Genomic DNA, 57,671 nt, shown 5'->3' with positions numbered 1-57,671 from the left:
GCCGTATCGATCACGTTCAAGCCCGAATCGAGCGCGATGCCCAGCAGCTTCCCCACCTGTTCAACGGTTGCTCCAGGCGATCCCCGCTCAGGACCGCCCAGCCCGCCGATCTCGCCGCCGCCGAATCCGAGCACGCTTACGTCCATGTCCGTATTGCCGTATCTTCTCTTCTCCATGACGGATTCCCCCCTCTTCCATGCCGATATATGCGATCAACAAGAAGAAACGGCCTCGCCGTCCTATGGCGGCAAAGTTAGTTCTTCCCTCAGAAACAGAAGCAAAGTATAGAGGAATTTTAACTTTCTTATATTTTGAAAAAGACCTTACTTGTCGTTTTCCAGCAGCTCCAGCACGACTTTCAAATCCTCATTGGCATCGATATATGCATATCTGCCCCCGGTATACTCGCCTTTTTGCAGAAGCGGCATATTATTTCTCTCCAGCACAAGTATCTTTTCCTTCATTCCTTCCACGACAAAAGCAATATGATGAACGCCTTCCCCATTCTGATCCAGGTCGTTCCTCCACGTGCTCGGCTCAAGATCCGGCTGAATCAGCTCAAGCTCAAGCGATGGACCCACCTTGAAAAAACAAAGCCTCGATCGGGCCTGTGACGGTTTGCCCAAGTACTCCGTCTGCGCTTCCTCATACGTCCCTGTTGTAACGAAACGGGGTTCGATTCCCAGAAATTTGGAATAGGCCGCTGCCGTCTTCTCGATATCATGCACCAGAATGCCGATTTGTGTCACCGTGTTTGTTCCGATAAGTTGATTTCCCATAATAATCTCAGTCTCCTTTATTGGTTATATTCAAGATCCGATGATTAATAAGCTCCAGAATTCGGTGAATCCAAAAACTTTCAGACGCTTTCCTGTCAATGGTCTTATGATTGGGCGCCGGGCTTGATATTGAGAATGACGCCAAGCTCCTTCACGCTGTCCATAAACGTATAGTTGCCCCCCGGGTATTCGCCGTAGTGTCTGATCGGGATGCCCTTGCGGCCAAAATATTCAATGACCTTCTCCCGGTCGCTGACCGTAAACCCGATATGGTGCACCCCTTCGCCGTTCGTCTCCAGAAATTCCTTCCAGGAGCTTGGTTCATCGTCAGGCTCGGTCAGCTCCAGCACGATTTGACCCAAATCAATGACGGCCAATTTAGCGCGGGTCTTGGTCGGTTTGCCTCTATACTGCGTGTGCGATTCTTCCTCCGGCAGCGTGCTGAAAATTTGCGGCACCTCTATGCCGAACAGCTCGGCATAGTTGGCGGCTGTCCGCTCGATATCCTTCACGACCAGCGCAATTTGGCATACGGCATCTTTATTGATGATCCCCAAGTCAATTCCTCCTCGTCTTGCAGTGCTCCATTTTGATAGTCCAATAACATGCGCTGTGCCTTTTCTATAAAATGGTTTGTTTCCCTCGACTAGCACCACTCCGGCACTTCCGGGTTGGCGTACTCCCGGTAGCGATCCTTCACTTTGCCTGCCTCCACATCTCCCAGATGCAGATAGATACGCTGCCGGAATCCGAGCGAATCGCCCGATGGAAGGGTGTGGCCGCCCCAGAAATGAAAGTTCGAAGATGTGAACGCACCCGCATCCCGCACAAACCATTTGGTAGAGAATGCCCGGTAATCCGGGTGGACCATTATGGCGATTCCGCCGTTGAAAAATCCTTTGTCCGGTATGCCGTTATTCCAGGAGACATTGAGAAGGCTGCCGCTGTAATCCACCCAATCCGCCTCGGTGCCGAAAATCTCCCCTTCGCCTTTCTTGCCGGTCGAGGAAGTTATCGTACCCGACAGGAAGGCGCACATTTGCTCATTGACACGGATGAAAGGAAATCCGCCCTCCTTGGTCGGCCCGAATACGACCGTACCGTCGGTTGCATGGAGCTCGCTGTGCACATCGACATACCGCTGCTCCGGCGGAAGATTGAAGATACGCATCGTCCTGACCTCCTGCAGCAGCCGCTCGCCCTTATTGGACATCCAGTCAATGCAGACTGACAGCTGACCGAATACCGGCCCTCCCGTCAGATGCAGGAAACGGCTGTGGGATTGCCTGCCTTCCTTGGCAAATTCATGGTAGGCCTGGTGGCCGTTCACCTGGTCATGGCCCCACCACAAGCCATGATGATGCAGATGATCGTCGGGAGCGTCCTGAATCAGCGTCTTCGCATGTGGTCCGATCATCGGGTAGAAATAAGGCTTCATCATATCCCGGGAATACAGATACCTCGTAAATAATTTGCCTTCGATCCGCACCATGACCCTGGCATTCTCCGGCTGATGGTCCAGATAGACGCCTTTTTTCCGGGATAGGGGCTCATCCGCGTCATCCGGCTCCTCATGCCGTTCAAGCTGGAAGAGATGCCCGTCTGTTCCCGCATCCGGGACATTCTGCACCAATACGAACAGAGAGCGGCGCGGCGTGAGCGTCTCCGCATTTCCGTCGAGGCCGAAGCCTGACAGCTGACAGGGGAGCGAGAAGCCGCCTGCGCTTGCAACGGCTGAGAACGCTCCTCCTTCACCCTGCCATTGCAGCAGCTTCTCATAATCGTTCTCTTCCAGAGGAATTTCCAATACAGTCGGCTGAATCGCAAGCTCCGCGCCACTCAGTACAAACCGGTATTCAAGTCCGGATTCGGTCGTGCCATTCACTGAATTCATTTGTAAAGTCCCTCCTTGTCTCATCGATTGGTTCCGTTATGCGCGGCCATCGCCTGATTTGGCATAATCGCTGCCGAGTGTGATCGCATTCTGCGCGAACCCGGTTACTGAATTTTTCTTCTCATAATAATGCGGCGCATTGGCCAGAATGCCTTCCCTTGTATAGAACAGGCTGTCCGGACCAAGCGGCAGGGAAACCGTCTGGCCTGTCGATGCCGCCTGATAAATCGCCGTAATCAGCTCCAGCGTTTTCCGGCCTTCATGCCCGTCAACCAGCACTTCATGCGTCCCGTTCCCGATTGCCGTAAAGATGTTGTCGATCTGTCCTGCGTGACCTCTGTAAGCAAGCTCCGGTATCGCCTGGTAGAACTGTTCGATCTGCTGCTCGAGCTCTTCGTTTCTCACCGGGAATCCGTTCTCCTTCGACAACGAGGCATACAGCTTCCACGGCGCCGACACCCGGGCCTTCTCCGTCTGGAAAATCAGCTGCTGCTCCTGTCCGTGATGCACGACGGAGCTGGTGATTTGTCCCAGTGCCCCGTTCGGATAGGTGAGGATGGCGATCGACAGATCCTCCACCTCGGCATTGTCATGGGAGGTATTGCTCATGACGGCCTGTACCTTCTCCGGCATCCCCATCATCCACTGGAACATGTCGATGTGATGGACCGCATGGTTGAGTGTGCAGCCGCCGCCTTCCTTCTCCCACGTCCCTCTCCACCATAGATCGTAATAGACATAACCTCTCCACCAATACGATTCGATCTGCGCATGCACGACCTTGCCCAGCATTCCCGAATCCAGCACCTGCTTCAGCTTCTGTATGGAATCATTGAAGCGGTTCTGGCCGACGACAGACAGAATCTTCCCGGATTTCCGGGCCGCCTCAAGCATCCGGTCGCATTCCTCCAGCGACGAAGCCATTGGCTTCTCCACCAGAACATGCTTGCCGGCTTCAAGCGCATCTATCGTAATGTCGGCATGGGTATACGGCGGCGTGCAGATTGAAACCATGTCGATATCCGGGCTTTTCAGCAGCTCCTTGTAATCGCTCTCAACTCTGCAAACAAGGCCATACTTTTCTCCAAGCGCCTGCGCTTTTTGAGGATAGATGTCGCTTAAAGCAACGATTTCACAGCGGTCGCCAAGCGATATATAGGCCTTCAAATGTGTCTCGGCAATTCCGCCCACTCCGATTACAGCTATGCGAATCATCAGCTCAACCCCTTGTCTTATCCATATTTGCTTTGATTAAGAAACGTATTCTCCCTTATGTGTTAATTATAAAGAAGTCAGGCATGATTACTCGCCAGACCTTGTTTGATTATGGACATAATTTGCTGTATCAGGACCGTAAAAAGCACAAAAACTCCATATCCGGCATGGCAGAGGAAGCTGTTCAAGCTTTCGGATATGGAGGTGGGAGCCCGGTTAATGATATAAGGTTTTGCGCAGATGGGATGGTGTGTATCCCTTGGCCAGCCGGAAAAACCGGTTGAAGGTTCTGACGCTGTTGAAGCCGCACTCATACGCAATTTCGGCAATCGGCATTTCGTCGCTGATAATCATGTCCTTCGCTTTATTGATCCTGAGTATGTTCTGATAGGTTTTGAGATTCATTCCCATAACCTTATTGAATATCCGCGAATAATAATACGGACTGACGTTCATTTTTCCGGCGATTTCATCCAGCGATATATGGTTCATGTAGTTTTCTTCGATGAATAGGAGTGAATCCTTGATCAGCTGAATGCTGGGAGAGCTATTCTCCAATTTCCGATCGCCTTCCTGCCTGGGAAGATGCCTGAGAAAAAGGCCGCACAGCTCCAGAAACTTCCCCTGGATATAAAGCTTGTAGTAATCCTCCTGCCGCGTCACTTCATTATAGAGACAATGAAAGAGCGCCGCGATCTCATCGTACAGCTTCTGACCCTGGTCTCCCGTTTGCAAAATGGACTTTTTCTCGATAAACGGGCATAACATATTTTTTTGCCAAGTCCCCTGATTATCGATGCTGTCGGGTAAGAATTTGATCAGAATGACGGAGTTAGCGCTTTCAGAAGTATAATAATGCATGCTGTTGCTGCCGCAAATGGCGATATCCCCTGCGTGCAGAGTCCGTCTCTCCGTATCGATTCCCACTTGAAGTGTGCCTTCCAGAACCAGCATAAATTCGACATCGACATGCCAGTGCGCCAGAAAATTTAAATTTTGCATCTTGATGGCATTCAAAGGAATTAATTCGTAGCTGCTTTGATTTTCATAGATTGCTTTCATACACCCTCATCCTCAGTAAACAATTTGGATTTGCTTTACCAAAAAATGATCATGCGTGCATTCCGCTGTTGAAAATCTCTGACGGCGGGGGAAAAAAGCCTGGCAGACGGTTATAGCGCCGGTTCTTCAGCGGCCAACGCCCGCTTGCCTGCCTCCAGTGTACGCAGTATGAGCTCCGTATCGTATACGCAGCCTCGCCAGGTTCCTCCGCTGACAGACTGAAGCGCCGCCCACAGCCGGGTATCATCCGGCAGATCCGGGTCCTCCGCAAGCCCGGGATGCGGGGTTCTGGAGTCAAGCTCGGCTGCCCCCTGTTCGGGCGTTCCAGGATTTTCGGCGCTGCCAACCATATGAATGGACGCCTCAAGATTTTGCAAATCAACCCGGATATCGATCCAGTCGCCATCTCTCAATTTGCCGACCGGACCGCCCGCCAGCGCCTCGGGACCGATGTGGCCGATGCATGCGCCGGTGGATACGCCGGAGAAACGGGCATCCGTCAGCAGCGACACCTGATTCCCGTAGGAAAGATGCTTCAGCGCCGAGGTCAGCTGGTAGGTCTCTTCCATACCCGTTCCCAGCGGGCCCCGTCCGATCAGCGCCAGCACGTCTCCGGCTTCAATGCCGCCCGTCTTGATCGCCCGGATGGCCGCCCGTTCCGTCGTGAATACCTTGGCTCTACCGATATGCCGGAAGACGCCGCTGCCGTCCACCACAGACGGATCGATCGCCGCAGACTTGATCACGGAGCCTTCCGGAGCGAGGTTGCCGGTCGGGAATGTCACCGTCGACATCATGCCGGCAGCGCGCGCCCGCTCGGGGGTATAAATGACGGTATCGGGGTCGATTCCCTCCGACTCAAGCAGGTAGCGCCTCATCCCGGCGCGCCTCTCCGATGCTTCCCACCAGTCGAGCACCGCGCCGAGCGTCTGTCCCGTAACCGTGAGCACCTGCTCATCCAGCAGTCCGAGTTTGCGCAGATGCAGCATAACCTCGGGCACTCCGCCTGCCAGAAACACCATGACGGTCGGATGATATTCCGGCCCGTTGGGCAGTACGCTCACGAGGCGCGGCACGGCACGGTTCACCTCCGCCCAGTCTTCTGCGGTCGGCACCCGGAGCCCTGCGGCATGGGCGATTGCCGGAATGTGCAGCAGCAGGTTCGTCGAGCCGCCGAACGCCGCGTGCACGACCATCGCGTTGCGGATGGCGGCATCCGTCAATATCGCTGCGGAGGTCAGCCCCGCCTCCGCGAGATGAAGCGCGGCCCGCGCCGACTGGCGGGCCATCTCCAGCCAGACAGGCTGCCCGGATGGGGCAAGCGCCGCATGCGGTACGGTCAAGCCGAGCGCCTCGGCAACGACCTGGGCCGTTCCGGCCGTGCCGAGAAACTGGCAGCCGCCGCCTGGTGTGGCACATGCCCTGCAGCCAAGATCGGCCGCTTCCGCCAGCGACAGCTCCCCGTTCGAATAACGGGCGCCGATCGTCTGGATTTTGCCGGCATCCTCGCCATTCTCCGGCGGCAGCGTCACGCCGCCGGGCACCACGACAACCGGGAGCCCGCGCATCCCGGCCAAGGCAATCATCGACGCCGGCAGTCCCTTATCGCAGGTGGCTACGCCGACCACCGCTGATCTTGTCGGCAGCGAGCGAATCAGCCGCCGCATGACGATCGCCGCATCGTTGCGGTACGGCAGCGAGTCGAACATGCCGCTCGTCCCCTGGGAGCGCCCGTCGCAGGGATCGCTGACATAGCCCGCGAACGGAATGCCGCCAGCGGCGGTAATTTCATCCGCGGCCTCCTTCATCAAGAGGCCGACCTCCCAATGTCCGGTATGATAGCCAAGCGCCGCCGGCGTCCCGTCTTCATTGCGGATACCGCCCTGCGTGCCGAGTATCAGCACCTGCTTGCCGAGAAGCCGGGACGGGCTCCAGCCCATCCCGACATTTTGCGTCCAGCCGAACAGATCGCCGCTCGGCGATTCCCGGAGCAGCTCAGGGGTCAGCGGCAGCGAGCCTGCCGGTCCCGGAGCGTGAGTCTGCACGCGAAAATGCTGCTTCTGATCGCCCATGATATGTTCAAAGTTTGAATCCACAGCCATCCTTCATTCCCCCTATGGCCTTATTACGGCTTGATGAACACCGTCTTGATCGAGGTGAAAAATTCAATTGCCGCCTGCCCCTGCTCTCTGGAATGCGAGCTCGACTGCTTCATGCCGCCGAACGGTGCCTGCAGCTCCACGCCAGCCGTCTCGGCATTGACCCGGACAAGCCCCGCGTCCATCTCCTGGACGAAGTTCAGGATGTTGCCGATATCCCGTGTATAAATGGAAGCGCTGAGCCCAAAGTCCGTATCATTCGCAAGGTCAACCGCAGACTCGAAATCAGCCGCTTCGATAAGAGTCAGCACAGGACCGAAGATTTCTTCCTGGGCGATCGCCATCCGGCTGGTCACCCGGTCAAATACGGCCGGAGTGACATAGAAGCCGTCCGCCAGTCCGGCTTCATCCGGGCGGTCTCCGCCGTACAGCAGCACAGCTCCCTCTTCCTTGCCCTTCTTGATATAGGAAAGAACAGTTTCGAGCTGCTTCTCGTTTGCGCATGGTCCAAGCCATGTGGAAGCATCCATGCCGTCCCCGACCTTGAGCGATTTGACCTTCTCCAGCAGCTTCTCCTTGAAGGTTTCGTACACGTCGCGAACCACAATCACACGGCTTGTCGCCGTACATTTCTGTCCGGTGGAGCGAAGCCCGCCGCTGATTGTCGCTTCTACAGCCAGATCGAGATCGGCATCCGCGGCGATGATGATCGGATTCTTACCGCCCATCTCCAGCTGATATTTGGCGCCTCTCTTCAATGCGGATTGGCCGACCTGCTTGCCGACTTCGTTGGACCCGGTGAACGTTAGGCCGTGGATGCCGGGATGGCTGGCAATGCCCTGCCCGATCGTACCGCCGCTGCCGACGACCATATTCAGCACACCCGCAGGAAATCCCGCGTCATGGAAGCATTCCGCGATCTTCGAAGCGGTCACCGCCGTCTCGGTTGCAGGCTTCCATACGACCGAATTGCCGTAGATCAGCGCCGGAGCGATCTTCCAGACGGGAATCGCCACCGGGAAGTTCCACGGCGAGATAACGCCCACGACTCCGAGCGGCATGCGTGTCGTGAACATGAATGCATCCGCGTCGGTCGAAGGAATGACGTCGCCGATCTTCCGCATTCCCTCTCCGGCGTAATAGCGGAGAATCGCCACGCCGCGCGCCGTCTCGCCTTTTGCCTCGGGGAACGTCTTGCCCATCTCCCGCGACATCGTCTCCCCGATCTCGTCAAGGCGGCTCTCCATAATATCCGCGGCTTTGAACAGCAGAGCTCCGCGCTGTGATCCTGCGAGTTTTCTCCATGGCCGCTTGGCTGCTTGGGCCGCTTCCACAGCTTCATTCAGATCCGCGTTCTGCGAATCCGGCACATATCCGACGACTTCGCTCTTCCGTGCAGGATTAATGCTGGCTTGACTTCCGCCGCCGACAGACGGTTTCCATTGTCCGTTAATATAATTGCCAATATTCTTTGCGTCTTGATTGGAGCTCATCGTATCCATCTCCTCGAATCATAGTTTTAGGATAAATGTATAAAGATCATTTAAAATGAACGTATTAAGATGCGGCGATTGCCGTATTCACAAGTGTGCCGATGCCTGTTATCTCAATTTCGATCCTGTCGCCGGCAGCCAGCGTAAACTGGTTGGGCGGAACGATGCAAGTGCCCGTCAGCAGAACGGTCCCGTCGAACAGCACATTGTCCTTGGCCAAATATCCAACAAGCTCATCAAGCCTGCGCTTCAGTTGGCCCGTGCTTGCCGATTCCTCGACGACTTTGGCCCCATCCCGGTAAATTCGGCATGTAAGGGTCAGATTGTAGGGATCCGGCAGCGTTTCAACAAGACGTATCGCCGGGCCGATGGAGCAGGATTGGCGCCATATTTTCGCCTGCGGCAGATAGAGCGGGTTCTCGCCTTCGATGTCGCGGCAGCTCATATCGTTGCCGGCCGTATACCCGACAATCCGTCCGCCGCTGTCCAGCACAAGAGCAAGCTCAGGCTCAGGCACCTGCCAGGATGAGTCGCTCCGCAGGCATACATTGTCCCCCGGCCCTACCGTCCGTGCGGCCGTCGACTTCATAAACAGCTCCGGCCGCTCCGCGTCATACACTTTATCGTAGAACGTTGACGCATCCATCCGCCCGCCCGTCGCTTCATAATTGCGCGCTTCCTTGCTCCGCTCGTAAGTGACGCCGGCCGCCCATACCTCAGGAGCCTCGATCGGCACAATCAGCTGCAGAGAGGCGAATTCCACATTCAGCGGCGAAGCTCCCGCAATATTCCGGTTTACCGCTTCGGATACCCCTTCCCCCTCCCGGTCCGCCCGGCGCACCAATGCCATAAAATCAGGGTCCGGCAAAGGGTACACTTTATTCTCGTCTGTCACAGCAGCGAGGGTCGAAACTCCATCTTTCATAAAACGGATGATTCTCATACATCCAGCTCCTTTATTTGATATTATAAAACTCGATTCTATAGTATAGGGAAAACAGTTCCTGCCTGATGACTTCGCCAATGAATTCCCATGAATCGAATCGCAAGCCAAACAACCGTCAAAAGTCTCAAGAATCATATGAAGCGTTTTCAGAAAAGATTCCGGCTATCATGAATCTCTTCCAACCCCGCAAGATGCTCCTACACATGGGATGTCCAGGAGCGGTAACCCAGCTGAACCGAGATCTGCCTGGCTTCTTCCAGCAAAAGGGTGACGAATTCCGACAGCTTCGCCTCATCAACATGAGATACAAGCGTGGAGATGCTTACAGAAGCAACGGCGTGGCCGCTGTGGTCGAATACCGGAACTGCGGCGCAGCGTACGCCCGGCTCGTTCTCTTCGCGGTCGTACCCGATCCCTTCCTCCTTCACCTTGGCGATTTCCGCCATGAAGGCTTCCTCATCCACGATCGTGAGAGGCGTATGCCGGTTGAAGGCATATCCCTTCATCAGTTTGGCCAGCATGCCCGGCGGCTGGAAGGCCGCAAGAACTTTGCCGACTGCGCTGCTGTGAAGCGGAACCCTGCGTCCGATCCGGGAATAACGAATCACCGCTTTCTCGCCTTCCACCTTGTCGATATAAACCCCTTCCGCTCTGTCCAGCACGACCAGATGGGCGGTTTGCCCCGTCAGCTCCGACAGTCTGATCAGATGCGGCCTTGCCGTTCCGCGAATATCCAGACCCTGCAGCACCAGCTGCCCCTTCTCTACAAGCCTCATACCCAGCCGGTATTTGCCCGATTCCTCATCCTGGTCGATATAATCATGCAGCTTCAAGGTCTTGAGCAGAGAATGAACGGTACTTTTGTGCAGGTTGATCAGTTCGCTGATTTCGGTGATTTTCAATTCCTTGTTCTGATCGTCAAACAAATCGATAATTTTCAATGCACGGTCCAGAGCCTGAATGATGGGCACAATGATCAGCCTTTGCTTGTGTACTATATTATAAAACTCGATTCTATAATATAATTTAATCTTAGCAGAGGATACCCGCTGGCGTCCAGCCTGAACATGCAAATTTTGTATTTAGCTTGCCAGATCGATATGGAATAATGAAAATTTGACAAAAATGATCCTTCATGCAACAGCAGCCCATTCATCCAAAGGTAAATAAAACCAGGGACATTTGGCCCGAACGGGCCTCTTACAGCAGTACTTTACATTCTTAATAGTCAGCCTGGAACAAGAATGACTATTGCTTGCTCATCGCCCTCCGGTTACGCGTATTGCTTCTCCGGTTGCGTAGCTGTTGGCTTTTGAGCCGAGGTAAACAATGAGATTAGCGGCATCCTCCGGCGTGCCCAAGCGTTTGGCAGGAATGGTCTGCGCATGTTTGTTCAAAACCTCCTCAGGAAAAACCGAAGAATTCGTTTCCGTTAAAGTAAAACCCGGCATCACCACATTCGAATAAATCCCCTCCTCCGCAAGCTCAAGCGATAATGATTTGCTGAAGCCAAGCAGTGCGGATTTACTGGCTGTATACGCGGTTCCGCCCGCCATGCCATCCTCGGCTAGATTTGACGAGACATGGACAAGTCTGCCCCATCCCCTGTTTCTCATATAAGAGAGAACCGCTTTAGTCACGAGGTAGGTTCCTTTCAGATTCTGTTCGATTTCCGAGAACCAGCTATCTGTCACCGTATGCTCAAACGGTTGAAACTTCGGTGCCGCTCCTCCCCAGAAAACCGCGTTATTGACCAATACATCGATTCCGCCAAACTCTTCTCCCACACCTTCTATCGCCTTCTGGATGCTTTCGCTGTTATCCAGCTTTAAAATTACAGCCTGGCAGGAAAGTCCCTGCTCCCGTATTTCTTCAACTGTCTGCGACGCTGCTTTATGATCATGAGCGTATGTGATGATAACATGGGCCTGTTCCGCTGCAAACTGCTTCGCTGCTGCCTTGCCGATTCCTTTGGAACCTCCTGTCACCACCACTGTTTTGTCCTTTAATCCCATATTCATTGCGTTCATCTCCTATCGATTGTAGTTTCTTTTTTAAATAGACCGATCTACATAATTATTGCAAAAATGAATGCATCTGCAATCATCTTTTCACAAGCTTTATGTTTACTCCACGTCCCGTGTATGTTCGAGAAGTATTCTTATTTCCCGCGCAATCTGCATAAGCGGCTCCGAGCTTCGGTTTATGCGGCATAATATGATCGCTCCGTCGATCGAGGCTGTAATAAACGTAGAGATTTGCGCTGCGCGGGATGCGGAAAATCCATGTTCCAGCAGCATATCCTCATATGCAGATTTCCATGAATCATAAGTCCTTTTGCACGTTTCCCGTAATTTTTCGCTGATATGGGAGGTTTCCAACGCTACGGATGCAATGGACCCGGCAATCACACAATCGGAATCGTCAAACTTTTTGGCCAGAAAAAGAAAGATGGCATAAACACCCTCAGTGAGTGAGTCGGCGTTATCGAGGATTCTTCGCGTTTGTTCGGCAACTCCCTGCCCAAGCTTATCGATGGCTTCGGATACAAGCTCTTCTTTGCCATTAGGAAAATGATGATACAGGGATCCCCTTGGGGCGCCGCCTTCCTTAATAATTTGATTCAGCCCTGTGCCGTGATAGCCGTGCATTTCAATCAAACGCGTTGTCGCTTCGATAAAACGTTCGCGTGCGGATTTATCCATGGATTCATTCTTCCTCCAATTATGAAGATCGGTCTACATTGAAAATATACGATCGGCTGCTGAATGTCAACACCGCGATAATTTTCTTTGGACTTGGGCATCATGTTCTTGCGAATATTTTATATTGATGACAAGCCCTGTCACTATTAACGGCTACAATGAAAATAGGTTCAGTTGAGCTAGCAAGCAGCACCGTATTGAATAAATGAACCAATAACTTTAAGGAGCTGTTTAATCATGACAATGGCACTAATGCCTTATTTGATGATGGACGGAAATGCTGAGGAAGCCATTCAATATTATGCACAAACGTTGAATGCCAAAGTCCTGTTCAAGCAAACAGTTGGCGAAGGACCGGATAACCCTGATTCTCCGTATTCGGAGGACGAAAAGAAACGCATCGCCCATTCAGTCCTGAAGGTTGGAGAAACGGACTTTTATGTCGCTGATCTTCTCCCTGGCCTGACGCCTGGAGGCGGAAATCAGATTACCATTTGTTTGACAACGGAAGACAAGGATCAGGCAAAACAGGTTTACGATTCCCTGCAGCAGGAAGGTCATGTGATCATGCCGCTGCAGGAGATCTATTTTAGCCCTGCATACGGGATGGTAACGGACAAGTTCGGCATCACCTTTCAGATTTTTACGAAACGGCAGCAGTAATTTCTTACTGACGATTCACCGCTGCGTTCAATGTGCGGCGTATCGGGCGGATATACAAAGAGGCTCCCTCACGGACATTTCTTGTCCGGGGAGCCTCTTTGCTGTACCCGTACAGGATCCAGACCGTAATAGCCTGCTTGCGTTCTCACTATAACAGTGTTATACTCCTTTCCAGCACTATAACGACGTTATAGTGCGTGTTCAATGATCGCTTAATTAGAGGAGGCGCTATGGATACAAGGCAAAAATTAATCCGGGTAAGCGCAGCATTACTGAAGGAGTCCGGACCGGAGCTGTCGATGAGAGCGGTTTGCGAGGCTGCCGGGGTTACAGCGCCTACCCTGTACCATCATTTCGGCGATAAGCAGGGCCTTATCGATGCGACAGTTGCTGACGCGTTCGACCGTTATTTGGCTGAGAAACTGAACAAAAACTCTACCGGCAATCTGGTCGAGGACCTGCGCAGAGGCTGGGATTTGCATGTCGACTTCAGCCGCAGCAACCCCGTCCTGTATAAGCTGATGTTCCCTTCAGCGAATAGAGAAAATCTTCCCTCAGCGGCGGAGAAATCATTTGCCCTGCTGCGCAGAGCAATGGAACGGCTCGAGCAAATGGGCCAGCTGCAGCCCTCGCTTCATGCAGATATTGCCGTTCGCGCGCTCTGGGCCAGCTTGTACGGGACGACAATACTGATTTGCAGCGACAAGCAGCAGCAGGACGCCGAGCTCCTGTCGGCACTTGTTCGCGATGCGGTGATTGACGCCCTTACATGTTCGCCATTCTTGCGTGAGGGCAGCAGCCCGGATCACGAGAAATCATAAACATGTGGCCCGGCGCAAAAATACGAAACAAAAGGAGAATACACATGTCAACAGTTCATTCAAACGATATTCGTACCGCGAAACCTTTGCTGGCAGGCAAGATTGCGCTGGTAACCGGCGCAGGCCGGGGAATCGGAGCAGCCGCAGCCAGGCTGTTTGCTCAAGAAGGCGCGACTGTGACGCTTGTGGCAAGGACAGAGTCCCAGCTGCGGGAAGTCGTGGATGAGATTACGGCAGCAGGCGGGAACGCCGACTATGTCGTGGCCGATTTGGCGGATGCACAGAGCATTGAGCGGGCGGTACAGACGACTGTAGAACGCCATGACCGCCTTGATATCGCTTTTAACAATGCCGGAATCTCAATCGGCCGGTCACTTATGGCCGATGTGAAGGAAGAGGATTTCGATCTTGTTACCGATACAAACTATAAGGGCATCTGGTTGTCCATGGTGGCCGAGATCAAAGCCATTCGCGCCACTTCCGGCAAAGGGGCTATCGTCAATAACAGCAGTGTCGGAAGCTTTGGAGGAAATCCCAGAATGGCAGCCTATGGAGCCGCCAAACGGGCGGTAAACAGTCTGACCGAATCGGCCGCTATCGAGTATGGTCCGGAGGGAATCCGGATAAACGCTATTGCGCCAGGCACCACAATGACGGAAATGATCCGCCGATGGGCCTCCCAGGAGCCCGATGTCATCAATCGTCTTAACGACATTACTCCGCTTCGCCGCGCAGCCGAACCGGATGAGATCGCGCAAGCTGCGGCTTGGCTGCTGAGCGATAACGCTTCCTATGTGACCGGCGTTGTGCTGCGGGTTGACGGCGGTATGAGAGCCTGATTGAATATGCTTCCCCGGAATGAAAGTTAATGCTTTTATTTGATAATCCGGATTAAAATGGGGCTGTCCAAAAAGCCATGTAAATGACTTTTTGAACAGCCCCTTGTTTCGAAATGCGACCGAAACGTGCTTCCCTTACATCTTCAATCCAAAGTGAATCGATTCATTATTCATCGACGCTGCCAATCTCTCTCTCAGCTGGATCAGCCATTCCGGCTCGTTCTCCCACTTCTCCGCACCGGATCTTAGAATGCGCGCATATCCATATAAGTTGGCAAAACGTCTGCAAGCCGGCATCAAGGACTCCATATCCGGGGAGATATCGAATTTGGTGCGGTATCCGTCCATGAAGCATTTTTTCGCATGTTCAAAACCTTCAACCGGATTATAGTCCCGCAGACTATCAAGCGCCTGCTCAATATCCATCGCATACCAATGGTACATCGCATCATCAAAATCGATGACATTGCAGGACTTCGTCGCTTCGTCATAAAATACATTATCGTATTCAAAATCATAATGAATAAGCCCATAATTCCGATCTGTTACGGGAATAATAGCAAAATAATTCCGCAGCAGCCTTGTTTCCGCAAGAGCTGCTGTCTCGTGTGGGAAATCCGATAGAATTTCCTCAATCCAATCGAGCACATCGCGGTAGGACCATCTCTTATGCCCGTCAGGCACATATTGACTGGAGAGCTGGTGCAATTGTCCCAATGCCTGGCCATGGCTGATAATAATATCGTCTCTGAGATCGGTCCTGTTCAGCTGCACGCCAGCTACACGCTTGAATACGGAAGCATAAAACACACCCCATGGAGTGTTTGCCTCTACCAGCTCCTCTCCATTCCTGGAGGCAACCGCCTCCAGAACGCCATAGCTGTTGGCCTTCAGGTAAGCAATGAACGCAAGCTCAGCCCGAATATTGCCTTTATCCTTCTCCGTTTTTGGAGCAAATCTTAAGAGCCGGGTCTTGCCTTCCCATGAGAAAGGATAAATGGCATTTGAAGATATCCGGTAATACTTGAACATATCCGTAGATTCGCGGTCGAATTCCCAATTTTTCAACAGCATTTCCGCTGCATTCACATTATCGAAAAGATATTTCAACTTCAGCAATATACACAGCTCCTCATCATTTTACCAACAAAATCGTCTTTCCCGGGTTTTGCAAATTTTGCGCGCAAAAAAACCGCAAGGGCAAAGCCTGCGGTCTGTATCATCAGCAGCGCTGTCCTTATACGAGAGCAGACTCAATCAGGTCTGCCCGCATTATTCAGTTAAGGTTCACCTTTATAATATCAGTCATCCTATTAACCCGGCTTTTCATGCCGCTCACTCCCTTCCATAAAAAACGAGTCTTTTTCATCCTACCTCAGACTTCCGGTGGAAGCAATTACTAAATTTTCAAACGGAGCTCATCCTTCCCGCCGACGCGTTCGTCGATAGGCGTGCGTCAATAGAACCTTTCTTGTATTAAAAAAACCAGTCCTGACACCATTAACGTGTCAGACTGGTTTCGCATTTCAAGTTTTATTGCGCAGTCTCCAGGAGAAACTCCTTAATCACAGATGTAATCATCCCGTGGTCCTCGTCACCGGGCAGCCCCGATACCGAGATGGTGCCGACAATGCCTTCATCCTTCAGAATAAGCGGGAAAGCGCCGCCTTCAGCCTTATAAACATCCGGGTCGAGGCCCGAGGCTTCCACCGTGGATCCGGTCGATTTCAGAAACACATGCATATAATACGAGCTGTGGCCGAAATGGCGGACGACGTTGTTTTTCCATGACACCCAGCTGTCATTATTCGAGGAGGTGCCGTCCAGCCTGCTGTAGAATAACAGCTCGCCGTCTTTTCGAATATCGACAATGAGGGATTTGTTTTCCCTTATCGCCTTTTCGATAATCCTGCTCCCAACCTTGTAGGCGGTATCATTCGTGAACGCGGAGAACACAAGCTCAGCTTCCTGCTGCAGTAAGGTTTGTAATAAAGTATCGTATTGTTCCAAAGGGGCACCTTCCGTTTCTGGTATATTGGTGTTTCCTGTTTGTCATTATACACGCAAAAGACCGTTTTAACGAGTGAAATCGGGAGCATTTCAGGCTTCCTTCCACTGCCTGCTAACGGGCTCCCGGTTCATTCCTCCTTCTGAGGAACGTGCTCAGCTCGCGTCTGTGCGTATAGACGAGCAGCAGGAAATTACCCAGCCAGCACCACATCACCGGAGCGGGAAAGTCCCTTATATATAAATAGGGGAAAGCCAGCAGCATGCCGAATACGACCTGGAAGCTGTCGGCCTCCGAGGATGTCGGCCTTCCTTTGCTGATTGTTCTGGCTATGATCAGCAGTACGGCCAGGATGATGGCATAAACCAGGGAGAATTCGAATTCGGTCAAGCCGCTCCAAACGCCAAATGTGACCGCAATCGCCTTGCCTCCCCTGCCCTTAAGAAAGGGGGAGAACGCATGTCCCAGAATGGGAGCCGCGGCAATGGGAACAATCCGGAAACCCTGCACAGCCGCACTCCCCATCAGGAGGGCAATGGGCAGATACCCTTTCAGGAAATCAAGCGCTACGCCCGCGGCTCCGAGCCGATAGCCCGAAGACTGCCACAGGTTCAGCGCTCCCGGATTTCCGTCGCCAATTTCTTTCAGGTTCTTGCGGGCTGCAAGGCCCAGCCAGTAGGAGAACATCAGAGATCCCGATATAAAAGCGACGGCCGTCCACCATAGGGTCATTCATCCATTCTCCTTCCCACCTTGATGTGTCTGCCTTTCCAGGCGACCTTGCCGTGGAAGACAACCCTGTAAACCGAATAAAGCATAACGAATAGAAAGAAAAAACCGGATATGGCATGAAGCAACGGCATTACTTTGCCGAAGCGGCCGACATGTCTGACGAAGTAAAAGATTTGCAGCATGTACAGCAAGTAGCCAATCAGCAGCGGAAGCCCCCATGATGTGTGCCACATGAACAAGGCTGCCTCCGAAACGATCAGCCCGACAACCCAAACGGCGGTCAACGTGATCGTTCCAGCCTTCAGGGCGGATGTGCTTAGAGCGGCTCCCTTCGCAAAACCCTCGATTTCATGCCGAATGCCCCCCGGATACATCCGGAATGAAACCAGGCCGGATCCGATAAAATTGACGACGGGAATTCCTGCCTGTGCATACCGGGCTCCCAGATTCAAATCGTCCAGCAGCTCGGACTTCACGCTCTGATGGCCTCCAATCTTCTCATAATCCTCCCTTGCGGTCAGGATGCAGGAGCCGTACAGACCTTTCCTCGGGTTTGTATTCTCAAATGGCGACATAAATGCAAAGACGCCCAGAATATTTGTAATCATCGCCAGCTTCTCATAAAATTTCACGGTATAGTGGTAAGGGACTACGGAAATAACGCCCCCTGCCCGCTCCCTTGCATGTAATAAGGACTCCAGCGCTTTCGGCTCCAGCCGGATATCCGCGTCAAGAAACGCGATCAGATCGCCTGATGCTTGCTGATAACCGTTCCAGACAGCCCAGTTCTTGCCTGTCCATCCCTCCGGCAGCTCGGAGTTCCGTATGACCTTTACCCCATAGCTTTCGGCTATTGCTCTCGTGCGGTCATGCGAGAAATCATCCACGACGATAATCTCGTACGGCAGGCAGGTCTGACTTCGAAGTGAATCAAGAAGATGCGGCAAATTCGCTGCTTCATTCCGCGCCGGAATGATGACGGAAAGCCTTCCGCACGTAGATAACTCTCCCTGTCCGTCTGGAATCGTAGTTTTCCGGAACAGCCAGAAGCCCGACAAGAGTCCGATTACAACTAAGATTATTATCCCCATTTACGCGGCTTCCTCCATTTGAACAACATATAGTTTAATATATGTTCATAGGCCCAAAACCAAAACCAAAAAGAAAGCCCGGAAGGATAAACAAGGCTGCTTGATCCTGTTTGTCGCTCCGGGCTGTTTGCAATTCATTTTTAGCCAAACAAGGGATCAATGTACAAGCTGATCAGCTTATGCTTGATCTCTTCTTTTGTATAACCGCGTTCGTTTCGCATAAAAAGAAATAATTCAGGATTCAGGGATGCCAGAATCATATCCGCAATAAAAACGGCATCTTTAGCAGTTTCTTTGGCTGGTTCGGTTTCAAGGATCAAATCATGAAAGGCTTTATGCATATTGATGTATAAATCCGATTGATAATACAGCGTTTGCCGTTCTTCACAGGTCGGGGCTTGTATGGAAACCAGCCAATCGGAATGGCTTTCGATGAAATTCAAAGCAATCTCCAGCGCCATGGTGATACGTTCCCTCAGTGGAAGATCCTTATTATCCAGATAATTCTGAATGTCCTCGCATACATCCTCGCTGCTTTCCTTCATCAGATCCTGGCAAATCTCGCCCTTATGGGCGTAACGGCGGTAAAGAGTCCCCTGGCCGATTCCGGCCGATTTTGCGATTTGGTGCATGGTAACGCCATCAACGCCAAATTCAGCGAACAACAGCTGCGCTTTCTGTAAAATAATGCGCCGATGCTCGATCGCATCTTTGCGCTCTTTTCGGACTTTCATTTATTCAACACCTCTTTTTCCAAAAGTGCATGACAAAATCAATTGACAAGTGGACATTTGTCCGGTATATTGAAATCAATTAAACGGACAAATGTCCGAATATTGATAAACAGGTTTGTACCGCTGTATAGCCGTATTGTACTCTCGAGGGCTACCGGGGTCAAGAGAGTCGTACAAACGGCTGAAGATACACACTGTTTATAATCTATTGTTAAATTACAGGAGGTTGGATATGTCAGCTGGACCGGCAAAAGATTTTACGAATGACAAGCCGCAAACGATCAAAGAAATCATAGTGCCTCTCATTACCATTATTCTGGGGTTGTTCATGGTTGTGCTCGATGGATCAGCCGTGAACGTAGCGCTCCCCAAGCTTTCAACGGCCTTTGACTCCTCGCTTAATACGCTGCAGTGGACGGTAACGGGTTATGTTCTTGCCAATGCAGCCGTGATTCCGCTCGCCGGATGGCTGTCGGACCGGTTTGGAGCAAAGCAGATTTTTCTTTTCTCGGTTGGCTTCTTCACCCTTGGTTCCCTGCTCTGCGCGATTGCGACAGACCCTACCCAATTAATCATTTACCGCATTATTCAAGGGGTAGGCGGCGGAATGGTTATGCCGATCGCATTCGCGTTCATCTATAAGCTCTCCCCTCCCGCCAAAGTCGGCGCCGTAATGGGGATCATGGGCATTCCTGTCCTGCTGGCCCCTGCTCTTGGTCCGTTATTGGCCGGTTGGCTGGTCGACTACGCGACATGGCAGTGGATATTCATCATTAATATCCCGATTGGAATCCTGGCTACGATTATAGGTATCCGCTCTCTGCCGAGCATTGAACGTCAAGCGGTGAAAGGACTGGATATTTGGGGGATGCTGCTCGCTCCGATCGCTTTTGCCGGATTGTCTTACGGGGTCAGCGAGGGCGTTCACGGCTGGTCCTCCACAAAAACGGTGACGGGACTTACAATCGGCATTATCGCCCTGGTGTTGTTTGTCATTGTCGAGCTTCGCCATAAGCAGCCGATCCTCGAGCTGAGGGTTTTCAAATCCATGGATTTCAGCAAAGCAATCGTCATTCAATGGATATCGCAAATCGCCCTGTTCGGCTCCATGTTCATCGTTCCCCTGTTCCTGCAGCAGGCCCAGAACTACAGCGCGTTTGATACTGGCCTGATCATGCTGCCGCAGGCGTTGGCGGCTGCGATATTCATGCCGATCAGCGGCGCTTTGTTCGATAAAATCGGAGCCCGGCCGTTAGTTATGGCAGGCATGGCTTTTGTCACTGTCGCCACCTTTATGCTGACCCGGCTCTCCGCAGCTGACGGGGTATCGACTTTAATTCTTCCGCTCGCCCTGCTGGGAGCCGGAATGGGACTTTCCCTGATGCCGCTTAATACGCACTTGATCCAGGCGTCGCCGCCAAATCTGGTTGGCCGCGTCACGTCGCTCACCAATGCCGCTCAACAGGTGATGAACTCGTTCGCGGTCGCCGGTTTGATGACGATTCTTACCAGCAACATGAAAACATTTATGCCTGCGGACGGCAAGCCGACCATTGAGACATGGACCGATTCGTTCTCCGGCACCTTTAAAGTGCTGGTGTACATCGCAATTGTCGGCGTAATCTTGGGAATCATGCTTAAGAAGCCCAAGAAGGCAGCCGGGGAAGAAGCCAGTGCCGAACAGCTGGAAGCAAGCAAAATGTTTATCTGATTGCTGTTCACATAAAAGGGATGCCGCTGGATTTATTCAGCCGGTGTCCCTTTACCTATTTATGCCGGTACCTGTGATAAAATAGAAACGTACGGCAAACAATAGATGGGGAGGCTTTGGGCGGATGATACGGGTCTTTGTTTTGGTTGGTTTTGTATTGATGTTCTCTCACATACATACGCAAGGGGATCTGAATAAGTATATTAATACGAAGTATGCCTACTTGTCCGTCAGTGCAATCGTTCTGCTTTCAGTGCTCAGTTTATTCGAATTCATCCGTTTCTACCGCCATGAAAAAGCGATCGAAAAAAGAAAAGACGACGCTCAGACACTTGAGCTCAGCCATAAGGATGAACAGGTTGGCGGACCTGGCCATGGGCACGGAATCGGGCATGATCATACGCATGAATACGGCGGTGAACAGGGGCATGGACACGATCATGGCCATTCCCATGGCGGCACTTCCAAACTAATAAGAACCGTGACGTATTTGATCCTGCTTTTCCCTGTTATTACGGGCTTTTTTCTGCCGGTCCAGATCCTGGATTCAAGCTTTGTCAAAGCCAAGGGCTTTTTTTTCCCCCAGATTGAAGCATCCGTCAACAGCCCTGGAGAGCATCAGTTTCTAAGGCCGAATACCAGTGTTTTCTATGGGGCCGAAGGATATAAAGAGGTGAAGAATGCGGAGCTGTCCGAGTTTATTGACCGTGACGAGGTCATTCTGGGAGACGAGGAATACCTGAAAGGAATAGAAGCCATTTATAATTACCCGGGCGCTTTTTTGGGAAAAACTGTCGCCTTCGACGGTTTTGCCTATCAAGGGGAACAAGTCAATGAGAATCAGTTCTTCGTCTTTCGTTTCGGCTTCATACATTGTGCAGCAGATTCCGGCGTGTTCGGGATGCTGGTCGATTTCCCCGACGGCACGGAATTAAAAAACGATGACTGGGTTCATGTCAGAGGCAAGCTTACCTGGCAGTTTTATCAGCCGTTCAAACAAACGATTCCCGTGCTGACGGTAAGCCGGTGGGAGCCGATTTCGGCTCCAGACGATCCATATGTATATCGAACCTTCTGATTGTTCCGGCGGGTCGCGCTCGTACGACCGTGCTGCCCTCGCAAGTGAACGGGTCCAGTTCCTGCCATTTCTCATGGCTTGGAACTGGACCCGTTATTCATAATCTGCCATTAGCCTCAGGCAGCTTCGCGTTGGGAATCGGCACTTTAATATATACTGCCGTTCCAAGCCCCTTCTTGCTGTTGATCCGAATCCCGTATTCATCGCCGTAAACCAGGCCGATACGCTTGTTGGTATTGGTAAGCCCAATCCGGGAAACCGCGTCTTCGTCCATAGCCAGCCGTCCGCGGAGCATCGCCAGCTTCTCTTCATCCATCCCCACGCCATTATCGATCACGGCCATCTCCAGATGGTTCACTTCCCGCCTGACCTTGATTTTGATCCTGCAGAAAGCTTCCTTCTCCTTGATCCCATGGTAGATGCTGTTCTCCACCAACGGCTGAAACAGCAGCTTCATCACACGGAAATCCCCCACGCCGGGATCGATTTCCCACATAATGTCAAATTTATCTTCATATCGGAATTTCTGTATTTCTATATAATGGCTCAAATTCTCAAGCTCCGTATCGATCGTCACCGTCTCCTGCGGGTCCGTCAGCGAATAACGCAGGATTTGGGATAAATGATCAATGATCGAATTGGCCTGGTTCGGCCTTCCAGTCAGCGCAATCGTCTCCCAATTTAAGGTCTCCAGCGTGTTAAACAGAAAATGGGGATTAATCTGCGATTGCAGCGCAATCATCTGCGCAGCCTGAAGCTTGTACCTTCTCTCCGAGAGCTGCACCTTCAGATAGCTTTGCTCCAGGAAGGTTTTTACGATTTTATGGACGATAAGCCCGTATTCATCCGTATAACGCGGGACGGTTGAAGGCAGCGGCCTCTCGTTCTCGGCAAGCTGTATAATGCGGATGATGCCCGATATCTGGCGATAGTTGCGCCTCGTCATGGTTAAGGCGAAGGTGAACCCGATAACGACCGAGAGCACGAGCAGCGCCACCGTCAATTTAATGATCAGGACTGGCACCTGGTACAAGGCGCTTTGCGGTACAATGGAGATATAGTTCCAGCCGTAACGGTCGGAATGCAGCTTGGAGACCATATAGGAATCCCGATCGGTCGCAACCGTCAGGGATGGCTGTGCCGAATCAACAATGGTCCTTCGGAGCGCCGCGTCTCCCAAATAATCGCCTGTTCCATCACTGAACACGACGCGGTTGTCACTGTCCATGACCAATACGCTTTGTTCCTTCATGGTGGACAAGGCTTTCATCTGCTGCTCGATATAGTCCGGTTTGATATTCAGGACGAGCACCCCGTTCGGAGCGTCGATGCGCCGAAAGATGGAGATGATCCGTTTGGGATTGTCCTCAAACGAATACGGGGTTACTTCTCGTGTCTCGATCCATTGCGAGACATCGGAAGCTTTATGAAGATAGCTGTTGTACCACCCGGTATCATAGAAATTCGTGAATGTGGATAGTCCGTCCTTGGAAGACAGGAACCGGCCATTCCCATTGGACAAATACAGATAGAAGGAATCAATGTACGGCCTTGCATCGGCCGGAGCGCTCATAAAGCTGTCGATAATGTCGAAGGCGATCAGCTCCTCCGGATTAAGCGAACGATTGCGGAGTATGGAGCCCACTGCCTGAAGCACCTTGCTGCTGTTCCCGTACACCAGACTCATGGGATCCGATTCGCCAAGAATCAGCTCCACATTCTCCTTGGTCTGGCGGAGCAGGTTCTGCGAGCTGTTGTTCAGATTCGATTTGATATACGTCTGGGTTACCCCTACTGTAAGCGCGCCCATCAGAATCAAGGCGAACAGCAGCGGCAGCATGAAGGTTATCAGATGCTTGTAGAAGAATTTGGTCTTCATAACGGATGATCGCGGTATTCACGGGGGCTCTTGCCGTAATACTGCTTGAACGCCCTGGAGAAATTCTTCGCATTATCGTACCCCACGATCAGCGCAACCTCGTAGGAGCGGTTGTTGTAATCCCGCAGCAGCTCGGCCGCCTTGCGCATTTTGATGGAAAGCACATAATCGGAAAAATTGACGGAGGTCCACTTCTTGAAGTATTTGCTCAAATAGTGCTTGTTCATGTGAAACGCCTCTGACATGCTCTCCAGAGAAGCGTCGGCATAATGGTCGGCGACATACTGCTCGATCGCTGCGATTTTCTTCTCGTGGTAGCCTTTATCCTCAGGATCGGCTTTATCTGCGGATGAATCGGACGGGATAATTCCTGCACCTGCACCGGAAACCTCCGCCGTCTCTGCGTCAAGATCGGTACGGATGAGCTCGAAAAGTCCGGCAATCTCCTTGTATTGCGTCGGTTTGACCAGATACTGCCTGACGCCGTACTCAAGTGCCTTTCGCGCATATTCGAATTCCTTATGTCCTGTGAGAAAGACGACTTTGGCCCCGTGCCTGCGTTCGTAAAGCGCTTTCGCCAGCTCTATGCCTGTCATGCGGGGCATGACGATATCCGTGAGAATGACGTCCACATGATGTTTGTCCACATAATCAAGAGCCTGAAGCCCGTTCGCGGCTTCCGACACCACGTCAAAACCGATTTCATGCCAGGGAAAGAAGGTTCTGAGCCCATTGCGGATTTTGGTTTCGTCGTCGACGATCAACAGCTTATACATATGCTTGACCCCTCCAGTCTTGATCGAACGAATACTTTCTATTATAGGGGATATGACAGCGCTGACAACCCAATCCCATCAATTGGGGCTAAAAGACAAAAGAAGCGTCTTTTTTTGGAGGAAAATGCGCATGATAACGGTTAAATGATGAAACCTTTTGACAAACCTGAGGGATTTAAACGCTTTCAGATCCTTGTTACTATATTACTTGCAAAGGCTTACAACTATGAACAGGGGGAAACAAAAATGAAAAAACGGGCAGGCTGGACGCGCATGGCAATCCTGCTGAGCGCTGCTGCGGTCCTATTCGCCGGCTGCAGCTCAGCAAACACAGGGAACAATGCTTCATCCGGGACAGAAAATGCAGGTTCAGGCGACAGCGGCAAGAAGGTGGCGCTCCGCTTCTCCTGGTGGGGAGACGAAACGAGACATCAGGCGACATTGGCTGCAATCAAGATGTACCAGGAAGCCAATCCCAACGTGACGATCGAAGCCGAATATGGCGGGTTTGACGGCTACGAGCAGAAAATCAAAACGCAGCTGGCAGGAGGCACGGCTCCGGATATCATGCAGCTCGATACCCCATGGCTCGCCGAGCTGAACAAAAGCGGCAAGCTTCTCGTCGATTTCAGTCAGGAGAAATCCATTGACCTCAGCAAATTCGACGCTGCTTTTCTGAAGGACTTCGTGACCGTTAACGATCAGACGATTGGACTGCCGATGGGCATCAACGGACGCGCGCTTCTGATGAACAAGACGCTTGCCGACAAGTTCGGCATTTCGCTGGACCAGCCCTTTACCTGGGATTCCCTGCTTGAGGCGGCCCGTAAAGTCAGGGAGCAGGATAAAAAGTATTATTTGCTGAACGCAGACTCCGGTATCGTGCAAATGATGTTTCAATCGATTCTGAGACAGCGCACCAACGCTCCGATGGTCAAGGATGACAACACGCTCTCCTTCAACAGAGAGCAGGCGATTGAAGGCTTCCAATGGCTTCTTGACGCATACGATGCCGGCGTGTTCCAGCCTTACGGCGAAAGCCAGCTGTTCTATGCGAAGCTGGAGCAAAATCCGAAATGGATCAACCAGGAATTTCTCGGAATTGAAGCCTGGAGCAGTGAAATCACCAAGTATGCGGGAGTGCTGCCTGAGGAGGTTGAATCGCAATCGGTCAGCCCTCCTGTTTTTGACGACGCCTTGACCGGGGCCTCCCTTGTCCGTCCTTCGCAAGTCGTGAGTGTGAACAAGGAATCCAAAAATACGGAAGAAGCCGTCAAATTCGTCAACTGGCTGCTGACCGATAAAGAGGCTGCGGTGGTGCTTGGCGATACACGCGCCGTACCTGCCGTAGAATCGTCCAGACTGGCCATCGTCGAGGCAAAAAAACTCGATCCGGACGTTTCCACCGCTGTCGAGGTGGCTTCATCCCATCCGGCGACACCGGATAACGTCATTTCGCAAAATTCGCAGCTCAGTGAAGTGCTGAAGGATGTCCTGCAGAAGGTCGCTTTCAAAACGCTGACTCCGGACAAGGCTGCGGATGAGCTGATCGAACGCCTGAACGAGAAAATCGCCGAAGTCTCATAATCTGTGGTTATCGCCGCAATGCCGCTCCGGGATAGTGGCATTGCGCTTTCATAACGAACACCCGAGGTGGAGAGAAATGCAAACTGTAAACAGACAAAAACGTATATCAGGGAAATACAAAGGCTTGCTGTATATCAGCCCCTGGATCATCGGTTTCCTTATTTTTCAGCTCTACCCTTTCTTTGCTTCCATGTATTATTCCTTCACATCGTTTGATTTGATGAGCGCGCCCAAATGGATCGGGTTCGATAATTACATCACTATGTTCACAAAAGATGATATGTTCAGACAGTCGCTGAAGGTGACGCTCATATACAGTCTGATCGCCGTTCCCTTGAAGGTATCCTTCGCCCTGCTCGTCGCCGTTATCCTGAACGTGAAGATGAGAGGTGTTCATTTCTTCCGGACGATCTATTACCTGCCTTCCATCCTCGGCGGCAGTGTTGCCGTCGCCGTGCTTTGGCGTTTTCTGTTCATGAAGGAAGGCATCGTGAACCAGATGATATCCTATGTCGGAATACCGGCAATCGACTGGCTGGGCAATCCGCATATCGCGTTATTCACCATTTCGACGCTAGCCGTCTGGCAGTTCGGGTCTTCAATGGTCTTGTTCCTCGCAGGATTAAAGCAGGTGCCGGGCGAGCTTTACGAAGTGGGACGGGTGGATGGCGCTTCAAGGATCAGGATGTTCTTCTCCGTCACGCTGCCCTTGCTGACGCCGATCCTGCTGTTCAATCTGATTATGCAAACCGTGAACGCTTTCCAGGAATTCACCGGCGCATTCGTTATTCTGCCGGACGGCGGACCGCTGAAGTCCACCTATCTCTATGGCATGAAGCTGTACGATGAAGGCTTCAAGTTTCTGAAAATGGGCTATGCTTCCGCCCTATCCTGGATTTTGTTTCTTATCATTTTCGCCATCACCGCCCTTGTCATCAAATCATCCAGCTATTGGACGCATTATGAAGACGGAGGTGACCGCAAATGAATACAGGTGTCCTGCCACGACAAACGGTTTTGTTTCTTTTCATGTGCCTGTTCGGTTTAGTGATGGTCTATCCGCTCATATGGCTGGTCGGAGCTTCGCTCAAATCCAATCAGGAAATCTTCGGCTCGCTGAGCTTGTGGACAAGCCACGCGCAGTGGGATTCCTACCGGAAGGGTTGGATGGGCGCCGGCCAGTATACCTTTACGCTTTATTTCATCAACACCTTGAAGCTCGTGATTCCCACGGTTCTGCTGACCGTAGTCTCAAGCACAATTGTCGGGTACGGCTTTGCGAGATTCAATTTTCCGCTGAAGAAGCTTTTCTTCACGCTGATGATCTCGACGCTGATGCTTCCCCAGGCCGTGCTCGTCATTCCGCGATATATTCTGTTCAAGAATCTGGACTGGCTGAACAGCTATTATCCGTTTATCGTTCCGGCGGCACTCGCGACGAATGCCTTCTTCGTCTTCATGATACTGCAGTTTCTTCGCGGGCTCCCGCGCGAGCTTGACGAATCGGCCAAAATGGACGGTGCCGGCACTTTTGTCATCCTGGTCCGGATTCTGGTTCCGCTTGCCAAACCCGCTTTGGTCTCGGCTGCTATCTTCGAATTCATCTGGACCTGGAATGACTTCTTCAACTCCTTGATCTACATTACCAGCGTCAAAAAATATACCGTTGCGCTTGCGCTCAGAATGGCGCTCGACAATTCCAGCAGCGCCCCCTGGAATCAGGTGCTCGCCATGTCGGTCGTTGCTATTCTGCCCTGTATTCTCGTCTTCTTCCTGGCCCAGAAATACTTTGTAGAAGGCATTGCCACGACGGGCATCAAGGGTTAGAGGGCACAGATTAAGCTACAAGCAAAGAGCATCGCTCCCCCATTCGAGGCGGCGATGCTCTTTGCTTTGCGCCAAAACCGGTTATTCCCTGATCGCTTTCTCCTGATGAAGCCTTCTGATTTTCTTCCTGATCCTGATTCCCAGTCCCAGCAGCAGAATTCCCATTATGGCCAGCATACAGCTGAGCACGAGATTCAGAATGAATAAACGGCCGGACTGGTTAAGTCCAATTACGATTTCCACCAAACACACTGCAAACTCTGCCAACGCCAATGTTGTCCAAAATGTATTTATTTTCTCGTAGTGCTTTATTTTTGATCCGATATCGGTGTACAGCTCAAATTCGCCCTCGGCCGCTTTTTTGCGGAGATAAATCCAGCGGGTATAGGAAGCCACATGCTCGATCCCGTTCTCCTCCAGAAAAGCAATATACTCACCACTCTCGGGATGAGCGGGGAGATTATCCAAAAACTCAATCCGGTACACATATTCGTTCTTCGGAGTTTCCTCAAAGACATATTTGCACCAGGAATACCCCTTAAGCGCCCATCCTTTTGCGGCCATTTCATTCAGCCACTGCTCTTCCTTCTCGTAATCCCAAAAGGCTTTGCGTACAATATGTTCCATTATTGCTCCTCCCCTGCTATCTGTTCTCCGTTCATGAGCAGTTCTCTAAGTCTGGCTATTTCATCCCGAACCATTAATTTTCCCAGGTCAGTAATGACATACTGTTTCTTGCGGGAATCTTTCTCGTTGTCGAGGAGTGTGATCCATTTCTTCTCGGACAAGGTATTAATCGCTCCATACAGCGTACCGGCACCAAGATTGACCCGTGCATGACTTAAATCCTTCACGTTCTGCATAATCCCGTACCCATGCATGGGTGTGAACAAAGACAGCAGAATATAGAACACAGCTTCAGTTAAAGCGCCTCTTTCAGTGCTTTCCGGCAATGCGGCCACCTCCATCTATTACGGTTACCATTATATCGGCTTACGTAGTAATTGTATCGTAAGCCGATATAGTCGTCAAGCGCAAAAAAAACACGGTTGTATCATGCTACAACCGTGTCCTTGGGAAAACTTAGTTCCGCTTCTTTATTGTCACTCATGGGGAGAAAATGGCTAAAGCTTGGTCTTGATTGCGAGCAAAGCATCCACCCGCTCATGGCTGCTGCCGAATGCCCGCATAAAGGCCAGGTTCTCCGGGCCATGGAACTGCTTCATGATGATCACATCGTAACCGAGACTATCCAGCTCCTCCGCCTCCCAGCCGCTGTGGTGCGCCTGAAATATTTCCCCGTTCATTCCGTAATGATCCACGTCATCCTGAGGGAAGTAGCCTCTGGGCGTAAACACAATCACATGATGCTTGGCAATTTCATCTGCGCTCTGCAGCAGCGCCAGGCCTTCCTGTTTCGTGAAATGCTCAATCGAGTCGATGAACGAAACCGCCGATACAGAACCGGGGACGAACAGCCGGGACATCTGATGGGCGTCGGCGTTAAGCGGAATTACATGACTTCCGTTATATTGGCGGTTGATTAAATACGGCCGGTGGATATCCATCGCCACAATATGATTGAAATTCATATATTCGAGCATTGTGCCAAGGCCGCTGCCCACATCAAGCAGACTGTCCCGATAAATTATTCTTCCGTTCAAAAGCGTCATAAAGTCCCGCTCGTACGTCTCCAGAATCATGGTTATCCCTCCAAGTTATCTAACGGTATCCTGTAAACATATTTTATGAAGCAAAAAAGAATTAGAGACGGCGCTTGTACGCTGAAACACCGTTTTGCAAACAAAAAAGAGCCTTTCTCTGCAGAAGGGCTCCTCTTCCATGCGGTTTAACAAAAGCATCCTGACGATTTACAAATGGGACCCTCCGCTGGCGTCTATCAGCTGCCCGGTAACCCAGCGGCTGTCCGGGGAAGCCAGAAAAGCAGCAATATCCGCGATATCTCCAGGCTGCCCCCATCTTCCAAAGACCGAATAATCCGCACCGAATTTCTCTCCCGCAGGATCCTGCAGCACCGCGGCATTCATATCCGTGGCAACGAAGCCGGGCCGGATGGCATTGATCGTTATTCCGCGCGGTCCAAGCTGGTTGGACAATGCGAGTGTCAGCGCATTAATCGCTCCCTTGGTCATACTGTATACAGCAAGAGCCGGCAGGGAAATTCTTGTCACAGCGGATGACAGATTGATAACGCGCCCCTCATCCCGTAATCGCGGGAGCGCCTGTTGGGTCAGGAAGAACGGCGCTTTTACATTGACTCTCATTATTTCGTCGTAGGCGGCTTCCGTTGTCTCCTCAATCGCTGCAGACAGACCGATACCCGCATTGTTAACCAGAATGTCAAGCTGAGTAACGCCCCTTCGTTCCTTCAACGCTTCATCCAGCTTCTCGAACAGAATCTTATATCCATTGGAAAATGAAAGATTCGCCCCAAGCGCGAACGCTGAACCTCCGCTTTGCTCGATCCCGCGGACAACCTCTTCCGCAGCATCCTGGTTCTTGCCATAATGAACGGCCACCAATGCGCCTTCCTCTGCCAGCCTTGCCGCAACGGCACGCCCAATTCCCCGGCTTGCGCCTGTAACCAATGCTACCTTGCCGCTCAATTTACTCATAGTTTCCCAGCTCCTCTTATGTGTAACAAGTGCGCACCTGTCTGACTACAGTTATAACACGAGGCGGGTATTGCCATGTTGCTCTCTCATTCAGGCTGGAGCTGACACGGACGTTAATCTTTCAATAAAAGCCAACAAGGATTGCGGCAGCCATTCTGCCGGATTTGCCCAGCCGGATGCCCGCTATTGGAATTAATAACCGTTATCGCCAGATGCCGCGGGAAATGTTCAGCATTTTGTCTATTCTTCGGCAAGCGGAGCAGAGGCGCAATCGCATTTCCGGACTGTTGCCAAATGGGAAATCGAAAAGCATATTCATGCAATCGGTCTGCCTTCTACCGTTCTGCGACTCACCTTCTTTATGGAGAATTACATCAGCCCATTCTCCGCAATCCGCAATGGCATCTATGCAGAAGCAGTCGCATCTGATATTCCTGTCAATCTTATAGCGGTTGATGATATCGGAGCATTCGTCCGGCGTACGCTGCGGAATCCCGGGCAGTTCATCGGCAGGACGATCGAGCTCGCCAGTAACTCGCTGACGCCGCCGGATATCGCCTCTGCGATCACATATGCAACAGGAAAACCGGTTGAATATGCCCCCATTCCAATCGAAGTTCTTCGCGGGCAGACCTGTATTCTGAATTCCCCGCAGCATCCAATACTCTCGGAAAAAAAACCGAAATTGTTCATCTATTCTGCCTTTCATCTGCAGAAACCGGCTGGATTGTGCCATCCACAATGACAGAGAGGATGGCGTCAGCCATCTGTTCCTTGGCGATCCTGACCGGTTCCTGCCCCCACTGGATGGCCGCCCCAAAAATCGCCCAATTGACGACCTGCACCCTTGCTTCCAATCGCGCAAGCTCCTGTGTATCGCCATCACGATCCTGCTTGATCAGCTGGAAGAGGTAATTCTTCAGTTCTTCCTTAATAGTCCGTTCGAGGAGAAGTGCCGGGAAACGCGATGAAGGCTGCTGATGCCGGTATTTGCCCTCAAAACAGCTCAAAACGGTCAAAATAATAATTTGCAACGTTCTCTTATCCCAATGCGGATCGGGCGGAAGCGCATCTGTCAGCATTTTTCCAAAATTGTCACGTACGATCTCATCCAACAGCATGTATTTATCTGTATAGTGAATGTAGAATGTGCCCCGATTGACGTTGGCGCGGTCGGCAATATCCTGTATGGTCACCGCAGCAAAACCCTTTTCGCGCATAATTTCTACAAAACCAGTCCTTATCAGCTGACAAGTCCGCTGTATGCGGCGATCCTCGCCTTTTCTTGTAACTGCCATCCCGCACGCCCCTTTCTTCCAAATACTTCCTCTATGTTCTGGACATATCCCGCTTTCTCAACAAAATAGACCGGATGTTAATTATACAACAGATATAAGGATTTGATTATTGTCCCCGCTGTTATAGAGCTCTACTATCATAGTATCTCGACTTACCATAATTCGAAAGGGGAACACAATATGAAAGCCTCTCTGGTCCATTACAGCGAAATCAGTCAAAAATATTCAGCTGCCTTTGAAGCGCTGGGTGAGATAGCCGAGTCATACCATGCATTTGGGCGATCATCAGATGCGAGACATCTCCTGCAAACTTCACTTCAAGTGGCAGCAGCAGATGAAGCGCGCCCGCAGCGGTTAAAGCTGCTGCTGAAGCAAGGTAAAATTCTCGCGATCGAGTATGTGTATACGAACTCAGATTCCGAGATGATGTTTTCAACGCTGCTTGAATCAAGGCAACTCGCTGAGGAGGCGAATGATCGTCAGGGATTAGCTGATGCCTTAAGCTTGCTCGGGATGGCTCATTATTTTGTTGATTTAAACTCCAGCTCCACCATAAACAGTTCCTCAGGACAATACAATGAAGCCCTTGCCAACCAACAGCAGGCTTTGGAGCTGCGTGAAGCATTGGGCGATACGCGGGGAATAAGCGAGTCCACTTTTCTCATCGGTACCGTCTATGAACGCCGGCAGCAGCTGCAAGCAGCATTGGAACATTATGAGAAGGCTTACCGGATTGCCGAGCAGTTCAACCATACGTATGAAAAAACAGAGCCTTCCCGCCACTTGGCGTATCATGCTTTGAGCCAAGGTACCCTGGAGGAGGCGCTCCAATATGCTTTGCAAGCTTTGACCTTGCGTGAGGAAACCGGTTTTAGGCCCTACCAGCCTCTCGATCATCTGCTCGTAAGTGACATATATATGAAACAAGGAGATATCGAGCGCGCTTTAAAGCACGCGACCCAGGCATCTGTCCTCGCCCAAGAAATGGGATATAAAAGAGCAATCGCTTCTTCTTTGCTGACAATTGGAGATATCCTGGCCCTCCAGCATGAACAGGATCAAGCGATTGCCAATTATAAACAAGCGCTTCTGCTTGCGAAGGAGCTTCAGCTCCCACTCGGTATCTCAAGAGCGAAAGAACGTCTTGAACGTATCGCTAAATTGTAGAGGAAGCATAAGAATACAAAAAAACAGGCGATCCCTCAACCGGCTTACGCCACGGGAACGCCTGTTATCGCCTTAACTGGCGATCCTTATCCTATTTGTTCAGCAAACGGTAAATCATTTGCGCGGCTTCGGCGCGTGTCGAGCTGCCCTGTGGAACAAACTCTCCAGCCGCACGTCCTTGAACCAGACCGAGCGAAGCTGCTTCTTTCACATAGCCCAGAGCCCACGTGGAAATCGAAGCCTCATCCTTGAACGATTCAACCGCTGCTCCCGCAGGCTTGCCGTTCAGCGTTTCATAGCTACGCATTGCAAGTGTCACCATCTCCTCGCGGGTGATGTTGGCGCCTGGAGCAAACTTCGCTTCGCTGACGCCTTGAACGATGCCCGCTTTGAAGGCGGCGGCGACATCAGCGGCGTACCATGCATCCGCCGGAACGTCTTCAAATGCCGGTGAGCCTTCCTCCGTCAGTCCGAGCGCCCGCACAAGCAGTGCCGTAAATTCGGCGCGGGTCACATTGCGGGCCGGTTCGAATTTGGTGTCGCTGATGCCGGTAACGATTTTCTTGGCGAACAGCTCCTTGATGACTTCGGAAGCCCAGTGGCTGTCTGGAACGTCAGAGAATATTTTGTTGATCTCCAGCACCGCATAGGAGCTGAAATGAGTGATTTGGGCAGCGAATTCGCCATTTTCGTATGTGCCTCCGATGAACTCAGGCAATCCGCTGTCCGGCAAATAGAAGATGGAAGCCAGCTTCGGATTGATCGAAGCGTCAACGGCCAACCGGATGGTCAACGGCTCATTGAATTCATGGATATCGTAGCTGCTGCCGTCCGCTGCAATCCACTGAAGCGTAAGCTCGTAAGTGGAGCCGGCAATTGTGGTATCCGCTCCGAATTTGGCCGGATCGGCAGCTGCCGCAGGATTGATCGTCAGGAGGAATGAGCCGTCTTTTAATTGCGCCTCAGTCAACTGGCCCTTCAGCTGCGTGAAGGCAGCAGCCGGAATTTCCAGCTTCGCCTTGCCAGCAACCACGTTTAGCAGCGTCCTCCCAAGCAAATCCGCTGTGTCGGCGGGCAGCTTGAGTGCTGTTGCGGGACCTGTCAGCTCAACAGTTGCTTTGCCTTGTCCGTCATCCTTTAATTGATCCGCAGTTACGGTTACGGGATCAACTGCCGGTGTCGTTGGTCCTGTAGGACCGGAAGGACCGGAAGGACCTGTCGGACCGGTTCCGCCTCCGCTGTCCGGATTGGGATTGGAAATGCTCCCCGATCCCACCTCGACAGAAGTCGTAAAATTATTTGCAACCGATGAGGTCGAAAGATTCGAATCAATGAGCTGGATCTCTTTGAGATTGAGCTCGGCATCGCCTTCATTCACCGCTGTGAATGTGAACGTTGCCAGATCGACCGAACCGCTGTCGCCTGCCCCGTTCCCTGTCTTGGTATGGGCAAATACGACATGGGCTCCTCCTGTTTCCGATACGGTGGCCGGAGCGCTGAAGCCGACCACGGTCGATGTCTCGCTGCCCTGCTTGAATGCCAGCAGACTGGAGTTGAAATAAAGATGAAGTTCATAAGCATATACATCCTGGAGACCCGTTCCCCTTACGGTAACCGTGACATCCTCACCTTTTTTCAAGGCGCTCTTGGAGGCTTCCACAGAAAAGGACGGGGAGCTGGCCGCAGCCATCGCGAATTGCGGCAGCATGAGGGCTATCGCCAGGCATATTGTTGTAATCAGGATCAGTCTTTTACGCGCCATATACAGGTTCTTCCTTTCTCTTATAGGTGAAACAGGCGACAAGCTCTGACGAGGAGGACGATAAAGGGCTGCTGATCAACCGTTTCCGTCCTCCATCGTCCCTTCCTAGTTGAATCGGATTACCGCCGCGATGCCGGGATTAATTGACAGGCAGCGCGGGTACGCTTGCCGGCGCTACACGATTGTGCGTCGCCTGCTCATAAGAGTAACCAAGCTTGATCAGTTCGCCTTCTTCGTAAGGACGGCCGAGCAGCTCAATACCGATTGGAGTGCCGGCGGTTGTAACGAAGCCAGCCGGTATGCTGATCGCCGGGAAGCCGGAGAACGGACTCAGACGGTTTGCACTGCCTGCGTTTGAGCCTGTAGGGCCAGAAGTCGACGGATACAGCAGTGCGTCCAGATCATTGTCAGCCATCACTTTAAGCAGGTTTTGCTGAGTGGTTTGTGGCCTGAACAACACAATATCCTTATACTCCGGCGTGAACAGCTCCTGAATATTATTTCTTGTATTCAACGTACCTGCCAGAGACGGCAAGAAATCCGTACGGGATGCAATAATGTCCGAAAGAGTATGATAACGGACGGCGGGGTCAGCCTTTTTGGCCAGATAGTCATTCAGCTGAAACTTGAATTCGAATCCGCTGAGACTTGGATAACCCATAATCTTGTCGATTTCCGGTATGGTTACATCAACAACCGTCGCACCCTGCGCTCTCATATCTTCAGCCGCTTGATCCAGCAGGTTTAGCACTGCCTCGTTGCTGCCCGTTATCGCTTTGTCTCTGATAAGTCCGATGTGGGCGCCTTTTAGTCCGTCCTTCACCAGATATTGGGTATAGCTGGCCGGTTTTTTGCCAATGCTGGCCGCTGTTGCGACATCTGCCGGATCATAGCCGCTGACCGCATCAAGCATAATGGCGGCATCGGATACCGTTCTGGCCATTGGTCCGCCAACATCCTGCGTCAAGGCGAGCGGAATGATCCCGTCGCGGCTGGTCAGCCCGATCGTAGGTCTGATGCCGACTATACTGTTATAGGAGGATGGAATCCGAATCGAGCCGCCCGTGTCCGTACCGAGACCGGCAACCCCGAAGTTGGAAGCAAGGGACGCTCCCGTACCTCCGCTGGATCCACCCGGATTTTTGGTCAAATCGTATGGATTTTTTGTTTGACCGCCCAGGGAGCTATTCGTATCGGTGTTAATGGCAAATTCGCTCAGGTTGGCTTTGGCCAGAATAATCGCTCCGGCTGCCTTCAGCTTCTGAATCATGAAAGCGTCGGTTTGCGTTTGATTGTCCTTCAAGCAGGTACAACCGGCGCTCGTAGGCATGCCCGTCGTATCGTAATTATCCTTAACGATAATCGGAATACCGTGCAGCAGGCCTCTTGGGCCGCTTGTCTTGCGCTCCTCATCCAGAGCCGCCGCCGTTGTCAGCGCATCCGCATTAATGGTGATCAGCGAATTAATAGTCGGGCCCTGCTTGTCGTAAGCAGCGATCCGGTCCAGATACATCTGCACCAGCTGCACCGAGGTCAGCTTGCCTGCAGCCATCGCATTCTGAATGCTCATAATATCGGCTTCCATCAGCTGGAACGACTCGCCGCTGTCATAAAGAACAATTTTGCCGAGGGCAGCCAGGTCAGGCAGATCGATCGTGCCGGTATGGTTGTAATCCGCCGACGAGACCAGCGCCCAGTTCTCGTCCTGCGAAGCGATGCCGAAATATTTGATCAGAATAGAAAGATCTCCTACGTCGATAAAGCTGTTGCCGTTCAGGTCGCCTGGAGCGGTGCCGGAAATCCGCAAGGCAAGGGCTTGCTCAGGAGTCTGTACTGTACCCCTGTCCGAGAGTCCAAGCTCTACAAAACCGGTGATTCCGCTGATGTCGGTTGCCGCTTTCGCTTTGAAAGTCAGCGAGAGCACAGCGCCGGTTTGAGTCAGGCTGCCAGCCGTATCCGTCGCCACGATCGTAACCTTGCCGGCTTCCTTGTTCTCGCCGGCAATGCTTACTGCAGGGTTTGCAGATGCCGCCTGTATGTAATCAAATAAAGTTTGGTCATATTCAAAAATAAATTTCCCAGCTGTCGCATCGCCTGCAGCGCCGGTCAAGGATACATTCACATTAAAGTTCTCATTGACAACGGTTGCAGTCGGACCGGACAGTTGAACGGCCGCTGAAACCTCAGGGGAAACGACTGGAACGATGTCCTCGGCGTAAGCGCTGCGGGCTCCGAACGGAGCACTGAAAATCGCAGCTGCCAACGAGACGCTGAGCAGAAGCGGGCTTGCATATTTAGAAAAGGGTTTAATCATGGCTTCCTCCTTGGTTGTACGTCAACCTCATTTAATGTAATAAAAAAATAACGTTCTTCAAGTTCGACAAATCAATCCGGAACACTATTTTAAACCGCCCCTATTATGTCATGTTTTCTACCATCTCCTTTTATATTGTCATAATATATCACATAAATAATATGATGTATATGAGATTTTTTAATAGAGAAAAATTTTAAAAATCCGTTTAAATTCGCTATATACAACCGTTTTCATCAATTTCCATTCCATTCAATTCCTCTAAATATAGTCTATATAATTTTAGATCATGTTATTTTATATTACATAAAGATTAAAGCCACAATATTATCTCGTTTCCCGAGTTTAAATATAATAAAAGAGCGTTTTCATATATTTTCGTGATCAGCTTGTCTGACTGGTAATTTGGAAGCGGACAGCCATATGCCGTTTTTATCCCGGCAATGGCAAATTACCCCAAACAAATAAGCCCCCGGCAGTCCGGAGGCTTATTTGTTTGGGGTATGGCTCGCCGAGCTTGTCTCAGCGTCACAACCAGGTTTATTTCTCGTGTATCGATATACGGCGCTGCACAGAAGGCCTCGTTTCCGCCGGGATAATAGCGGGAGCGTATCCTTCGACTTGTAAAATCTTTTCTGTGAGCCGTCCGCGAAGCTCCCGGGTAATACGGTCATAAGCGTCGAGCCCGATCAAATTGGTCAATTCGTAAGGATCCGCTTCAAGATCATACAGAAACTGCTCCACATAGGTATCCGAGGCACTGTCTTCCCACCCATCCTTGTCAGGAGCGGATACGCTGTATTTCCAGCGTGAAGTGCGCAGCGCACGCCCCACCTGCGACTCGCTGATCTGCACAAAAACATCATCCGGCCGTTCTTCCTCGACCTTCCTGATTGCCGGAAGTATGGACGAGCCCTGCATAGAAGCCGGTATTGGAATGTCTGCTGCATCCAGCAGCGTCGGCGGAAGATCAATGAGACTGACCAGCCGCTGCACTTGCCCGCCTCCTTTAAAACCGGGACCGGTGATAGCCGTCGGCACCCGGATTGAGCTGTCATGGCAGGAGCGCTTATATTCGCTGTTTCTCGTTTTGAAATGGCAGCCATGATCGGAGGTGAACAGAACAACGGTATTGTCGGACAGCCCCAGACTCCGAAGGGTATCCGTCAATCGGCCAAAAGCTTCATCCAGACGTTTGACCATGCCGTAGTAGCCGCCCAGATGCTGGGGAGCGCTTCCTCCCAATGCGGTCAAGTCCGGCGGAGTCCACTTGCCTGTATATTGGCTCTCATAGCCGATCGGCGCCGGATAATTGTCCAGATGATTCTGGTGATGCGGCTCTATATAAGACAAGAATAAAAAGAACGGATCCTCCTGATGCTTGTCAATATAACGTATCGCGGCATCCGTTATCGCATCCACCCGGTATCCCGGAAGCTTGACCGGTTCGTTGTCATTGTTGTACATGACGGTGTCATACGAATCTGAAGTAAATTCCAGCAGGTTGGAAGCCAGCCAATAATCATAGCCTCCCCGCTTCCCCGCAGGAACGGGCTCTTCATCAGCCAGATGCCATTTGCCAATATACCCTGTGCGGTAACCGGAGCCGGAGAAATAATGAGCCAGCGTCTGACTGTCCTCCGGAAGCGGAATTGAATTCCGGTAGCAGCCGGTCGATGTGGCGTATTTACCGGTCTGCAGAGATGACCGGGCCGGTGCGCACACAGGCTGGCATGTAAAGGAATTGGCGATATGCGTTCCTTCCTGCGCCATACGGTCAAAGTTGGGCGTAAGACCCATCGGATTGCCATGCACGCCTGTTGTATCCCAGCGCTGTTGGTCTGTGAAGAAAACAATGACATTTGGACGGGTTTGTTTGCTCATAGTCAGCTGCTCCTTTGGCCCGGTGGCCTGTTATGACAATCCCGAAGCTTCTTTTGTCGTATCCCTGACAATTAATCTTGTCGGCAGTGTCGTCTGGATTCTCTTATAGGTTTTCTGCCGGAGCAATTGATCGAAAGCCGTTACTGCGGTTTGGCCGATGCTGTAAATCGGCTGATGCACCGTAGTCATCGGCGGATTCATGAGGGGCGATACCGCATAATCCCCGAAGCCCGCCAGAGAGATCTCGTCCGGCACCCGGATCCCCAGCTTTTGCAGCTGGCTGCTGACAGCCAATGTTCCCCTGTATGTCGTGCAGAATATAGCCGTCGGCCCGGCTTCCTGCAGCATATGTTTGACGGTTTGCAGCTGGTCCTCACGGGGATCAAGCTCCTGTATCCATTTCGGATCAACCTGCAGGCCTTCTGCCAGCATTGCTTCCTGGTAGCCATTGACCCGATCCCTGTCGCAGGGATGAAGGATCGGAGCATGGAACAAAGCAATGCGCTTATGCCCAAGCCGGATGAGATGCCGCACCGCTTCCCGGCAGCCGCCCACATTGTCGATATCCACCCAGGTAATATCGGAGTCCGGATAGGATGCGGCAAGCACGACATGCGGAATACCGAATTGGACGAGGGAGTCAGGCAATCCGGACTTGAGCGGCGGGTTAATAACCAATAGCCCCTGCAGGCCGGCCGAACGGCAAAAGTGCGCGATATCCTTGGATTCATGCAGAGCTTTGCCTGCGTAAGGGATTAAGGTCAAATGCATATCCAGCGAATATGAGGTCTCCATAATTCCGTTCATCAATTCTCCCATATATTCAGGAAAGGAAATAGCGGGAGTTATAATACCGATCGTATCCTGGCGGTTCGTGACCACAGTAGGCCGAAATCCGTGCTCATTCATGAATTGGATGACCTTATCGCGGGTTTCTATATTCACATCCGGCTTGTTGTTCAGAATCCGGGAAACGGTGGAGACGGATACCCCGCAATTTTCTGCGATTTTTTTGATATTCAATACGGCTTACCCCCCCGGCAAATGACCTTCTGCTTGCAGAATCCGCTGCTGTGCCCGCTGAAATTCATGAGCCCTGTCGTCTTCGAGCTCCGGCGTGCAGATGCGCCGCAGCTCGCTCTCAAGCTCAGCCGCTTTGCCGGGATGCTCGCCATACATATTATAGAGCTCATCCGGATCGTCGCGAAGCTGGAAAAGCTGATTGGGCGCATCGATGTTGAAGATCAGCTTCCAATCCCCTTTACGGAGCATATATCCCCCTCCGCGGGTTCCGTGCCCATGATATTCCGAGAAGACGACTCTCTCGCTGTCCTCCGCAGGAATCGTCTGCAGAGACTGACCGGACCAATTGTCCGGTCTGTCCGCCTTGGCGGCATAGAATAAGGAAGCCTGGATATCGTGGGAATCTACCGGCGTGGTCACCCGTTCTCCTTTGACGAAGTCGGGGCCTGCCGCAATGCACGGAATTCGCACGGAATCCTCATACAGCGAGCATTTCCACCACATGCCGAATTTACCGAGCATCTCCCCGTGATCCGAGGTGTAGATGACATTCGTATTGTCATTCCAGCCGCCCTCCTGCATGGCATCCATAAGCCTGCCAAGCTGCCGGTCTATAAAACTGACATTGCCAAGATACCCTCTTCGCAGTCCGCGCACCTGCTCTTCTGTGAACAGATCAGTCTGGAAATGATCCCGCAGATCCTGGGCATATGGATGCCTGGCGCTGTCCTCATCCTTGCTGTAGCGCGGCAAATCCCCGCCTTCGGGATACAGATCCCAGAACTCCTGCGTATTCCATTGGGGAAAATGAGGGTTTAACAAATTGATCGTCAAGCTCCAGGGCTGCTTCAAGGCAGGCGCGTCATGCTTCAGCCAGTCCAGCGCAGCATTCATCACTTTCAGATCATCGTCGAAGGCTGTCTCCTTGATGCCGAAGCCCTGTGCCCGTTCTGCGGCATCCCCGCGGATGGCGAGCGGGCGGCGGACAAAGTTGATATCGCCGGGCTGCTTCACGTCCTTGCTGTAATGTATTTCCGAGAAACCGAGATTTTCTGCCCGGTCATACACATGCGTTTTGCCGAAATGAACCGTGTAGACGCCCTGTTCCTTCAACACTTCTCCATATGTCGGAAAATCGGACCGAAGCCCGACGTTGCAGTTGCTGTAAGCCTGCAGCTCATGCACGCGCCTGCCGGACATGAACGCGGATCTGCTCGGAGAGCATAACGGTGAAGGGCAGTAGGCATTCTCATACAACGTGCCCTCCCTGGCCAAGCGCTCCAGATTCGGCGTACGGAGAAAGCTGTGGCCGTAAACCGACGAATAAAAAGGGTTATGCTCATCCGAGATCAATAGGATGCTGTTGCTCATTTTCCGATCCCCTCCAGCTTGTCATCATTTCAAAGCTTTATAGTCATCTGCCGTATAATCTTTGGCAAGATCCCAATTCGGGAATGCAAAATCATTCAATCCTACATTGACGCCTGATGCCTTCACTTTGTCGACCGCATCGCCAAGTCCTTTGTTCAATTTATCGGTATAAGCTTTTAATTGAGCCTGCGGGTCTGTTTGGGCACCCGACAGCAAGGACTGGAGAATATCATTAAATCCCGGTTTGATCTTAGGCTGATCGATGGATCCAAGCTCCACGATGACCTGGGCCGTCAGCGGATTTCTCACTGCATAATCAGGCCTTACCTTGAGCAGGTCCTTATGAAGCTGAATGAAGGTATCGAACTCCGGATATGGATACAATGACGCGTTATTATTGATGCTCTCGATCGGGGTGAGCGCCACGCCGCTGTTCAAATATTTCTCGTAGAACATCGGACCCGTGAATCCATTCTCCAGAAAGGTTCCGACTTCCTTGGCATTCTTGGTTGAAGCCGAAATCATATAGCCCGTAGGATTGGCCGGCACATAATAGTAAGTCGGTTTGCTGCCGCCTGGAGTCGGGACCGCCGCCAGACCGAACTTCGCATCCGGTGTATCCCGTTTGACCAGCCACATGCGGGCCCGGCTGTCAATCAGGAAAGCCGCTTTATTTTGCCCGAACAGGGTCGCTGCTTCCGCCCCCTTCATCGTATAGGATGAAGGCAGAATGCTGCCGTCCTGCTTCAGCTTTTGAAGAAGATTGAAGGAATCCAGCGTCGCTTTGCCATCATAAGCATATTTTCCGGACTTATAGTTAAACCCGCCCGACTCCTCCGGGGCTACACCCGCAGCAAAAGCATTGACAAAATTCGTGACGCCGGACTCTCCGCCGCCAAAGACGAATCCGAACACGTCGCCTTTGCCTTTGTCCGTAACCGTCTTGGCCATTGCCGTCAGCTCGTCCCAGGTTGCGGGCGGTTTCTCCGGGTCCAGGCCGGCCTGACTCAGCACGTCCTTGTTGTAGTACAGAATGTAGTTCAGCTGCGGGCCGGTAAGCGGCCAGCTGTAGGTTTTGCCGTCAATGACATTCACGCCCTCGGCGAAGCTTCCCGGAACAAAATTATCCTTCCACGTATCCGACACCAGCCCGTCAAAAGGCATCGCTTGCCCATTGGCTACGAAGGTACGGATATCGGAGCCGGACGGCGTCTGAAAAATATCAGGCATATCGTTGGACGTAATCGCGGCTTGTATCGCTGTATTATATTCGGCGGCCGGCATGTAACGTCCTTCCACCCTGATCTTTCCTTTGTATTTTTCATTGAACTCCGCAATCATGCGTTGGCCCGGGCTTTCGTCGCCCTTCAGAAAATCGCTTAAGCCCCATACCGAGATCACTTTTTCTCCGCCGTCTCCGGCCGCAGCAGCATTATTCGGCGCATTCTCCGGCGCATTCTTCGAGCAGCCTGCCAATAGGAGCATGACCGTTCCCAATGCAATGGCCAATATCGATTTCCACTTATATTTCCTCATGTTCGTTGTTCCTCCATCTAAAATTTATTAACGGCGCCGTGAGAAAGCAGACTTTCGCGTGTGCAAACGTTGAGCCACCGTTCCATCAAGCCTTTACGGCCCCTGAGACACCTTCGATAAAATAACGCTGCAGCAGCAGGAACACAACGAGGATGGGGACAAGGGAAATGCTCGCCGCCGCCGCCATTCCTGTCCAGTCCATCGAATTTTCACCGACGAACTGGAACATCCCGACCCCAAGCGTACGCAGCTCAGGCTTCCCGAGTGTGAATACAAGCGGAATCAGAAAAGCATTCCATGTGAACATAAACTGCATAATAGCCGTTGTTGCGATGATTGGCTTGGACAGCGGCAGCAGGATCTGGACAAAGGTCCGGAAGAAACCGCTGCCGTCGACCTCAGCCGACTCATGCAGCTCCTTGGGCAGTCCGCGAAAGTATGCGACGAACAGCAGGATGAACAGCACATGGGCTCCGCCAACCTCTCCCAGAATGACACCCCATAGGGTATTATTCAATCCAAGCTGGTTAATGAGGGTATAAATCGGAATGATTGTGTAACCCTGCGGCATAAACATCGTTGCAGTAATCGCGGACATGAATATCAAACGCCCCCTGAAGCGGTAGCGTCCGACCGCGTAGCCGGTCATGGAGCAAACAGCGACCACAATCACGACGACAGCGACCGTAATCAGCACGGTGTTCCAGAAATAAACGGAGAATTGGGCCGTGTCCCAGGCGCGCTTATAGTTCCCGAATTGGAAGTGTTCCGGCCATAATGAAATTCCGGAGCTGATATACTCGGTGTTGGTTTTGAATGAAGCCAGGATCATCCACAGGAAGGGGTAAATCCACACGATGCCGAGGCCAATCAGCAGCAAATGAGCCAACAGGATCAGCGGCGACCGCTTTTTCATTTTTTTTGTCATATTGGTCTCCTCCATCTATACGCTGCCGTTTCTGCGGCCTCCGGTCAGTTTGACGAATAGCCCCAAAGCGAGCGATATGATCATAACCACGATTCCATAGAGAACGCCGGCAGCCGATGCGAAGCCGACCCTGGCTTCTCCCGAACCCGAGAAGGCATACCGGTAAATATAAACATCCACCATATCCGTCTTGAATGCGGGACCGCCGTCCGTCATCGCTTTGACCAGATCGAATACATGAAGGGCATTGACGGCCGACATAAGCAAAATGACGCTTCCGACCGGCAGCAGCAGCGGAACTGTAATGTAACGCAGCATTTGAAGAGGGCCTGCCCCGTCGATTTTGGCCGCTTCGAACACATCCTTCGGCAGCGATTGGATGGCGGCGAGCCAGTAGATCAGCTTCATTCCGAAGCTTTTCCAGATGCCGACCAGTACGACTATAAAAAAGGCGGTATCGATGGAGCCGAGAAAGTCTACCGGAGCGCTCAACAGCCCAAGCCGCATCAGAACCTCGTTGACAAGTCCCTTGTACGCTCCGAATATAAAACGCATGACCAAACCGACCACAGCCGTTGTCGTTACTACCGGCAGGAAATAAATCACCCGGTAAACAGTCTTCCCTTTGAACCATTGCGCATTAAGCAGCAAAGCCATCAATAATGCCATAGGCACCTGAATGACGACAACATACAGCATAAAGCTCAGGCTGTTGCCGAACGCATTCCAGAAAATAGGGTCATACAGGGTTTCCTTGAAGTTGTCCAGACCCACATAATCATCCAGCCTGCCGAAGCCGCTCCAGTCGAAGAAGGCATACACATAACTCATAATGATTGGATATAAGGTGAACAACAAAAACAGAACAAGCTGCGGCGCTATAAACAGCAAACACCATAACTGCTTGCGAGTCTGGTAATGAATCCTCATTCTCTTACCCCTGCCGTTCCCCCCGCTCGCTGCATTGTCCATACCACGACTCCTTTCCATCGATGCATTACCTAGGATATAGGGCCACTTTTGAAACTATTCCGGTACAGTACCGAAAAAAACAAAAGAGACTACGTTTATAACAATCACGTGTCTCCGGTGGTCCGGTAAACAGAATATTAATTATACCAAGTTGAATACTATGAATTGATTATAGCAACATGGTCCAAGGGAGTCAACCATGACTTATTACCCTATTTCTCCTCACCAATGTCGTATTTGTGCAGGAGTCCGTCTACGATCGGACGGTTGGTTTCCAGATACAGATTCACCCATGCGAGCATTTGCATATCGTTTGGCGGTACGGCTATGGCGATGGGATCGGTCTGGTCTTTAATCAGCATGAGTTGAAGCTCAATGGAGTATTTAGGGTTGCTCTCGATTAATCGCTTCAACTGCAATTCATCATAGAAAATTGCATCTATTTCACCCTGAAGCGCTCCATCCATTGATTTGGGAGGTGTTTCATACTGGTGAATCTCTGCCTTAGGAAGCCATTCCTTGGCAAACCCGACATAGGAGGTTCCCGAGATAACGCCTATTTTCAGCGGAGCGGTTTGAAGCAAAGTCAGCAAATTCTGGTTTGAGCCGCCCAGCTGCGCCTCCTTCAGCCGGTTGATAAGCAGTCCCTGGCGCAGGGTAACATACGGTTGTGAGAAGAGCACCTTCTTCGCACGGGATAACGTGGCGCTCAACTTCGAAACGGCAATGTCCGCTTCCCCCGACGCCACCTGATTCACAACTTCATCGAAGGATTGAGCGGTTCGCAGAAATTCAACCTCTACCCCGAACTTGGCGGCAATATCCGTTGCCATATCCACATCGCTGCCCGTAAGCTTGCCGTCGGCATTGACGTAGAAGAAGGGCTCCCGATCCGTGGAAACCATCGCTACACGCAGCTTTCCACGCTCATAGATTTCCTTCATTCCTGGAGCATAGTTCGCCAGCTCCTCTTGCGAAACCTCAACCTTCACCGCAGCAGCCTGCTGGGAACCGGCAGATTCCATTCCGCTCTTTGGCCCTGCACCTGCTTGGGGATTCTGCTGGCTGCCGCAAGCTGTCAATAAACAGATAACCAACATCCCCAACAGCGGAATCAACATTTTGTTCATCGCTCGTCCAGTCCTCCCGTTCTATGACAATCATCACTCCCGCAGTGGTTGCCATGCCTATTCCGGCAATCAAGATTAGTACCTCCATCAGATGAATGTATCGGTACCGTGACCTACATGCAGGTTCTGTCCGCTTACCAAGTGTGATTTTGTCTGAAACAGCATATCAATTGAAGCCGATACCAGCTCTTTCAGCCCGGGGAGCAATGGCTTTAAGGCGTGAATTTCCAGGCGCTTCTTTAATTCCTTGCTGTTCAAGCTTTCTTCCGGGGCGTAATAACCCAATGTGACGGCGTTGACAGCAATGCGGAAAGGCGAAAACTCTTTGGCAAGAGATTTCATTAGAGCAAGCTTGCCAAGGTTGTTAATCGGAGAGGACGGATAACCGTCATAATATAACGTATCCGCCATAAGGGGAAATACGATATGTCCCTGTTTGTTCTTGGCCATTTGCGCTGCGCTGCTGCGGCTGAACAGGAAAATATCGCGAAATAAATCGGCCGTATAGGTACCCAGGGCAAGCGGATCGGCCTCAAACAATTCCTCTTCATTGAGCGTGTCCACCCCGTGAATCAAGTAATCCAGACTGCCCGTACGGGAAACAGCCTGATCGATCATAACAGACGCTTCATTCGCATGGCCGTAAACGATATAAAGCTGTTTTCTGCAATCCGCAGAAATATCGGCAAGACACTCATCGGCCTCCTGCTTTTTGGTAAATTGCAGGCATACCTGATACTCTCTCTCAAGCAGACACTCGAGAATCAGGCGATTGATTCTATGGCTTCCCTGAGTTATAAAAACGGTTCTGGTCATCGCAGGAATCCCCCATCCGCCTTCAATACTTGCCCGGATATGTATTCCGATTGACCTGAAGCCAAAAACAAGATCGCATCCGCAATCTCTTCGACCGTGCCCATGCGCCCCATGTTGGTATGATTGATGAAATTTTCCATTTTCCCTGAAGGCACCAACGCCGTCATTTCCGTTTCAATCATGCCTGGAGCGATCGCATTGATTCGGATGCCTTCCCGGCCGTAGCGCCTGGCCAGCATTTTGGTCAAGCCGATAACGGCCCCCTTGGAAGCCGCATAATTCGTCTGCGCCTCCCGCCCGTAGATGCCTGACACCGATACAACATTGACGATCCTACCGCTTTGCTGCTGCAGCATGACGGGAATCGTTTCCGAAGCGCACAGCAGGGTTCCATTGAAATTCGTGCGAAACACGTCGTCCCAGTCAGAGATTGGCATCATCACCGCCAAGCTGTCGCGCACGATTCCCGCATTGTTGACCAAAATATCAATACGGCCAAACTCCCGCACCACTTCGCGAATGAGTTCACGGACAAAGCCCGGATCGTCAACGGAGCCTTGAACCATCCTCAGCGGCACTCCATTTCCGTTCCACTTGCCGAGCAATTGCTGCGCCAGGCCCACATTCGCGGCATATACGCCAATCACCGCCGCTCCCTCCGCCGCGAAGCGTTCGAATGCCGCTCTGCCGATTCCCCGCGTGGCACCTGTCACAATTGCTACCTGATTACGCAGCTTCATGCTTTCTCACGAAGGCGGTTGTCGATAAAACCGGCAATGGAATTGACGCATCTCAAGTGAACTTTCAGGTCGTCGATGGGAATGCCTTCAACCTTCACGCCGTATACGACTTCCATACCAACCATCACCTCAAACGCCTCGATCGAATCCAGGCCGAGCCCGTCGCCAAAAAGCTCCATCTCGTCATCGATATCCTCTGCCGTGATGTCTTCCATTTCCAGACGCTCGATAATCAGCTTCCGTTTGACCACGTCTTTGATCTGTTCCAAAGTAAAAGCCTGCTCGTTCATTTGTTCTCCTCCTCTTTAATCCGGCCGATCACCGCTGCAGCCGTATTACCATTGATCGCTATACTGACGGTCAGGAAGTAATCACGTTTCTGTCCCTGGATCCCAAGCTGAGTGCCGGCATGGATCCACTGCGCTGCTGTACTGACCGGAGTGAGCGAACTGATGGATTCGCCGTAACCGGACTGCTCGTTCAAGCAGGTTACCGGAGTCCCGCACCCGGCGAACAGCTCTTCAATGATGCACATTTGTTCTTCCAATTCGCCCGGCCTCCCGGCGGAATCGATCAGAACACCATCGATCTGCTCCAGCAGCAAACCGGAATTCCGGATGGCATCGGTAATGGATCGGGCCAAATCGCCAAATGCCATCCCGCCGCCCAGCATTTCCGCATAGACGCGTTTCCCCACTTGCTTCGCCGTATCCAGGTCGCATAAAGCCAGGCACAGGCTGCCCTCTGTCATATGAAAACGGCTTTCCGCAAGCCCCTTGGCCCTATCGATTTTATCCGACAGCTCGGAAAACTCATCGCCTGCGGCGACCAACAGCCGGTCATGAACACCGTCGCGAAGAATGCCGCAGCCATAAATCAATGCCATAAGCCCCTCCGTGCCGCCGGTGCTGAGCGAGCTGCTGAAGCCTTTCAGCTTCATCTTCTCGGCCGTCTTGCCGGATATTGAATTAATAACGGTATGGGGGAAATAGATGCTGCTGGCAAGCTCCGGTCCGCTGCCGAACACGCTGCCCAGAAATTTGCCGATGCTCTCCGTGCTGCCCCGTGAAGTTCCGTATATGAATCCCGTATCTTGTCCGGCGGCAGCTTCACGGCTCCACCCTGCATCATCCAGCGCCAGGCTGACTGCTCCTATGCTGAACTGGGAGAGGCGGTTCATTCTTCTCTCATATAAGCCTTTATCAAAATCCTTCAGCTGGAATGACGAGGCTCCTGCCCTGCAGTCTGCGCCGTCCCCGATAACCGCGCCGATTCCCACGACCGCTATTCTTCGTATAGGACGGTCCTTTTCGATCCGCTTCGGCTCGTTCTCCGAATAGTGGGTCTTGGCGACGATCGCAGCATTATGTCCGCCAAAGGCGGAATTATTGTTTAACAGATAATCCGGTCTCCCCGCCATCATATCATTGGCTACGATGCGGATGTCTTCACAGCCCGGCCGCGGTTTGTCATAATGCAAAGCAGCGGGAAGCAAATGATGATGAATGGCATACAAGGAAGTGGTGAACTCGATAGCTGCAGCCGCTCCCAGATTATGGCCAAAGTACGCTTTGCTGGAGCTAAGCGGAATTTCACCGAGCTTGTCGCCGAATGCGGCCCGCAAACCGGAAATCTCAGCGTGATCGTTGGCCTGCGTACCGGTGCCGTGAGCATTGATATAGCCGATTGCAGTCGGATCAATACCGCTGTTAGCCAGGGCCATGTTCACCGCAATTTGAATTCCCTTTCCCTCCGGGTCAGGCGTTGTCTCGTGATACGCGTCGTTGCTTAGGCCGTACCCGCAAATCTCCGCATAAATCGTTGCTCCCCGCAAAATAGCCATATCCAGCGGTTCAAGCACAACAAAAGCCGCTCCTTCACCCAAACTAAGACCAAACCGGCTTGCGAAAGGGGATGCCGGCTGCGGATTCAAGGCGCGCAGCACATTAAATCCGGCATAAACGGAATGGGACATCGGATCGGAGCCGCCCGCCAGCATCACATCGGCGTGTCCCCATCGAATCATATCGTAGGCGTAGCCGATCGCGTTACCGCTTGCCGCGCATGCGGTATTCATCGTAACGACAGGACCCGCCGCCTGAAAATATCGCGCAACATCGTCACCCTGCTGATAGAAAGGGTAGCGGGCCGTTCTTGCCACGTCCAGCTCCGCAACCGTCCACTGCTCTTCGAGCGAAACAATACCGCCATTGCAGGTGCCCAGCGCGACACCGGTCCGCTCCGCCCCCTTGCCGCCTGTGACGTTTCCGCTGATCCGCATTGCATTCCGGGCGGCGACAATGGCGTACTGCGCGCAGAGATCATACTGCTGCTGCTCGGATGCCGAGAAGTAATCATCCGGGTTATAGTCCCGGATTTCCGCTCCGATCCTGCTGTGAAATTTATCGGTAGGAAAACGCTGCATCTCTCCGATGCCTGTTCTTCCTTCCTTCATGGAAGCAAAAACCTGCTCAAAGCTGCTGCCCAAAGCGCAGAGAATCCCCATCCCCGTTACCGCAACGCGCTGTCTCCCCTTGGTCACTTAATCGTTCCTCCCTGATGTGCAAGTGTTATGCAGACTGCTCTTTTTTCAACGATCCGGCACGCATACGGAGCCAGCCGGCGATCCAGCATTTTCAGCATGGCAGGGGTTTCGACATTGACGGCAAATTTCGCAAACGGAATCTGCCGCTCCAGTTGAAGCAGCACGGATTGCGCCATCAGAATAAAGGCGCAGCCATATAACCGGTAGGGCTCCTGAACATAGACACTGTCATATAGAATCGTATCTTCGGCAATTCGGTACGTCATGCACCATCCCGAGATTTCTTCTCCTGCCATCATGGCGAGACTATTGCTTTCTTCCAATTGCAGATTTGGTTTGAAAGGCGATAGAAACTGCGGAAAGCCACCGCCTTCTCTTAATCTGTTTTTGGCTCCGCTGTGCAGATCGCGCCATAATAAAGACTGCAGTCCTTGCGGCAGTTCAATCTTCTTCAGCCACGGAGCGTCGGCGATGCGGGTATCGACCGTGTACACCTTTCCTTCCAATACGGGAGGAGACCCGTTATTACACTGTAAGAAAGCTTCCACAGCAGGCTTAATCCGGTTGCCCGCATAATACACAAAACGGATCTGCGTAGCTCCTGCACGAAGCAGAAGCTCTTCCGTTTGGCGCAGAAGAGCCGCGCCGATTCCCATTCTGCGGTAATTCGGCTTTACAAACAGAGAGACGACTTCGGCTGTGCCGCTTCCCGGTTGGCGGTATATAACGATTAATCCGGCAGCTTCCGCCCCCTCCGCCATCTCTGCTCCGATTGCGGTATAGCTTGGATGTCCTTGCGAATCACGCAGCAGCGGGAGCACATATTGGTACGTTAATGGCCCATATTCAGCGGCATCGCCGGCTTCCAGCTGTTTCACTTTGTAGCGGTTCTCCATCCAGCCGCTCATGATGCAGTACCGCTGCTGCCCAGTGGCAGCGGATCATAGTCGGCTGCTTCCCTCTGGCTGTCTTCCGCTTTATCCACAATCAGAACCGCCGCCATACTATTGAGATGAATGTTGGCCGTTGTCAGAATGGGATCGATAATGGGATTGACAGCCATCAGCAGAATAATACCCGTGCTGGAGGGGAGGTTCAGAGGATCGGCAATCAGCGAAATCATCGCAATCGCCACGATCCCGGGAGTCCCAGCTCCGGCAACTGCAGCCAGTACCGCTCCGGCCATGATGATGAACAAATCCTGCAATCCCAGCGTAACCCCATACAATTGGGCGATAAAGATAATGCCCAGGGAATACACCACCACCATGCTGTACCTGCACAGGACGACCCCAAGCGGAACGACCAAATTGACCGAGTCGGAGTCAAGCTTGAACTGCTTGCGCAGCGAATCGAGTGCGGAGGGCATGGTAGCGATACTGTTTTGCGTGCCGAAAGCAATAATCAGGGTTTCCTTCAAGCCTTTCAGCGCCTGGATAAAAGAGATTTTCAGCTTCGCCGCCATGATCCAGCCGCTTGCAATCATGAGAACAAGCGCTACCGTATAGGCGAGTGCGATGAACTTCAACATAGCCAGCAAGAGATCTGCACCCGTGCTTGCGATCTGCCCTGCCATAATGCATAGCAGCCCGAACGGCAGCACATACATCGACCAGGAGATAATCCGTTGAAAGACTTTAAACATCAAATCCACGAGAGAGAGAAAATGTTCGCCTGTATGAACGGACAGCAAACCGAGCGCGATGCCCACCACCACGGAAAAAAACAGGATTTGCAGACTGTTGCCCTGAGTCAGCGCAATAAATATATTATCCGGGATCAGTTTGAATATAAAGTCCATCAAACCATTGGCAGAGGCCGTGTCTGCTTGATCTGCGGAGGAAGATTCATTATCCAGAACAATCGTGCCAAGCACCGTTTTACTGCCGGCAGAGATGCCTTCGCCCGGCTTGCCGACCAGTCCTGCCGTAATTCCCAGCACACTGACTGCAAGCATCCCAACGATAAAAACTAGCAGCATTTTATTCAATACCTTATTCGATCCTGTCGACATAAACAATCTGCCTACACTGGAGACAATGGCCGTGACCATGATCGGAATGACACACATTTTAAGAAATGACAAATACAATCCACCGTACGGGATAAGCTGTTTTGCCAGCTGAGGCTGATAAATCCCGATCATGACCCCTGCCGCGATGCTTCCTAATATCGTCCAAATCGATTTTAACCACCGCATACGGATAACACACCCACTATGTTTATATTGTGCATCGATGAATAGCTTGCAGGAGAAAAATCACAAGAAGAACCTCAAAAAACTGAGGTTCTCTCCGCACATCAGTGACGCTTCACAACAATCTTAAGACAAAATCATGGGAATTGTTGCAATTAACCCTATCGCATTCCCGGCTTCGCCTTCAGCAGAATTCTGAGGGCCCGAATTGCCGCTCAGCCCTGTAGCCAATCCGTCAAAGAAATCAGTGGCTCCCTGTTTGCTTCCGCCGGCAACGCTGTCGAGCTCGCCTTCCGTTAATTCACTGTCAGCCAGTTGAATTTTGGGCAGAATAATGCTCAAGGAATAGCTGGATTGATCGAGTACGCCGATTTTGAAGCTGGCCGGCACTTCAAGACCTGTTTCCTGCTGAATCGCTTCGTGAATGTTCGTCACGCATATATTTCTGAATTCCAGGTCGGCAGCGGCTCTTGCGCCTACTTTGCTAACTGCTTCTTCTACTGCTTCTTTACTCCATGCCATGTATGATTCCTCCGACTGGAAAGTTTGGATTAGCTGCCGATGATGAGATAAGGAGATGCCACGATTTGACCAATGATATTGCCGGCAACGCCTTCGGAATTGTTCGCATAAGTATTATCGGCGCCCATAATCGAAGCGGCTCCGCCTGCAAGTCCTTCGAAGAAATCGGTAGCTCCGTCTTTGCTTCCGCCTGCAACGCTGTCCAATTCGCCTTCCGTTAATTCATTGTCGGCCAATTGAACTTTAGGCAGGACAATGCTCAAGGAATAGCTGGATTGGTCAAGCACGCCGATTTTGAAGCTAGACGGCACTTCAAGGCCTGTTTCCTGTTGAATGGCTTCGTGAATGTTGGTCACGCACAAATTTCTGTACTCCAGATCCGTGGCTGCTCTTGCGCCCACCTTGTTTACCGCTTCTGCTACTGCTTCTTTACTCCATGCCATGATTGTTTCCTCCTGTAAAATATGATATTTATCATGACTCGTTATGAAAACGAGAGATGAACTACGCAAGCTGCCGTTTGGCCAATTCGACGAACAATCCGTCCTGTTTCATTAAATCGCTGTAAGACCCCGCCTGGACGATCCGCCCTTTTTCCAGAACGAAGATACGGTCGGCGTTCATAATGGTGCTGAGCCTGTGGGCAATGACCACCCGTGTAGCGTGCAGCTTCTCCAGGCTTTGGCTGACAATCGTCTGCGTGCGGTTGTCCAGGGCGCTGGTCGCCTCGTCGAACAGGATGATTTTCGGTCTTCTGGCAATCGCCCGGGCAATAAGCAAGCGCTGGCGCTGCCCACCGGATAACGTGCTGCCGCCTTCGGATATTACCGTATGCATGCCCATGGGCATTTGGCGGATATCCTCATCGAAGCCGGCCATTCGCGCCGATTCCCAGGCTTCTTCCATCGTCAGGTTCGCAGAACCGATAATATTGGAATAAATATCGCCAGCGGTCACCTTGCCATTCTGCAGGACAACGCCGAACTGACTGCGAACGGAGCGGATATCCAGTGTTTTGAGATCCTGCCCGTCAAAGTAAAGCGATCCGGACTCCGGCTTCTCAAAACCGAGCAGCAGCCTCAGCAGCGTTGACTTCCCGCAGCCTGATGCGCCAACCAGCGCGATGAATTCGCCCGGGCGGATTTGGAGCGACAGATCATTGAGAATCCAGGGCTGATCCATTCTATAACGAAAGCGAATATGTCTGACTTCAATAGCGCCTGTCAGTTCGCCTGGATCTTCCAATGCCTCATGTACTTCGGGAACCGTCTGAAGAATCGGTTTGGCTCTTTCATATTGCGGAACAATACTCAGAATCGAGACAACCGCCGTCGACATTGCAATCATCGCCCCCAGAAAAGCCGAGAAAGCAGAGAAAAAAGCGATGAACTTGCCGGGACTCATTGCACCCCCGCCGGAAGCCATAATATAGAATAATGTCATCGAAGTAATAACCGGAAAAAAAGCGTTGAATACCGCATGCAGATTCGTCAATGTCTTGGCTTGGAACGCGGTTTCTTTTAACTCCCCGAACTGTTTGGCCCACAGGAAAAATGCCCGTTTCTCTGCCGCCGCCATGCGGAATTTGCTGATGCCGTTAATGATTTGCAGAACCGTCATTGAAATTTTCCCCTGAACCGCCAGCAACACACGCTGCCGCTTTACCTGCAGAATTCCGACTCCAAGCGTAACGGCCATCGATATCAGGACCAGAACCGTGGCCACAAGAGCCAATTTCACATTGTAATAAAATAATAAGAGCAGATTAAAGGAGGAGAATATGCCGGAAAATATCGCTGTCAGCGCCACACCCGATACCGCTTGACGTATCGTATTGATGCTGTTGGCCCGCAAAGCCAAATCTCCGGAGGAATAGTCCCTGAAGAAGGAAACAGGCAGATTGAGCAGGCGATCCCATACCGCCGCCTGTATGGATCCCCCCATCTTCCCTTCGATTCTGAGCATCGCCATAGAGCGCGTCAATTCGAACAAGGACATGGAAAGGATGACAGACAGCAAGATCAACCCCATCTGCAGAAGCAGGCCTTTCTCCGAAGCCGGAATAATCGAATCGAACAAGATGCCGTTGGCTATGGGGACCAGCATTCCGAGCAATCCCCCGGCAATCCCCATGAACACCATGATATATAAGTCCCGTTTGATCGTTTTGTGTGAGCCGAATTTGATAATATCCATAACAGAGAGCGGTTTTGTCGGCAGCGGACGATAGAACATAAACGCGACCGGTGCGATATTGCGGGCAAGATCTTCCGTTACGGTCTGTTCCGAGCCGTCCGCCGAATCGACAAGAATATAGGTCGACGCATTCTTCTGAATCAGAGCAACCGGCTGTTTGTTTGCCTCCAAATAGGCAAGCAGGGGTCCGTTATCGCTGCGCCACCAATCATCCTTGAGCATTACCTGGCGGGAACGAAATCCGGAGCTTTTTGCAATATGGCCCACAGGGTCGCGCAGCTTATGCAGACTCTTTCCAGCAACCGGCTTCACTGCCATGCCGAGCGATTCGCCGACAATCTTGCAGGCGATATACAGCAGGTCGGTGGAGCCCGTTTCAGCGGCTGCTTTTTTTCGGGATGCTCCTGTAACGGCTGCCAAACGGTTCAAAGCCAAATCCATGACGGCATGATCATTTTCCGTTTTCCGTTTCAGACGGTCGTATTCGACTTTTCCCTCTGACCTGCGGTTATCAAGCAGACAGCGGTAGAGCAATCGATGAAATTCGGATAATCCGCGCCATTCGGCATCTTTCTTCAGCCATTTAGCCGTGCCGCATGCGGAAATTATGGATGGTTCCGCGGCCGAAATCCAGCTGACAGAGGACAAAGGCATAGTCATCCCCGGCTGCACGACGGCAAATCTTTCATCATCCATCCAATGAAGTTTTCCGGCATGCATTTCAATCCACAACACGTTAGCCGAACGAAAGACAGCTCCCTCGGAAGCTGCCAGCTGACTGACCGCTTCAAGCTCGATAAAATCTGTTGCATTGTTGAGCCTTCTCAGGGCGGAGGACCAGTCCTGGACCCACTCATCAATCGAATCCGCCATTGCCATGTGAACAGAATGATCGGAATTCGCTTGAAGAAATAAGGACATGTCCATGCGGATCAGCTGCGTTCCGGACAAACCGGCAATGAGCATGCCTGCGGATGCTTCCGCAACGTCTTCATGGAAACCAAAGATGAATCGCCCTGCTTGCAGACTGAACAAAAATTGCGGCTGCCGGGTTACTGTACCGCCTTGCAGGGCAACGGCAAAAATATCTGCAGATCCGCTCATAATGAGCCAAAGCGACGTTTCATCCGTAACAATGAGCGGTTTGTTGCCTTCAAGCTCGATCCATTCCCCATTTTTTATAAACCATTGCTCCAAGATATCGTCATCCGTCCGATCCATATGCATTCACCCCCTCCGGCTTTAGTGGTCCTGTATCAGTCTGGCATATGCGCCGTTTTTCAGCAGTAAATCATGGTGGGTGCCGCGTTCGGCCACTTTTCCCCGCTGCATCAAAATAATTTCATCCGCATCGCGGATGGTGCTCAGCCTGTGCGCGACAATAATACAGGTACAGCCTCTTCTTCTGAAGCTCGTATCCACGATTTGTTCCGTCTTCGGATCCAATGCGCTTGTCGCTTCGTCCAGTACAAGAACGGATGGATTGCCGGAGAGCGCTCTGGCAATTTCCAGGCGCTGCCGCTGTCCGCCGCTGAAATTACCGCCGCCCTCGGCAAGCACATGATCGTAACCGCTGCTTCGCGAGCTGATATCATCATCAATACAGGCATCTTTGGCGGCACGGACAATATCCGTCTCCGGTATCGTCAAATCCCACAGCGATAAATTATCCTTGATGGTGCCTTCAAACATATGAATATCCTGATCGACTACCGCAAGCGAATTGCTGATTAATGTGCGCGGCAATTCATCGCGATTGATTCCATCAAACAGAATTTCTCCCGACCATGGCGCATAAACGCCGGCAATCAATTTGGCGATTGTCGATTTCCCGCTGCCCGATCCCCCTACAAGGGCAACACGCGAGCCGGGCTTCAGCTGCAGGCTGAAGTTCTCAATCAACGCCCCCTCCAGCTTGTTGTAACCGAAGGTTACATTGCGCAATTCAACAAACCCTGCCAGCTTGGCATTCTTCGGCTGCGCTTCTTCTTCATCCGATGGATACAGCTCGGCCGCTGCTGCGATCTGGCTGTCCACATCATGGTTTAATACATCATCAAGCCGCTTGAGTCCACCTTCCGCCTCCTGAAGGGAGCTGCCGAGCTGGACCATCTTATTGACCGGTTCGATGAAGCTGGCCGTCAGGCTTTGGAAGGCTACCAGCATACCAATCGTCATGACGCCATCCATGACCTGAAATCCGCCGACCGCCAGAATGACCGCGGAGCTTATGCCGGATAACAAAGTGGGCAGGGCGCTCAGCATACCGGAGGAGACGCCGAGCTGCTGCTGGGAATTCAGGAGCTTCGTCTGGTAACCGGACCATTTTGCGAAAAAATCGGATTCGGAACCGCTTGATTTCAACGTTTCGATCATTTGCAGACCATTCATCGTAACGCCCTGCATTTTGCCGCCTTCCTGAAGCAGACGCATATTCTGATCGACTCTTTGCCTGGCAACGAACTGCAGAAAAACCACGTTTATCAGAGCCGTTGCAACAGCCAGCAGGGTCAGGATAACGCTGTACTGGAACATCAGGATCAAATAAAAGACAATCATTACGGAATTCAATGCGGCGACCGCCAGATCGCCGGACAGCAGCTGTGCTACCCGGTCGTTGATCATCACCCGCGAACCAATCTCTCCGCTGAAGCGCTGTGAGAAGAATCCCATCGGAAGCCTCAGCACATGCCAG

52 protein-coding genes and 1 pseudogene (2 of these 53 only partly in view) are annotated in these 57,671 nt (G+C 51.8%); 10 read left to right on the top strand and 43 right to left on the bottom strand.

All coding sequences use genetic code 11. The annotated features are described in order from the left end of the window. The 12 genes from AC0YNV_RS04790 to AC0YNV_RS04735 all read right to left on the bottom strand — a co-directional run. On the bottom strand, positions 1 to 176 hold the beginning of the coding sequence (locus AC0YNV_RS04790) for an aldo/keto reductase (protein ID WP_475766285.1). Its footprint begins 751 nt before the window's first position; 176 of the gene's 927 nt are visible here — the first part of the coding sequence; its start codon is at positions 174 to 176; its stop codon lies beyond the left edge, outside the window. Between the two features lie 147 nt (positions 177 to 323). Next, positions 324 to 779 (bottom strand): VOC family protein, encoded by a 456-nt coding sequence (locus AC0YNV_RS04785; RefSeq protein WP_475766283.1) that lies wholly within the window; start codon positions 777 to 779, stop codon positions 324 to 326. A gap of 104 nt (positions 780 to 883) precedes the next feature. Next, positions 884 to 1,336 carry a VOC family protein gene (locus tag AC0YNV_RS04780; RefSeq protein WP_475766282.1) on the bottom strand — a complete coding sequence of 151 codons (453 nt, stop codon included), beginning with the start codon at positions 1,334 to 1,336 and terminating at the stop codon, positions 884 to 886. 89 nt (positions 1,337 to 1,425) lie between these two features. After that, positions 1,426 to 2,673: a DUF6807 domain-containing protein gene (locus AC0YNV_RS04775; RefSeq protein ID WP_475766280.1), complete on the bottom strand. Its 1,248-nt coding sequence runs from the start codon at positions 2,671 to 2,673 to the stop codon at positions 1,426 to 1,428. Between the two features lie 36 nt (positions 2,674 to 2,709). Beyond that, a complete protein-coding gene (locus AC0YNV_RS04770; RefSeq protein ID WP_475766278.1) occupies positions 2,710 to 3,888 on the bottom strand; it encodes a Gfo/Idh/MocA family protein in 1,179 nt (392 codons plus the stop codon). Positions 3,889 to 4,104: 216 nt separating this feature from the next. Then, positions 4,105 to 4,950 carry an AraC family transcriptional regulator gene (locus AC0YNV_RS04765; protein ID WP_475766276.1) on the bottom strand — a complete coding sequence of 282 codons (846 nt, stop codon included), beginning with the start codon at positions 4,948 to 4,950 and terminating at the stop codon, positions 4,105 to 4,107. Positions 4,951 to 5,060: 110 nt separating this feature from the next. Further along, a complete protein-coding gene (locus AC0YNV_RS04760) occupies positions 5,061 to 7,052 on the bottom strand; it encodes a YjhG/YagF family D-xylonate dehydratase (RefSeq protein ID WP_475766275.1) in 1,992 nt (663 codons plus the stop codon). Positions 7,053 to 7,075: 23 nt separating this feature from the next. After that, positions 7,076 to 8,542, bottom strand: a complete 1,467-nt coding sequence (gene gucD / locus AC0YNV_RS04755) for an alpha-ketoglutaric semialdehyde dehydrogenase GucD (protein ID WP_475766273.1) — start codon at positions 8,540 to 8,542, stop codon at positions 7,076 to 7,078. A gap of 64 nt (positions 8,543 to 8,606) precedes the next feature. Then, positions 8,607 to 9,485 (bottom strand): fumarylacetoacetate hydrolase family protein, encoded by an 879-nt coding sequence (locus AC0YNV_RS04750; RefSeq protein ID WP_475766272.1) that lies wholly within the window; start codon positions 9,483 to 9,485, stop codon positions 8,607 to 8,609. A 200-nt stretch (positions 9,486 to 9,685) separates the two neighbouring features. Beyond that, positions 9,686 to 10,459 (bottom strand): IclR family transcriptional regulator, encoded by a 774-nt coding sequence (locus tag AC0YNV_RS04745; protein WP_475766270.1) that lies wholly within the window; start codon positions 10,457 to 10,459, stop codon positions 9,686 to 9,688. Between the two features lie 288 nt (positions 10,460 to 10,747). Further along, a complete protein-coding gene (locus AC0YNV_RS04740; protein WP_475766268.1) occupies positions 10,748 to 11,509 on the bottom strand; it encodes an SDR family NAD(P)-dependent oxidoreductase in 762 nt (253 codons plus the stop codon). Positions 11,510 to 11,614: 105 nt separating this feature from the next. Further along, entirely contained in the window at positions 11,615 to 12,193 is a 579-nt protein-coding gene (locus AC0YNV_RS04735; protein WP_475766267.1) for a TetR/AcrR family transcriptional regulator, read from the bottom strand. Between the two features lie 237 nt (positions 12,194 to 12,430). Between AC0YNV_RS04735 and AC0YNV_RS04730 the strand changes: the two genes are divergently transcribed. From AC0YNV_RS04730 to AC0YNV_RS04720, 3 genes are all read left to right on the top strand, one after another. Continuing rightward, the gene (locus tag AC0YNV_RS04730; protein WP_475766265.1) at positions 12,431 to 12,856 is read left to right on the top strand and encodes a VOC family protein; all 426 of its coding nucleotides are present in this window, start codon (positions 12,431 to 12,433) and stop codon (positions 12,854 to 12,856) included. A gap of 230 nt (positions 12,857 to 13,086) precedes the next feature. Continuing rightward, a complete protein-coding gene (locus AC0YNV_RS04725) occupies positions 13,087 to 13,677 on the top strand; it encodes a TetR/AcrR family transcriptional regulator (RefSeq protein WP_475766264.1) in 591 nt (196 codons plus the stop codon). 44 nt (positions 13,678 to 13,721) lie between these two features. Continuing rightward, complete coding sequence (locus tag AC0YNV_RS04720; RefSeq protein ID WP_475766262.1) at positions 13,722 to 14,516, top strand: SDR family NAD(P)-dependent oxidoreductase; 795 nt, start codon at positions 13,722 to 13,724, stop codon at positions 14,514 to 14,516. 135 nt (positions 14,517 to 14,651) lie between these two features. Here AC0YNV_RS04720 and AC0YNV_RS04715 read toward each other — a convergent pair whose 3' ends face one another. The 5 genes from AC0YNV_RS04715 to AC0YNV_RS04695 all read right to left on the bottom strand — a co-directional run bounded on the left by AC0YNV_RS04715 (position 14,652) and on the right by AC0YNV_RS04695 (position 19,081). Beyond that, on the bottom strand, positions 14,652 to 15,635 hold the full coding sequence (locus AC0YNV_RS04715) for a phosphotransferase enzyme family protein (protein WP_475766260.1): 984 nt from the start codon (positions 15,633 to 15,635) through the stop codon (positions 14,652 to 14,654). Between the two features lie 414 nt (positions 15,636 to 16,049). Next, a complete protein-coding gene (locus AC0YNV_RS04710; protein WP_210043852.1) occupies positions 16,050 to 16,526 on the bottom strand; it encodes a heme-degrading domain-containing protein in 477 nt (158 codons plus the stop codon). Positions 16,527 to 16,638: 112 nt separating this feature from the next. After that, positions 16,639 to 17,256 carry a glycerol-3-phosphate acyltransferase gene (locus AC0YNV_RS04705; protein WP_475766258.1) on the bottom strand — a complete coding sequence of 206 codons (618 nt, stop codon included), beginning with the start codon at positions 17,254 to 17,256 and terminating at the stop codon, positions 16,639 to 16,641. Continuing rightward, on the bottom strand, positions 17,253 to 18,347 hold the full coding sequence (locus tag AC0YNV_RS04700; protein ID WP_475766257.1) for a glycosyltransferase: 1,095 nt from the start codon (positions 18,345 to 18,347) through the stop codon (positions 17,253 to 17,255). The genes AC0YNV_RS04705 and AC0YNV_RS04700 overlap by 4 nt, the downstream gene beginning before the upstream one ends. A gap of 140 nt (positions 18,348 to 18,487) precedes the next feature. After that, positions 18,488 to 19,081: a TetR/AcrR family transcriptional regulator gene (locus AC0YNV_RS04695; RefSeq protein ID WP_475766255.1), complete on the bottom strand. Its 594-nt coding sequence runs from the start codon at positions 19,079 to 19,081 to the stop codon at positions 18,488 to 18,490. Positions 19,082 to 19,313: 232 nt separating this feature from the next. Between AC0YNV_RS04695 and AC0YNV_RS04690 the strand changes: the two genes are divergently transcribed. Together AC0YNV_RS04690 and AC0YNV_RS04685 are read left to right on the top strand one after the other, a co-directional pair. Beyond that, positions 19,314 to 20,792: an MDR family MFS transporter gene (locus tag AC0YNV_RS04690; RefSeq protein WP_475766253.1), complete on the top strand. Its 1,479-nt coding sequence runs from the start codon at positions 19,314 to 19,316 to the stop codon at positions 20,790 to 20,792. Between the two features lie 124 nt (positions 20,793 to 20,916). After that, on the top strand, positions 20,917 to 21,870 hold the full coding sequence (locus AC0YNV_RS04685; protein WP_475766252.1) for a TIGR03943 family putative permease subunit: 954 nt from the start codon (positions 20,917 to 20,919) through the stop codon (positions 21,868 to 21,870). Positions 21,871 to 21,967: 97 nt separating this feature from the next. On the opposite strand, the gene AC0YNV_RS04680 is transcribed toward AC0YNV_RS04685, so the two are convergent. Both AC0YNV_RS04680 and AC0YNV_RS04675 read right to left on the bottom strand, forming a co-directional pair. After that, positions 21,968 to 23,749: a sensor histidine kinase gene (locus tag AC0YNV_RS04680; RefSeq protein WP_475766251.1), complete on the bottom strand. Its 1,782-nt coding sequence runs from the start codon at positions 23,747 to 23,749 to the stop codon at positions 21,968 to 21,970. After that, on the bottom strand, positions 23,746 to 24,525 hold the full coding sequence (locus tag AC0YNV_RS04675; RefSeq protein ID WP_475766249.1) for a response regulator transcription factor: 780 nt from the start codon (positions 24,523 to 24,525) through the stop codon (positions 23,746 to 23,748). The genes AC0YNV_RS04680 and AC0YNV_RS04675 overlap by 4 nt, the downstream gene beginning before the upstream one ends. A gap of 246 nt (positions 24,526 to 24,771) precedes the next feature. Between AC0YNV_RS04675 and AC0YNV_RS04670 the strand changes: the two genes are divergently transcribed. From AC0YNV_RS04670 to AC0YNV_RS04660, 3 genes are all read left to right on the top strand, one after another. Continuing rightward, complete coding sequence (locus AC0YNV_RS04670) at positions 24,772 to 26,112, top strand: ABC transporter substrate-binding protein (RefSeq protein WP_475766247.1); 1,341 nt, start codon at positions 24,772 to 24,774, stop codon at positions 26,110 to 26,112. A 76-nt stretch (positions 26,113 to 26,188) separates the two neighbouring features. Continuing rightward, a complete protein-coding gene (locus tag AC0YNV_RS04665; protein ID WP_475766246.1) occupies positions 26,189 to 27,100 on the top strand; it encodes a carbohydrate ABC transporter permease in 912 nt (303 codons plus the stop codon). Continuing rightward, a complete protein-coding gene (locus AC0YNV_RS04660; RefSeq protein WP_475766245.1) occupies positions 27,097 to 27,939 on the top strand; it encodes a carbohydrate ABC transporter permease in 843 nt (280 codons plus the stop codon). The genes AC0YNV_RS04665 and AC0YNV_RS04660 overlap by 4 nt, the downstream gene beginning before the upstream one ends. A gap of 81 nt (positions 27,940 to 28,020) precedes the next feature. On the opposite strand, the gene AC0YNV_RS04655 is transcribed toward AC0YNV_RS04660, so the two are convergent. The 4 genes from AC0YNV_RS04655 to AC0YNV_RS04640 all read right to left on the bottom strand — a co-directional run bounded on the left by AC0YNV_RS04655 (position 28,021) and on the right by AC0YNV_RS04640 (position 30,575). Further along, positions 28,021 to 28,566, bottom strand: a complete 546-nt coding sequence (locus AC0YNV_RS04655) for a DUF2812 domain-containing protein (RefSeq protein ID WP_475766243.1) — start codon at positions 28,564 to 28,566, stop codon at positions 28,021 to 28,023. Then, on the bottom strand, positions 28,566 to 28,892 hold the full coding sequence (locus AC0YNV_RS04650) for a PadR family transcriptional regulator (RefSeq protein ID WP_379112655.1): 327 nt from the start codon (positions 28,890 to 28,892) through the stop codon (positions 28,566 to 28,568). The genes AC0YNV_RS04655 and AC0YNV_RS04650 overlap by 1 nt, the downstream gene beginning before the upstream one ends. Before the next feature lie 171 nt (positions 28,893 to 29,063). Then, positions 29,064 to 29,642: a class I SAM-dependent methyltransferase gene (locus tag AC0YNV_RS04645; protein ID WP_475766241.1), complete on the bottom strand. Its 579-nt coding sequence runs from the start codon at positions 29,640 to 29,642 to the stop codon at positions 29,064 to 29,066. A 168-nt stretch (positions 29,643 to 29,810) separates the two neighbouring features. Beyond that, positions 29,811 to 30,575 carry an SDR family oxidoreductase gene (locus AC0YNV_RS04640; protein WP_475766240.1) on the bottom strand — a complete coding sequence of 255 codons (765 nt, stop codon included), beginning with the start codon at positions 30,573 to 30,575 and terminating at the stop codon, positions 29,811 to 29,813. Between the two features lie 226 nt (positions 30,576 to 30,801). On the opposite strand from AC0YNV_RS04640, the pseudogene AC0YNV_RS04635 reads away from it, so the two are divergent. After that, positions 30,802 to 31,320 (top strand): annotated as a pseudogene (locus tag AC0YNV_RS04635) (NmrA family NAD(P)-binding protein); the annotation flags it as partial. Here AC0YNV_RS04635 and AC0YNV_RS04630 read toward each other — a convergent pair. Next, positions 31,265 to 31,873 (bottom strand): TetR/AcrR family transcriptional regulator, encoded by a 609-nt coding sequence (locus tag AC0YNV_RS04630; RefSeq protein WP_475766238.1) that lies wholly within the window; start codon positions 31,871 to 31,873, stop codon positions 31,265 to 31,267. The pseudogene AC0YNV_RS04635 and the gene AC0YNV_RS04630 sit on opposite strands and share 56 nt — an antisense overlap. 180 nt (positions 31,874 to 32,053) lie before the next feature. On the opposite strand from AC0YNV_RS04630, the gene AC0YNV_RS04625 reads away from it, so the two are divergent. After that, complete coding sequence (locus AC0YNV_RS04625) at positions 32,054 to 33,040, top strand: tetratricopeptide repeat protein (protein ID WP_475766236.1); 987 nt, start codon at positions 32,054 to 32,056, stop codon at positions 33,038 to 33,040. Positions 33,041 to 33,131: 91 nt separating this feature from the next. On the opposite strand, the gene AC0YNV_RS04620 is transcribed toward AC0YNV_RS04625, so the two are convergent. The 19 genes from AC0YNV_RS04620 to AC0YNV_RS04530 all read right to left on the bottom strand — a co-directional run. Further along, positions 33,132 to 34,802: an S-layer homology domain-containing protein gene (locus tag AC0YNV_RS04620; RefSeq protein WP_475766234.1), complete on the bottom strand. Its 1,671-nt coding sequence runs from the start codon at positions 34,800 to 34,802 to the stop codon at positions 33,132 to 33,134. Between the two features lie 139 nt (positions 34,803 to 34,941). Further along, on the bottom strand, positions 34,942 to 37,116 hold the full coding sequence (locus tag AC0YNV_RS04615) for an amidase family protein (protein ID WP_475766232.1): 2,175 nt from the start codon (positions 37,114 to 37,116) through the stop codon (positions 34,942 to 34,944). Between the two features lie 540 nt (positions 37,117 to 37,656). Continuing rightward, positions 37,657 to 39,000, bottom strand: a complete 1,344-nt coding sequence (locus AC0YNV_RS04610; RefSeq protein ID WP_475766231.1) for a sulfatase family protein — start codon at positions 38,998 to 39,000, stop codon at positions 37,657 to 37,659. A 30-nt stretch (positions 39,001 to 39,030) separates the two neighbouring features. Continuing rightward, positions 39,031 to 40,023 (bottom strand): LacI family DNA-binding transcriptional regulator, encoded by a 993-nt coding sequence (locus tag AC0YNV_RS04605; RefSeq protein WP_475766229.1) that lies wholly within the window; start codon positions 40,021 to 40,023, stop codon positions 39,031 to 39,033. A gap of 6 nt (positions 40,024 to 40,029) precedes the next feature. Next, on the bottom strand, positions 40,030 to 41,394 hold the full coding sequence (locus tag AC0YNV_RS04600) for a sulfatase family protein (RefSeq protein ID WP_475766228.1): 1,365 nt from the start codon (positions 41,392 to 41,394) through the stop codon (positions 40,030 to 40,032). Positions 41,395 to 41,418: 24 nt separating this feature from the next. Continuing rightward, positions 41,419 to 42,930: an ABC transporter substrate-binding protein gene (locus tag AC0YNV_RS04595; RefSeq protein WP_475766227.1), complete on the bottom strand. Its 1,512-nt coding sequence runs from the start codon at positions 42,928 to 42,930 to the stop codon at positions 41,419 to 41,421. Between the two features lie 85 nt (positions 42,931 to 43,015). Next, complete coding sequence (locus AC0YNV_RS04590) at positions 43,016 to 43,858, bottom strand: carbohydrate ABC transporter permease (RefSeq protein WP_475766225.1); 843 nt, start codon at positions 43,856 to 43,858, stop codon at positions 43,016 to 43,018. 15 nt (positions 43,859 to 43,873) lie between these two features. Beyond that, positions 43,874 to 44,830 (bottom strand): carbohydrate ABC transporter permease, encoded by a 957-nt coding sequence (locus AC0YNV_RS04585; RefSeq protein WP_475766224.1) that lies wholly within the window; start codon positions 44,828 to 44,830, stop codon positions 43,874 to 43,876. Positions 44,831 to 45,042: 212 nt separating this feature from the next. Continuing rightward, positions 45,043 to 45,960 (bottom strand): ABC transporter substrate-binding protein, encoded by a 918-nt coding sequence (locus tag AC0YNV_RS04580; RefSeq protein ID WP_475766222.1) that lies wholly within the window; start codon positions 45,958 to 45,960, stop codon positions 45,043 to 45,045. Between the two features lie 87 nt (positions 45,961 to 46,047). Next, positions 46,048 to 46,776: an SDR family oxidoreductase gene (locus AC0YNV_RS04575; protein WP_475766221.1), complete on the bottom strand. Its 729-nt coding sequence runs from the start codon at positions 46,774 to 46,776 to the stop codon at positions 46,048 to 46,050. Further along, a complete protein-coding gene (locus AC0YNV_RS04570) occupies positions 46,773 to 47,516 on the bottom strand; it encodes an SDR family NAD(P)-dependent oxidoreductase (RefSeq protein WP_475766219.1) in 744 nt (247 codons plus the stop codon). Before AC0YNV_RS04570 ends, AC0YNV_RS04575 begins: the two co-directional genes overlap by 4 nt. Continuing rightward, entirely contained in the window at positions 47,513 to 47,806 is a 294-nt protein-coding gene (locus AC0YNV_RS04565) for a phosphopantetheine-binding protein (RefSeq protein WP_210043884.1), read from the bottom strand. The genes AC0YNV_RS04570 and AC0YNV_RS04565 overlap by 4 nt, the downstream gene beginning before the upstream one ends. Then, positions 47,803 to 50,058: a beta-ketoacyl synthase N-terminal-like domain-containing protein gene (locus tag AC0YNV_RS04560; protein ID WP_475766218.1), complete on the bottom strand. Its 2,256-nt coding sequence runs from the start codon at positions 50,056 to 50,058 to the stop codon at positions 47,803 to 47,805. The genes AC0YNV_RS04565 and AC0YNV_RS04560 overlap by 4 nt, the downstream gene beginning before the upstream one ends. Continuing rightward, on the bottom strand, positions 50,055 to 50,969 hold the full coding sequence (locus tag AC0YNV_RS04555) for a GNAT family N-acetyltransferase (RefSeq protein WP_475766216.1): 915 nt from the start codon (positions 50,967 to 50,969) through the stop codon (positions 50,055 to 50,057). Before AC0YNV_RS04555 ends, AC0YNV_RS04560 begins: the two co-directional genes overlap by 4 nt. After that, positions 50,966 to 52,261: a dicarboxylate/amino acid:cation symporter gene (locus tag AC0YNV_RS04550; RefSeq protein WP_475766215.1), complete on the bottom strand. Its 1,296-nt coding sequence runs from the start codon at positions 52,259 to 52,261 to the stop codon at positions 50,966 to 50,968. The genes AC0YNV_RS04555 and AC0YNV_RS04550 overlap by 4 nt, the downstream gene beginning before the upstream one ends. 123 nt (positions 52,262 to 52,384) lie before the next feature. Next, complete coding sequence (locus AC0YNV_RS04545; RefSeq protein ID WP_475766213.1) at positions 52,385 to 52,780, bottom strand: NHLP leader peptide family RiPP precursor; 396 nt, start codon at positions 52,778 to 52,780, stop codon at positions 52,385 to 52,387. A 29-nt stretch (positions 52,781 to 52,809) separates the two neighbouring features. Continuing rightward, positions 52,810 to 53,223 carry an NHLP leader peptide family RiPP precursor gene (locus AC0YNV_RS04540; RefSeq protein ID WP_210043888.1) on the bottom strand — a complete coding sequence of 138 codons (414 nt, stop codon included), beginning with the start codon at positions 53,221 to 53,223 and terminating at the stop codon, positions 52,810 to 52,812. Between the two features lie 61 nt (positions 53,224 to 53,284). Next, positions 53,285 to 56,197: an NHLP bacteriocin export ABC transporter permease/ATPase subunit gene (locus AC0YNV_RS04535; protein WP_475766211.1), complete on the bottom strand. Its 2,913-nt coding sequence runs from the start codon at positions 56,195 to 56,197 to the stop codon at positions 53,285 to 53,287. Between the two features lie 21 nt (positions 56,198 to 56,218). Next, on the bottom strand, positions 56,219 to 57,671 hold the 3' portion of the coding sequence (locus AC0YNV_RS04530; protein ID WP_475766209.1) for an NHLP family bacteriocin export ABC transporter peptidase/permease/ATPase subunit. Its footprint extends 722 nt past the window's final position; only the last 1,453 of its 2,175 coding nucleotides appear in the window; its start codon lies off the right edge, out of view; its stop codon occupies positions 56,219 to 56,221.

The sequence above is a fragment of the Paenibacillus sp. JT31N11 genome, assembly GCF_056269285.1.
The sequence above is the reverse complement of the archived record's forward strand: the minus strand, read 5'-3'. Positions and strand labels throughout refer to the sequence as shown.

Bases quoted from the DNA above. Each gene is read 5' to 3' on its own strand.
- AC0YNV_RS04785 (WP_475766283.1), bottom strand. From the start codon at position 779: ATGGGAAATCAACTTATCGGAACAAACACGGTGACACAAATCGGCATT.
- AC0YNV_RS04775 (WP_475766280.1), bottom strand. From the start codon at position 2,673: ATGAATTCAGTGAATGGCACGACCGAATCCGGACTTGAATACCGGTTT.
- AC0YNV_RS04770 (WP_475766278.1), bottom strand. From the start codon at position 3,888: ATGATTCGCATAGCTGTAATCGGAGTGGGCGGAATTGCCGAGACACAT.
- AC0YNV_RS04765 (WP_475766276.1), bottom strand. From the start codon at position 4,950: ATGAAAGCAATCTATGAAAATCAAAGCAGCTACGAATTAATTCCTTTG.
- AC0YNV_RS04760 (WP_475766275.1), bottom strand. From the start codon at position 7,052: ATGGCTGTGGATTCAAACTTTGAACATATCATGGGCGATCAGAAGCAG.
- gucD (WP_475766273.1), bottom strand. From the start codon at position 8,542: ATGAGCTCCAATCAAGACGCAAAGAATATTGGCAATTATATTAACGGA.
- AC0YNV_RS04750 (WP_475766272.1), bottom strand. From the start codon at position 9,485: ATGAGAATCATCCGTTTTATGAAAGATGGAGTTTCGACCCTCGCTGCT.
- AC0YNV_RS04740 (WP_475766268.1), bottom strand. From the start codon at position 11,509: ATGAATATGGGATTAAAGGACAAAACAGTGGTGGTGACAGGAGGTTCC.
- AC0YNV_RS04735 (WP_475766267.1), bottom strand. From the start codon at position 12,193: ATGGATAAATCCGCACGCGAACGTTTTATCGAAGCGACAACGCGTTTG.
- AC0YNV_RS04730 (WP_475766265.1), top strand. From the start codon at position 12,431: ATGACAATGGCACTAATGCCTTATTTGATGATGGACGGAAATGCTGAG.
- AC0YNV_RS04725 (WP_475766264.1), top strand. From the start codon at position 13,087: ATGGATACAAGGCAAAAATTAATCCGGGTAAGCGCAGCATTACTGAAG.
- AC0YNV_RS04720 (WP_475766262.1), top strand. From the start codon at position 13,722: ATGTCAACAGTTCATTCAAACGATATTCGTACCGCGAAACCTTTGCTG.
- AC0YNV_RS04705 (WP_475766258.1), bottom strand. From the start codon at position 17,256: ATGACCCTATGGTGGACGGCCGTCGCTTTTATATCGGGATCTCTGATG.
- AC0YNV_RS04700 (WP_475766257.1), bottom strand. From the start codon at position 18,347: ATGGGGATAATAATCTTAGTTGTAATCGGACTCTTGTCGGGCTTCTGG.
- AC0YNV_RS04695 (WP_475766255.1), bottom strand. From the start codon at position 19,081: ATGAAAGTCCGAAAAGAGCGCAAAGATGCGATCGAGCATCGGCGCATT.
- AC0YNV_RS04690 (WP_475766253.1), top strand. From the start codon at position 19,314: ATGTCAGCTGGACCGGCAAAAGATTTTACGAATGACAAGCCGCAAACG.
- AC0YNV_RS04685 (WP_475766252.1), top strand. From the start codon at position 20,917: ATGATACGGGTCTTTGTTTTGGTTGGTTTTGTATTGATGTTCTCTCAC.
- AC0YNV_RS04680 (WP_475766251.1), bottom strand. From the start codon at position 23,749: ATGAAGACCAAATTCTTCTACAAGCATCTGATAACCTTCATGCTGCCG.
- AC0YNV_RS04675 (WP_475766249.1), bottom strand. From the start codon at position 24,525: ATGTATAAGCTGTTGATCGTCGACGACGAAACCAAAATCCGCAATGGG.
- AC0YNV_RS04670 (WP_475766247.1), top strand. From the start codon at position 24,772: ATGAAAAAACGGGCAGGCTGGACGCGCATGGCAATCCTGCTGAGCGCT.
- AC0YNV_RS04665 (WP_475766246.1), top strand. From the start codon at position 26,189: ATGCAAACTGTAAACAGACAAAAACGTATATCAGGGAAATACAAAGGC.
- AC0YNV_RS04660 (WP_475766245.1), top strand. From the start codon at position 27,097: ATGAATACAGGTGTCCTGCCACGACAAACGGTTTTGTTTCTTTTCATG.
- AC0YNV_RS04655 (WP_475766243.1), bottom strand. From the start codon at position 28,566: ATGGAACATATTGTACGCAAAGCCTTTTGGGATTACGAGAAGGAAGAG.
- AC0YNV_RS04645 (WP_475766241.1), bottom strand. From the start codon at position 29,642: ATGATTCTGGAGACGTACGAGCGGGACTTTATGACGCTTTTGAACGGA.
- AC0YNV_RS04640 (WP_475766240.1), bottom strand. From the start codon at position 30,575: ATGAGTAAATTGAGCGGCAAGGTAGCATTGGTTACAGGCGCAAGCCGG.
- AC0YNV_RS04630 (WP_475766238.1), bottom strand. From the start codon at position 31,873: ATGGCAGTTACAAGAAAAGGCGAGGATCGCCGCATACAGCGGACTTGT.
- AC0YNV_RS04625 (WP_475766236.1), top strand. From the start codon at position 32,054: ATGAAAGCCTCTCTGGTCCATTACAGCGAAATCAGTCAAAAATATTCA.
- AC0YNV_RS04620 (WP_475766234.1), bottom strand. From the start codon at position 34,802: ATGGCGCGTAAAAGACTGATCCTGATTACAACAATATGCCTGGCGATA.
- AC0YNV_RS04615 (WP_475766232.1), bottom strand. From the start codon at position 37,116: ATGATTAAACCCTTTTCTAAATATGCAAGCCCGCTTCTGCTCAGCGTC.
- AC0YNV_RS04610 (WP_475766231.1), bottom strand. From the start codon at position 39,000: ATGAGCAAACAAACCCGTCCAAATGTCATTGTTTTCTTCACAGACCAA.
- AC0YNV_RS04600 (WP_475766228.1), bottom strand. From the start codon at position 41,394: ATGAGCAACAGCATCCTATTGATCTCGGATGAGCATAACCCTTTTTAT.
- AC0YNV_RS04595 (WP_475766227.1), bottom strand. From the start codon at position 42,930: ATGAGGAAATATAAGTGGAAATCGATATTGGCCATTGCATTGGGAACG.
- AC0YNV_RS04590 (WP_475766225.1), bottom strand. From the start codon at position 43,858: ATGACAAAAAAAATGAAAAAGCGGTCGCCGCTGATCCTGTTGGCTCAT.
- AC0YNV_RS04585 (WP_475766224.1), bottom strand. From the start codon at position 44,830: ATGGACAATGCAGCGAGCGGGGGGAACGGCAGGGGTAAGAGAATGAGG.
- AC0YNV_RS04580 (WP_475766222.1), bottom strand. From the start codon at position 45,960: ATGAACAAAATGTTGATTCCGCTGTTGGGGATGTTGGTTATCTGTTTA.
- AC0YNV_RS04575 (WP_475766221.1), bottom strand. From the start codon at position 46,776: ATGACCAGAACCGTTTTTATAACTCAGGGAAGCCATAGAATCAATCGC.
- AC0YNV_RS04570 (WP_475766219.1), bottom strand. From the start codon at position 47,516: ATGAAGCTGCGTAATCAGGTAGCAATTGTGACAGGTGCCACGCGGGGA.
- AC0YNV_RS04565 (WP_210043884.1), bottom strand. From the start codon at position 47,806: ATGAACGAGCAGGCTTTTACTTTGGAACAGATCAAAGACGTGGTCAAA.
- AC0YNV_RS04555 (WP_475766216.1), bottom strand. From the start codon at position 50,969: ATGAGCGGCTGGATGGAGAACCGCTACAAAGTGAAACAGCTGGAAGCC.
- AC0YNV_RS04550 (WP_475766215.1), bottom strand. From the start codon at position 52,261: ATGCGGTGGTTAAAATCGATTTGGACGATATTAGGAAGCATCGCGGCA.
- AC0YNV_RS04545 (WP_475766213.1), bottom strand. From the start codon at position 52,780: ATGGCATGGAGTAAAGAAGCAGTAGAAGAAGCAGTTAGCAAAGTAGGC.
- AC0YNV_RS04540 (WP_210043888.1), bottom strand. From the start codon at position 53,223: ATGGCATGGAGTAAAGAAGCAGTAGCAGAAGCGGTAAACAAGGTGGGC.
- AC0YNV_RS04535 (WP_475766211.1), bottom strand. From the start codon at position 56,197: ATGGATCGGACGGATGACGATATCTTGGAGCAATGGTTTATAAAAAAT.